Source organism: Streptomyces sp. AC555_RSS877 (genome assembly GCF_019049245.1).
Taxonomy (GTDB): Bacteria; Actinomycetota; Actinomycetes; order Streptomycetales; family Streptomycetaceae; genus Streptomyces.
The window spans coordinates 1-55,659 of record NZ_JAGMUK010000195.1; the positions used below are offsets into that span (position 1 = coordinate 1).

The following is a 55,659-nucleotide window of genomic DNA, read 5'->3' on the forward strand; positions in this document are numbered from 1 at the left end:
TGGCGGAACCTCAGGCATCGGCTTGAGCCTCGCGCAATCCTTCGTGGAGCTCGGGGCGTCTGTCGTCGTTTGCGGACGTTCGCAGGCTGCGCTTGACCACTTCGCGCAGGCCCACCCGCAGGCGCTGGCCGTGCGGGCTGATGTGACGAACGCGGCTGATCGGGCAGCGCTGTTGCAAGCAGTCGCTGATCGCTTCGGGCGTCTGGACGTGCTGGTCAACAACGCCGGTACGTTCGAGGAACGAGACTATGCCACCGGCAAGAACCCGAATGCGACGCTCGATGCCGAGGTGGCGTTGAACCTCACCGCCCCCATCCACTTGACGGGCGAAGTGCTCGAGCGATGGCCATCGCCCGACGCGATCGTCTTCATCACCTCGGGGTTCGCTCTGGTCTCGCCCACTCGCGCGCCTACCCACGGCGCGGTGAAGGCCGGCCTGCACGGCTTTGCGGATGGCTTGCGCCGTCAACTCGCCCCGCAGGGTCACACCCATGTCCTCGAGGTCCTCCCACCGTCCACGGACACACCCATGAACGCCGAAGCCACGGGGAAGAAACTGACTCCCGCACAGGTGGCGGCGGTCACGATGAAGGCTCTTCGGCGGAGGCGGAACATGGCATTCCCCGGTCAGACGAAAGTCATGCCCGCCATGCTGCGCATCGCGCCGGGCACACTACGACGCGTCGTCGCCGAGCTCTGAACCCCATGAAACACAGCTGACCGGCCCGTTCCGGATTGAAAGGATTCTCCATGTCCAAATTCCCCCTCCACCTGGTTCCTTCCCGTAGAGCGCTGACGACCGGGCGCTTCATCGTCGCGGCCACCCATTTGTTCACCCCGCGGCTGGCCGCGCGGTTTTTCCAGCTCACGGCCAGCGGTACCCCCGCGATCCCTTATTCGCGGATGTTCGCGATCCGCAACGCTGCTCTCGGGCTTGGACTGCAACGGATGGACAGTTTCACCCGGCCCCAGCAGCAGCAGTTTCTTGCGGTGAACATCGTCATGGACTCGGTCGATGCCGCCGCTTTCCTGGCTGCGGGCCTGCGGCGCGACGTCAGCCGTACCTCGACCATGCTGTCCGCCGCCGTGGCTCTTTCTGCGGTGGTAGCCGGTACCACGGCCCTCATCGAGCACAAGCAAGCGGCCGCCCAAGAAACGGAGTCAACAGCGACGGCGCCATCGAACAGCGACTGGAAGTGACCGCACCGGCGTGGCACCGCAGCTGATCCACCGCACCGCCTCCATTGGCTGGAGGCCGCCGAGGACGGGTGGGCGGTCTCTGTCGAGTTCAGCATCGGGCGGATGAGGTTCTGGCGAAGACGAGGACGACGGTGCCCGGTGCCGTCGACGGTGAGGGCGGCCGGCTTCCCCGACGGGGCAGGCCAGGTCACCGGCTGCTCCCACTCGTGGCGATCGCGGGGAGGACGGCGAGAGTGAAGATGCCTCCGGTGAGGGCGAGGACGGGGTAGCCGGAGGCGGAGACGACGAGGCCGGAGCTGAAGCCCCCGGTGGCGATGGCGATGGAGAAGTCGGCCATGCCCTGGTTCTTGGCGCGGGTGGCCAGCGGCACGGCATCGGTGATCATCGCGGTGCCGGAGACGAGGCCCAGGTTCCAGCCCAGCCGCGGCAGGCGCCGCGGCTGCGGTGATTCCGGCGGCGAGCGAAGTCCTCGTCCAGGCAGGCCGCGATGGACACATTCGTCATCCCGTCAGGTCCCCGATCGGTCAGCGTTGCCGTCGCTCTTGCCGGTGCACCACCGTCCGAGGGGATGGCGGTGCGGCCCCGGGCGGCGACGATCACCCGACGGGAGCGGACCCGCCCTGGCGTGCACGCTGAGCCTTGCCCTCCCATGGGTCCCGGTTCAGGAGGGGGCTGCGAGGTGCGCCGGAATCGGGCTTGGAGGGGAATGACGGTGGCGCCGGTGCGCAGGGCCTCGTTTTCGAGGGCGAGTTTACGGATGGCTTCCTCGTAGAGGGTGAGGGTGCGGCGCAACTCGGTGTTCTCCTTTCGCAGCCGGGCCAGATTCGCCTCCCGCCGCTCGTCGGCCCCGGAGGACTCTGCTTGGACCATCGGTGGGGCGGTCGCAGGGATGTGGGGCCGGAAATGGGTGTCGATCAGGTTGGCGTAGTGGCGGTGGAAGGTGGCGTGGGGGATGCCGAGGTGCCGCTCGATGGCGGTGACGGTCGGGCGGTGTCCTCCGAGGAGGCAGGCGGGGTGGGCCGGGGAGCCCGCGATCGCCACGATCTCCGTGTCCACCGTGTCGACATGCCACTGGTGAAGCGTCGGTATTCGAGAGTTGCAGTATTCGCCTGCGCAGTGGGCAACTTTGGCAGGCTCTGATCCTGGCCACCCTGACAGGCGCCACCCGAGCCGAAGGATGCGGGTGCTGCGCGGCGGGTCTGGTAGCCGCCGACTGCTGTCGTCGGCTCGGCGGGACTCAAGCCGGTCCTCCAGGGGGCGCCACGCTGGCCGGGTTCGGGTCAGGAGGGCTGCCGTCCGGCCGGGTCTCCACCGGGGTCGTCGGGCCAGCTCGATGGCCGCGGTGATCCACTTGCCCACCGGTTCCCGCTGGACACAGAACGTCTGGGACACGGCCATAGCGATCTCCAGGCCCGTGCTGCCCGACCCGCCGGGTCGGCCGCCTGGATGGACGGCAGCGTGGTGCTGCTGTGCCACACGCTGATCTGGACGGCGCCCTCGACGAGCTCCAGGTCCAGCAGGCACGGGCCGGGCGCGTACTTGCGGGCGTTGGTGACCCGCTCGCTGACGACCAGCTGCACCATGCCCGTCGCCCGCTCCGACACCGGCAGCCCGTGCACGACCTGCACCGTGGTGAGGAAGTCGCGGGCCATGGCACGGGCCTCGGTGATCTCCGCGCTGCCCTCGAACGCGGCACCGGCCCTGATCAGACGGTCGGCAAGCGGGTCCTGGCCCTCATTTTGGCAGCAGCATCCATGGAACTGCCTCACGTCCGAAGCGCCGAGCAGTGCCCACCCCGCAGATCCCCGGAACACCACAGCACGCGCCGACACGCGACGTCACGGCGGCGCGTAAACCTACGGGCCGTGCCTCGGCGGCGTCGAAGTGGGCCGACCGCATCAGATGCCGGTGCAACGAGGCCGGCCGTGCCCTTGTCAGCGGTGGCGCGGGCGGGGCAGCAAGGCGAACGCGCTCTCCGCGATCGAGGTCAGGCGGTCGGGACTGTGGCCGTACGCGCCCACGACATCGCACCCGCGGATGACGGTCAGCAGAAGGTATGCAAGGTCGTCGGGGTCCGCGTCGGGGTCGATGTCGCCGTTGCGCTGCGCCGCTCGCACACACTCGGCCACCGCCGTCCGGACCACGGAGAAGCAGTCGTTGGCCAGGCGTTGCACCTCGGGGTCGGAGGCGCCGATCTCCAGGGCCATCTTGGCGGCGAAGCAGGCCGCCGCCGCCCGGTCGGGGGCGGGGGGTACGTCGGCGGCGAGTGGCACTCCATGGACGGCGCGGAGCAAGTACGCGTGCAGTCGTTCCAGGGCGCCCTCGTCCGGTCCGGCGAGCATGTTCCGCGGACCTTGCCCCAGCCGGGCGAAGTAGCCGGTCATCGCCTGGAGCAGCACGCCGTGCTTGCCGTCGAACGCGGCGTAGAGGCTGCCGCGGCCCAGGCCGGTGGCGGCGCTGATGTCGTCGACGCTCGTGCCGTTGTAGCCCGTGGTGCGGAACTGCCGCTCGGCGGCATGGAGGACGTGGTCGGGGTCGAAGCTTCGTGGTCTCGCCATACCAAGAAGGTAAAGCCGACCCACCCTTCTTGACAACCCGGTACAGAACTGCCTAGGTTTCTGACTGTTCAGTACGCAACCGTCCTGAGCTCACCGGACAGGCTTGGTCCGGGTTTGCAGGACCGGTGCGGACCCTGTCGACCTGAGCACAGGCGACCCCGCGCAGCGCACGACGAAGTCATGGCCACAACCGAAGGAACCGACATGCAGACAGCTCACCGAGTGGCCCTCGTGACGGGCGCCTCCTCCGGGATCGGGCGGGCGGCGGCGCTCGCCCTCGTGGGCGCCGGTTTCGCGGTGGTCGGCACGAGCCGCAACGCGGCGAACGCCGAGCCGCTCGGCGGGGTGACGTTCCTCGATCTCGACGTGGCCAGCGACGCATCGGTCCGCTCCCTGGTCGGGGAGGTGATCGAGCGGTTCGGCCGGATCGACGTCCTGGTCAACAACGCAGGCGTAGGCGCGGTCGGCGCCGGCGAGGAGAGCTCGATCCACCAGGCCAAGGAGGTCTTCGACATCAACGTCTTCGGTCTGATGCGGATGACGAACGCAGTGATGCCCCAGATGCGCGCCCAGGGCGGTGGCCGCGTGGTCAACGTCTCTTCGGTACTGGGTCTGATCCCAGCCCCCTTCATGGCCGTCTACGCCGCCACCAAGCATGCGGTCGAGGGCTACTCCGAGTCCGTCGACCACGAGCTTCGCGAGCACGGCGTGCGGGTGCTGCTGGTCGAGCCGGCCTACACAAGCACGGCTTTCGAGGCGAGTAGCATGGCACCCGACTCACCCCTGCCGGTCTACGCCGCACAGCGGAAGGTCTCCCGAGACGTGCTGGCCACGGCCGTGCGCAACGCCGACCACCCGGACGTCGTCGCGAAGGTGATCGTCGCGGCCGCCACCGATTCCAAGCCCAAGCTCCGGTACACCGCCGGCCCGATGGCCGCACGCGTCAGCCTCCTGCGCCGGATCGTGCCCTCGCGCGCCTTCGACGGAGAAATCCGCAAGCTCAACCGGCTGGCCGGCTGACCCCGCAGTACACCCGGCGCCTGAGGAGACGCCCATGTCCCAGCCCAGAGACACCGAAGCCAGCATCGTGGGCGGCGCGGGGCCGACCGGCAGGCCGAGGTCGACCGGCTGCTGGCCCTCGGGGCGCGGCACGCGGACATCGGCCAGGGAGAGCCGTCCTGGACCACACTGGTGGACCCGGAGGGCAACGAGTTCTGCGTGCTCGGCTCGCGGCGAAGCTGACCGGAGCGAAGCAGGGCGATCGAAAATACGATGGCTGAAAGGCGGCGCGGCACCGAGCCGGCGCCGACCGTGATCCGATCACTCGGGGTGTAGACGTATGGCACAGGCCGCAGACGCTGCGCGGACCGTCATCGTGACCGTGGACGACGACCCCGGGGTGTCCCGGGCCGTCGCCCGTGACCTGCGACGGCGCTACGGCGAGTCGTACCGGATCGTGCGCGCGGAGTCCGGGGAGTCCGCGCTGGAGGCGCTGCGGGAGCTGAAGCTGCGTGGGGATCTGGTCGCGGTGATCCTTGCCGATTACCGGATGCCGCAGATGAACGGCATCGAGTTCCTCGAACAGGCCCTGGACCTCTATCCGGGCGCCCGGCGCGTGCTGCTGACCGCGTACGCGGACACCAGCGCGGCGATCGACGCGATCAACGTCGTCGACCTCGACCACTACCTCCTCAAGCCGTGGGACCCGCCGGAGGAGAAGCTCTACCCGGTGCTCGACGACCTCCTGGAGGCGTGGCGGTGCAGTGACTACCGGCCGGTGCCCGCGACCAAGGTGATCGGGCACCGCTGGTCGGCGCGCTCCTCGGACGTGCGGGAGTTCCTGGCCCGCAACCAGGTGCCGTACCGCTGGTACTCCACGGAGGAGCCGGAGGGGCAGCGGCTGCTGGCCGCCGCGGGGCAGGACGGGCAGCGGCTGCCGGTGGTGATCACCCCCGACGGCACTCCCCTGGTCAGGCCGGAGGCGCCCGACCTGACCGCCCACGTGGGCCTCGCCACGACCCCGACCGCGGACTTCTACGACCTGGTCGTCATCGGCGGCGGGCCGGCCGGGCTGGGCGCGGCCGTGTACGGGGCCTCGGAGGGCCTGCGTACGGTGCTCGTGGAGCGGTCGGCGACCGGCGGGCAGGCCGGGCAGAGCTCGCGGATCGAGAACTACCTGGGCTTCCCCGACGGCGTCTCCGGCGCCCAGCTCACCGACCGGGCCCGCCGGCAGGCGACGAAGTTCGGCGCCGAGATCCTCACCGCCCGTGAGGTGGCGGGCCTGGAGGTCAACGGCGCGGCCCGGACCGTGCGCTTCTCGGACGGGTCGCAGATCGCGGCGCACAGCGTGATCCTGGCGACCGGTGTGTCGTACCGGCGGCTGGAGGCGCCGGGTGCCGACGAGTTGTCGGGCCGCGGAGTGTTCTACGGGTCCGCGCTCACCGAGGCCGCCGCCTGCCAGGGCCACGACGTGTACATCGTCGGCGGCGCCAACTCGGCCGGGCAGGCGGCGATGTACCTGTCCAGGGGCGCCAAGTCGGTGACCCTGCTGGTGCGCGGAGCGGACCTCGCCGCGTCGATGTCGCACTATCTGATCCAGCAGATCGCCGAGTCGCCGAACATCTCGGTGCGGGCCCACACGGTCGTCGAGGCCGCGCACGGCGACGGCCACCTGGAACAGCTGACGTTGCGCGACACGACGAGCGGGCAGACCGAACTGGTCGACGCGCAGTGGCTGTTCGTGTTCATCGGCGCGGCCCCGCTGACCGACTGGCTGGACGGTACGGTGCTGCGGGACGAGCGCGGGTTCATCCTGGCCGGGCCCGATCTGACCGCCGACGGGCGGCCACCGGCGGACTGGGAGCTGGACCGACCGCCGTACCACCTGGAGACCAACATCCCCGGCGTGTTCGTCGCCGGGGACGCGCGCGCGGAGTCCGCGAAGCGGGTCGCGTCCGCCGTCGGAGAAGGAGCCATGGCCGTGATGCTCGTACACCGGTATCTGGAGCAGTCGTGAGCGGGCAGCCGATGCCGTGCGACGCGGCGGAGATCAGTTCCCTCTTCCTGTTCGAGAAGCTGAACTCCGAGCAGCTCGACAGGCTGTGCAGCGAGGGACGGGTCGAACTGTTCGACCCCGGGCCGGTGTTCACCGAAGGTGACCCGGCGACCTGCTTCTACGTGATGATCGAGGGCACGGTCGTCATGTCGCGCCGGGTGGGCGGCGACGACATCGAGGTGAGCCGCACGTCCCAGCCAGGGGTGTACGCGGGGGCCGTGCGGGCGTACGTCGGGGACGGGAAACCGCAGCGGTACATGAACTCGTTGCGGGTGCCGGAGCCGACGCGGTTCTTCGTCCTGCCCGCCGAATCGTTCGCGAACTTCATGCACGAGTGGTTTCCGATGGCGGTCCATCTCCTGGAGGGACTCTTCCTCGGTTCGCAGACCTTTCAGCGGGCCGTCGGGCAGCGCGAACGGCTGCTGGCGCTGGGCTCGTTGTCCGCGGGTCTCACCCATGAGCTCAACAACCCGGCCGCGGCCGCCGTACGGGCCACCTCCTCGCTCAGGGACCGGGCCACGCACATGCGCAACAAGCTCGCCGTCATCGCCTCGAGCCCCGACCACGCCGACGCCCTGAAGACCCTGCTCGACCTTCAGGAACGGACGGCCGAGCGGGTCTCCAAGGCGCCGGCACTGAGCCCGCTCGAAGCGTCCGACCGGGAGGACGAACTCGCCGACTGGCTCGACGACCACGGCGTCCAGAACGGCTGGCAGATCGCGCCGACCTTCGTGCAGGGCGGTCTCGACGTCGACTGGCTGGAGCAGATCGCGGCCGCCGTCGACGAGCAGGAAATCCTGCAGAGTGCCATCGAGTGCCTCAACTACACGGTAGAGACCGAACTGTTGATGTCCGAGATCGAGGACTCCACCACCCGCATCTCGCACCTCGTCGACGCCGCCAAGCAGTACTCGCAGCTGGACCGCGCCCCCTACCAGATCGCCGATGTCCACGAACTCCTCGACAGCACGCTGCTGATGCTGTCGGGCAAGATCGGTCCCCAGGTCAAGGTCGTGAAGGAGTACGACCGTTCGGTGCCGAGGATTCCGGCCTACCCGGCCGAACTGAACCAGGTGTGGACCAACCTGATCGACAACGCCGTCTCCGCCATCAACAGCGCGGGCGGCGAAGGGACGTTGACCGTACGCACCGCTCTGGTGCACGACCGGCTGCTGGCGGAGTTCCGCGACACGGGCCCGGGAGTGCCGGCCGAGATCCGCGGCCGGATCTTCGACCCGTTCTTCACCACCAAGCCGGTGGGCGAGGGCACCGGGCTGGGGCTCGACATCTCCTGGCGGATCGTCGTCAACAAGCACCACGGTGATCTGAAAGTCGAGTCCGTACCCGGCGACACCCGCTTCCAGGTGCTGCTCCCCCTCACCGCCACCGACCCCGACACCGAGCCCGATACCGTCCCCGACCCGGCCCAGGAGCCCTCATGACCAAGGACACCGGAATCGACCCCAGCGTCCCGCCCAGCGGTGCCGGATGCGTCGAGTGCGACGCCGACGGCGGCTGGTGGTTCCATCTGCGGCGCTGCGCCCAGTGCGGCCACATCGGCTGCTGCGACGACTCACCCGCCAAGCACGCCACCGGCCACTTCCGGGACACCGGCCATCCGGTGATCCGCAGTTACGAACCGGGCGAGAACTGGTTCTGGAACTTCGAGACGTCCGAGCTGTACGAGTCAGGTCCGGCCCTGGCTCCCCCGGACGCCCACCCTGCCGACCAGCCCACGCCGGGACCGGCGGGGCGCGTGCCGGCGAACTGGGCGGACACGCTGCGCTGAGCCTGGCCGACCAGGGCTGTCAGTGGTGGATGTCAGGATTCAACTGTGCCGCAGAACCTGTTCGGCACTCCACTCATCGGCCGCGACGACGAGCTGACCCGTCTCGCATGATCGAGTTCTTCGCCGCCCGCATCCGGCAGGGGCAGCGGGACGGTGACGTCGGCCAGGACGTCGACTCCAGAGCGCAGGCGCTGCTCTTGCAGAACACCCGCGCCGGGCTGCGGGTCATGGCCAAGCCGTGCGACCGGCCGACGCTCCACCGGATCACCGACACGGCCCTCGCGGGCCTCTGAGACAGGACACTTCGGGCGACTGCACCTCTTTGCACCCTGATTTTGACTCCTCGTTCAAGAATGCGCGGTTCTTCGTACCGAGTGTCCAAACCCTGATCAACTTCACAGACCAACGAAATAGGAAGAATACCCGTATTGCGGCATTCTCCTCACCTGAAAGGACAGAACCATGGAACGCAACGAGCCTCCCGACGCGACGTACACGAGGACCTGGAGCAACGGCCGCGGCGAGGTGCGGTTCTTCACCCGAGCCGATGGCTCGCGGCTGCGCTACTACACGGTGGGCACCGGCCCCGCCCTCGTGCTGATGCACACCGTGCGCGGCCAGCTCGACTACTTCCAGCGGGTGATCCCGCAGTTGTGGGACCACTACACGGTCTACGCGCTGGATCTGCCCGGGATGGGATGGTCCGACATCGTCCCCGGCGCACAGTACGAGGAGCCCCAGCTGCGGGCCGCGGTCGTCGAATTCGTCCGCGGACTGGACCTTCACGACGTCACCCTGTCGGGCGAATCGCTTGGAGGCGCCCTGTCCCTGTCGGCATCGATCGACCTGAAGGACCGGGTCAGCCGGGTCGTGGCGTTCAACAGCTATGACTACCCCCAGGGAGGCGAACGCGGAAACTTGATCGCCCGCCTCATCATCTCCAGTGTGCGGATGCCCGTGCTGGGCCCCTTCTTCGCCACCCAAGAGCCGCGGCCCGTCTTTCGGGCAATTCTGCAGGGCGGCTACGTCGACAAGACCCAGCTGCCCGAGGACTTCATCACCGAGCTACTGAGGAGCGGCCGCCGCAAGGGCTACGACAAGGTGTCCCGAGGGATCTTCCGCAGCCTCAAGGGATTCGCCCGGGCCCGCGAGCGCTACCCGCGCGTGTCGGCACCCGTCACTCTCGTCTACAGCGAGAACGACTGGTCCCGGCCCGCCGAACGAGACCGCGTGGCCAACGCGCTGACGGACGTCCACCGCATCACCGTGCCCCGCACCGGCCACTTCTCCGCCTTGGAGCGCCCCGACGAGATGGTACGCATCCTGCTCGACGCGGCCTGACTCCAAACGACTGGCACCCCCGCCCATCCCCGTCCAGACATGAGGAAGCGCCATGACTCAGGCCGTCCCTCACCTCGTCAACCGCCTTGTCATCGACACCGAGGAATCCTTCGGCGACGTCCGCCGGCGCTACGAATCGCTGGTACCCGCCATCGAGTTCGCCGAACTCACCGAGGTGGTCGGCACAGGCGACCTCGCGGCGTTGCAGGCCTACATCACCGCGCACACACCTAATTCGTTTGCCATCTACTGGACGCTGGATCCGATGCCGGTGATGCGACTGTCGGGACACCGGCTGCGCGCCGTCACTTACATGATGGGAAACAACGTCATCGCGGAAACCATGTTCCGACACGACCCCGGCACCATCCTGTACGCCCCGCTGCGCACCGCGATCTACGAGACCGCCTCCGGCCACGTACAGATAAGCATCGACCAGCCGTCGAGCAAATTCGCCAGCTTCGGCGATCCCCGCATCGCCGAGGTCGGAGCACAACTCGACGCCAAAGTCGCTGAACTGCTCCGCCTCATGACACTGCCGGTACCACCGGAGCTGATCACGGCCTGACCCTTTGGTGGCCCATCAGGGGCGGTCTTGCCGGACCGCCCCCTCCGATGAGGGGCAGCGCCGCCGGCGCAGCCTCGGGTAGGACCGCCACATTGCTGCGGCGGTCCCCCTCAGAACCGTGCGGGCCCGTTGTCCGAGCACACGGCTCAAGCAAGCCCTGATGGCTCGCGGGCGTATGCAGGTGCTGGCTTGTGTTTGCGACGTCGTTCTCTCCAGTAGTCGGCAAGAGCTGGGTCGTCGACGGACGACGTGCCCCTGACCATCTGGTGCCGGACGATCTTGGTCCAGGAGAACTCGGCGAGGTAGCGGCCGCTGTCGCCGAAGACCCATGGCTCTCGCCTGGCCTTGTTGAACACGCCGAAGTAGCGGGCGGTGACCCAGTGCTTCGGCTTGTTCGGGTGTGTGTGGGTTGCCCACTTGTACATGACCTTCCACACGTAGGCGTCCAGGGCCCGGAGGCGGCTGGCTGGCCCGGCGAGTTGGGTGGCGGCCAGCGACACGGTGGTCGCGCCGAGGAATGTACGTCGTTCCATGCGAGCGTCTCCTGCTGGGTCAAGTCGCTGGAAGGCACGGCGCCTTCTCGGCGCTGGCACGGGCGAGGCAGCAGGGCGAACGCGCTCTCCGTGATCGAGGTCAGGCGGACGGGCTGTGGCCGTACGCGCCTACGACATGGATCCCGCGGATGATGGTCAGCAGAAGGTATGCAAGGTCGTCGGGGTCCGCGTCGGGGTCGATGTCGCCGTTGCGCTGCGCCGCTCGCACGCACTCGGCCACCGCCCTCGCGACCACGGAGAAGCAGGCGTTGGCCAAGCGTTGCACCTCGGGGTCGGAGGCGCCGAGTTCCAGGGCCATGGCGGCGAAACTACCGAGCGGTTCGCGCTGCTGCTCGGCGGCATGCGCACCGAATGGGCGTCGTGGCGATGGGTACGTCGCCTTCGCGGCCCCCGCCCTGATCGGTGCATTGCTGCTGGCCAAGCCCGTGATCACCAAGAAGCCCAAACTCGGCATTCCGGGCACCGTTGTGGTGAGCGAGGGCCGACCTGCCGCACTTGACAACTCAGTACAGAATCGCCTAGGTTTCTGACTGTTCAGTACACAACGGTCCGGAGCTCACCGGGCAGGCTGCGTGCACGCCTGGCGCGATTGAGGGCAAACCCATGCCTTTGAACTCCTCCGCGCCGCCCGGCGTTGCGACGCCTTCCAGCTTTCTGACCAGCTAACCCCTGCAACCACCCGGAATTCGAAGGGTTGACCGAACCATGACGGACAAGGAAAGGCAGGAGGCCATGGCTGTGGCGACTCCTCCGTACGCGAGCGACGCACTGGCCGAGGGGACCGTCGACGCGGTGGTGATCGGCGGGGGTGCCGCGGGGCTGAACGGTGCACTGATCCTCGCCCGCTCCCGCCGCTCGGTCGTCGTGATCGACGGCGGCTCCCCGCGCAACGCGCCCGCGGATGCCGTGCATGGCCTTCTCGCCCTGGACGGCACCCCGCCGTCCGAGATCCTTCGATTGGGCCGGGAGCAGGTGCGCCAGTACGGCGGACGCGTCGTGTTCGGCGAGGTGGTCTCGGCCGAGTCCGCCGCCCCGTCGGCGGACGGGGACCTGCGGTTCACCGTCACCCTGGCCGACGGCCGCAGCATCACCGCTCGCCGCATCCTGGTGGCCACCGGCCTGACGGATGTGCTGCCCCAGGTGCCCGGGCTCGCCGAGCACTGGGGGGACAGTGTGGTGCATTGCCCGTACTGCCACGGCTGGGAGGTGCGCGATGAGCCCATCGGCGTCCTCGCCACCGGACCGGTCTCCATCGAGCACGCGTATCTGTTCCGTCAGCTGACCGAGGACCTGACCTACTTCACCCACGGCACCGACCTGGATGAGGACAGCCGCGCCCGCTTCGCCGCCCGCGGCATCCGCGTCATCGACACCCCGGTCACCGAGGTCGTCAACGACGAGGACGGTGCCCTCGCCGGGGTGCGCCTGGCCGACGGGCAGGTCGTGGCCCGCCGCGTCGTCGCGGTCGCCGCGCAGTTGCAGGCCCGCACCCAGGGCCTGGAAGGTCTGGGCCTGCCGGTGCGGGACCTGCCGAAGGGCCGCGGTTTCGCCTCCGGTATGGCCGGCACCACCGAGGTGCCGGGTGTGTGGGTGGCCGGCAACGTCACCGATCTGGTCGCCCAGGTCGGGGCCTCCGCAGCGGCCGGCGTACTGGCCGGCGCCGACATCAACAGCACGCTGGCCACCGCCGACACCGACGCGGCCCTCCAGAGGAGCGCCGAGGCAAGCCCACAAGCGGCCACACGCTGATCTCCAAGCCCTGAGATCTCAGCCCGTCACCCACTCGCCTCACCTTCACCGGTGAGGAAACCAATCAGTTTTCCCGTCTGCAAACTGATCAGTTTCCAGACGGGTTTCAGCCATGCCCGGCAAGCGGGCAGCAGGAGCGTCGCGCCGAGGTCAACGCCACCCTTCTCGACCTCCTCGACGACTTCACATCCTCGGCTTCCTGAACGGCCGACCCACCCCAACCAGTTGGAGGACGCAACAATGACGGAACGCAATCCCATTCTGATCACCGGCGCCGGCGGCCAAGTCGGTGGCGTGAGCAGGGTGATGGTCGACATGCTGCTCGAACAGGGCCACCCGGTGCGCGCGTTCGTGCGACGGGAAGACGAACGCGCGCAGTCGCTGCGCGAGGCCGGGGCCGAGGTCTTCGTCGGCGACCTGCTCAAACTCGCGGACGTGGCCGCCGCGCTGAAGGGTGTCAAGCGCATCTACTTCAGCATGACCCCGCAGCCGTACTACACCGATGCCCTCACCTTGATGGCCGCGGCGGCGCGAGCCCAGGGCGACATCGAGGCCTTCGTGCACCTGTCCAACTACGAGCAGTCGTACATGACGCTCGAGAAGATGACCACACCGGATGAGGAGCGGCTTTCTTGGCTCGGCGGACTGGTCACGGACTGGTCACCGCAGCAGCGGGCGCACTGGGTCTGCGAGCGGGTGCTGGACTGGTCCGGCCTCCGGACCGTCAACGTGCGTGCGACCCTGTTCGCCGAGAACCCCCATCTGACCTGGATGCTAGCGGGCCCGCTGAGCAACGGTGAACTGCGCCTGCCCTTCGGCAACCAGCGGCTCGCGCCCATCGCCGTTCACGACGTGGCAGAGGTGTGCGTGAAGATGCTGGTCGACCCCGCACCGCACATCTCGAAGTCCTACGCGCTCACCGGCCCGGAGCTGAAGGACATGTACGGGTTCGCTGAGGACTACGCAGCCGTGCTGGGACGCCAGGTCACGTACATCCCTGAGGAATTGGAGGCCTGGCACGAGGCCTTCCTTGACGAGACCGTGCTGCAGGAGACCCTGGGCGATCCGGCTACGGCCCGGCACGTGGCGGCGCACCTGAGGATCCAGACCAGGCTGGTCGCCGGCGGGCGGTACGACGTCCTCTCCGACCAACTGGAAACCCTGCTCGGGCGCCCACCGCGGACCATGCGGTGGGCGCTGCAGAACAATACTCGCCTGCGCGAACTGGCGGTTGCCCCGAGCCACTGAGCGCTCCGGAGCAAAACATGACGCCACACGATGGCCAACTAAGTGATTCCGCTCATCCGCCCGTCCCTCTCAGGAGCTACTGATGCCCTTCCTTGCGAACACCCCCGTGGAGAAGATGACCGGGCCGTACGCGCGGCGCTGGTGGGCGCTGCTCGTGCTGTGCCTGAGCCTGCTGATCACGGTGATGGCGAACACATCGCTGATCGTCGCCGCCCCCGACATGACCACCGACCTGGGCCTGAGCAGCAGTGATCTGCAGTGGGTCGTCGACAGCTACACCGTTCCGTACGCGGCGCTGATGCTGGTGCTGGGCGCGATCGGCGACAAGTACAGCCGGCGCGGCGCACTGGTGCTGGGTCTGCTGATCTTCGCCGGCGGTTCGGTGATGGGGAGCATGGTCGACGAGACCTCGCTGGTCATCGTGGCCCGCGCGATCATGGGTGTGGGTGCCGCGGTCGTGATGCCGGCCACGCTGTCCCTGGTGGTCGCGACCTTCCCCCGCAGCGAGCGGGCCAAGGCCATCACCGCCTGGGCCGCGACCTCCGGGGTGGCGGTAGCCGTCGGCCCGCTGGTCTCCGGCTGGCTGCTGGAGGACCACGCCTGGGGCTCGACCTTCCTGATCAACGTGCCGATCGCCGTCCTCGCCGTGTTCGGCGCGCTCGCCCTGGTACCGCCGTCCAAGGCGGAGGGCATGGGCCGGATCGACTACGTCGGTGGTCTGCTGTCGATCGTCACCGTCGGCTCCCTGATCTACGCCGCCATCGAGGGCCCGCACTCCGGCTGGGGCGCCGGCCCCGTCGCCGCCGCCGTGGTCGCCGGTGTCGGTCTGGTCGCCTTCGTCGCCTGGGAGCTGCGGCACCCGCACCCGATGCTGGACGTCCGCAAGTTCGCGCTGCGGCCCTTCAGCGGCTCGATGCTCGCGGTGATGTTCTTCTTCTTCGGCATGTTCGCCGTGATCTACTACTCGACGCAGTTCCTGCAGTTCGTCCTCGGCTACGGCGCCCTGGACACGGGTGTACGGCTGCTGCCGCTGGGCGGTGCGGTGTTCCTCGGGTCCGCTCTGACCGGGATGCTCGCCCCGAAGCTGGGGGTGAGGGTGATGGCCGTGACCGGCCTGGCCATCGGCACGGCGGGCATGTTCCTGCTCACCCAGATCGACAAGGGGTCGACGTACGGGGACTTCCTGGTGCCGCTGATGATGCTGGGCCTCGCGCTCGGACTGGCCATCTCCCCGGCGACCGACACGATCATGGGCTCCTTCCCCGAGTCCGAGCTGGGCGTCGGCGGCGGTGTCAACGACACCGCGCTGGAGCTGGGCGGGGCGCTGGGCATCGCGGTGCTGGGCTCACTGCTGGGCACGGCCTACCGCGACGAGCTGACCGACCTGGTGGGCAACCGGCTCCCGGCGGACGCGATGGAGATCGCCAAGGACTCGGTCGGTGGTGGCCTGGCCGTCGCGGAGCGGGTCGCGCAGGATCCCTCGGCCGGGCCCCAGCAGGCCCAGGCCGCCGTGGACGCCGTCCACCAGGCCTTCGCCCACGGAGTCGCCCAGACCAGCCTCATCGGCGGGATCATCATGGCCGCCGGAACACTGATCGTCCTCGCGGTCCTGCCGGGCCGGCGCGGGTTCGCGCAGAAGAGCGCCGAGCCGGGGGCCGGGACGGCGGCGAGCGAGGCGGCGACTGTGCGGGAGCACACCGGGTCCACCCGCTAGATCGCCGGCGGGGCGTCCACTGGATCGCCGGGGACGCGCCCGCCGGAGCGACGGGCACCGCCTCCGCTGACATAGGGGCCGAACTGGCTACTTGGCGGTCCAATAGCCCAGGTCATTCACGTCGGCGCCTGCCGCTCGGCGCAGCGCCTCCGGAGAACCCAGCATGCCGTGCGGCAGATAGCCGGACTGGACGCTCAACTCCCACCCGTGCACTTGGACCGCAAGGGCAGCCAGGGCGAGGGCGTCGACCGGCAGGAGAGTCCTAGGGGCGGGATCGGATACCACGCTTGCCCGGTGCTCGATGAGCCGGGCCACGAGAGCCTGCTCAAAGGCGTGCTGGTCGTCGTCAAGGAGTACGCGAAGAAGGCAATGGTCCGCTGTCAGGGGCCCGGCTACGTCAAGTTGCCGGGCAGCCTCTGCGCGCTCGTCGGTGTCTGGCTTGCGCAGGGTCACGGTGGGCCAGTCGTGGGGCAGGTGTCCGCTCGCTTCGGTCAGGTAGAGGCACAGGGCGTTCATCGCGGCAAGATCCGCCGGATCCGACGTCGAAGTCAGCTTCGAGTACGGCACCCCGTCCCGGATCGTGGGCGCATAGTCGCTTCGCAGCAGCAGACCGATCACCCGCTGCCTGTCCCACAACAGGCCGCTGACTAGGCACAGGGCGAACGCGTCGAGCCACGTCTGCGCAGTGGGCGCCTGCTCGACGACGTCTTCGAATGCGATGCTCTCGCTGCTGAGGTGCTCATCGATGAGCGGGAAGAGAATCTCCTGGTCGCCGTTCGGGAAGCAGCCCACGCTCAGAACCCCCAGGGAGCACTCCGCCGCGGTCCGCAGTGCCGCACGCGATGACTCCTCAAGCGCGGGGCCCGCCATGGTGCGCGCGGCGACGTAATCGAGGAGCTCGTCACGCATCTCCTGCAACTTCTCGGGGGACGGGTCGTCGTAGCGCATCCAGTGCCACCGCCGCCTGGTCCGCCAGCTGATGTCGTCGAGTGCCTGGGCTATGTGCTGTGCGCTGACCTTGTGGCGCGTCACGTCCTGCACGGATGCCATCCTCTCGTGATCCTCTCGTGATCTTCTCGACCGGACGCGGCACGCTATCAACGAGCTCGGACATTGCCCCAGTCCGGCCGCGTGAGTCGAGCACAACAGGGGCGCTGACCGGGCGCCGCTGCCGCAGGTACGTTGAATGTCCGCGACTTCATCGGGAACCGATTGGAGTCGAAGGGCTGAATATGCCGCACGCCACCAACGTGCCTCACGACCCTCGGATACCTGTCAGGCATGTTCCTGGGCAGGGCACTTGCCGCACATGCCTAATGCTTGATGTAGACCCCTAGATAACGTCGGCGGCGGACCGGCTGTCTTCCTCGGCTTCCTGCTGTTCGTTCTCGGCTTGCTGGAACTCCTCGCGTACCTGACGCAGTTGCTCCTCGATGGCGGACATCCGCTGGCGGAGCATTGTCACGTTGGCTGAGCGGGGTGGGATGATCTTGTGGTTGATCGTGTCGGGAGGGGATCGCCCGTGTCGTCCGCGCCTCCGTCGTACTAGGGGCACCGGTACCCGGTGGAGATCATCTCGCACTGTGTGGCTGTACTTCCGGTTCCCGCTCAGCCTCCGTGAGGTCGAGGAGCTGATGCTGGAGCGCGGCGTGATCGTGTCCTACGAGAGCATCCGCCGCTGGTGTCTGAAGTTCGGGCAGGCCTACGCCAACGCGCTGCGCCGCAGGCGTCCCCGGCCCGGTGACAAGTGGCACCTGGACGAGGTCTGCATCAAGATCAACGGGCGGTTGCAGTACCTGTGGCGGGCCGTCGACCAGGACGGCAACGTCCTGGACATTCTGGTGCAGAACCGGCGGGACAAGGCCGCGGCCAGGCGATTCTTCCGCCGGCTCCTCATGGAGACCGGGTCCGTGCCGCGGGTGGTCGTCACCGATAAGCTCCGCTCCTACGGCGCCGCCCACCGCGAGGTCATGCCCTGCGTCGAGCACCGGCAGTCGAAGTACCTGAACAACCGCGCCGAGAACTCCCACCAACCGACCCGGCAGCGCGAACGGGCCATGAAAGGCTTCCGCAGCGTCGGCGGAGCGCAGAGATTCCTCGCCGCGTTCAGCGGCATCTCACCCCACTTCCGACACGCCGCCACCGTTTCACCGCCCACGACTGCCGCACCGAAATGCACCACCGCTTCACCACCTGGCGCATCGTCACCGGCTGCGCCCCCGCGGATGCCTGAAGCGTGCAGTACCGGCGACACGATCACCCCAGCCTGCCCCAACGACCCTTTCATCCCCACAAGTTGACAGTGCCCGAGCGGGAGGAGAAGAACAGCGTCGCGATCGCGTCCAACGAGTCGTTCTCGGGGTGGACGAAGACCTTCACCGACCCACGGCTGTGCGCGGCGATCGTCGACCGGCTGACCTTCAACGGGGCGATCATCCAGACAGGCACGGACTCCTACCGCCTCGCCCACACCAAGGCCCAGGCCGAACGCGCCGCGGCCGACTGACACCCTCTGATGCACGGGCCATGAGGAGATATTTGGTTGCTCGCCTGCGGGGGTGGTGGATGCAATGTCGGGCATGGTGACTGAGGTCCGCCCGCCGCGCCGGGATGAGATGGCTGCGTACTACCGGGCATTGCCATGTGCGAACGGGTTGCCGAGCTGGGAGCCTGCGGACGCCGCGTGGCACGGTGGCCCCGAGCCGTGGCCTCCACAGCGCACGCCTGCGAGCGCTGAGCAGCTCGAGAAGTTAGCGGCAGCCGACATCGAAAACGAGTCCTTCCACCCGATCGCAACGTTCGTCGACGGCGAGTGTGTCGGCGCGTCGGCGACCATCTCCTTCGAGGTGACGGTCCCCGGCGGGCGAACGGCGAGGATGGCTGGTGTCACGGCTACCGGGGTGATCGCGACGCATCGTCGGCGCGGTTACCTGCGGCAGATGGTGCAGGCCATGTTCGAGGCCGCCTGGGAGCGAGGCGAGCCGTTGGCGATGCTCAGCGCGAGCGAGGGCAGCATCTACGGGCGGTTCGGGTTTTCGCCTGCGACCTACCGCACCCGGTGGGAGCTGGCGCGTCACGAAGCGGCCCTCCTTCCGGCAGAGCCGGATCCCGGGTCGCTGGAGCTGGTCGATGCTGCGCAGGCGAAAACGGCCTGGCCCCGGGTGCATGCAGAGGTGCGGGCACACCGCGTCGGAGAGCTCAGCCCTCTCCCCGGGCGCTGGGACGGGCTGTCCGACGAAGCAGACGGCACAAACGGACCGCTTCGCTTCCTCGCCCACCGCGACAAGCACGGCGACGTGGACGGCATAGCCAACTTCCGACTGCCGTGGTCCCCGACCGCTGACCGTGCGGGAACGCTCGTGGTGGAAGCCCTGGAGGCGACGAACTCTGTGGCCTACCGCGCGTTGTGGGGACTGCTGATCGACTTCGACCTCACCAAGACCGTCGTGGCGCCTGGCCGTCCGCGCGACGAACCCCTGCGATGGATGCTCACGAACCCGCGAGCGATGCGCATCACCCGGCAGACGGACAACCTCTGGGCACGCCTTCTCGACGTCCCCCGTGCCCTGACACAACGCTCATACCTCGCACCCGGCAGCCTGAATTTCACTATCGACGACGACCAGATGTGGCCGGCGAACAACGGGACATGGCATATGAAGGCAGACGACGCCGTAGCGACGTGCGTTCCGACCGACGGCACGGCGGACCTGACCATCACGCTCTCAGCGCTCAGCTCGCTCTACTTCGGTGGCATGTCGGCGCAGAACCTGGCGCATGCGGGCCACATCACTGCGCACGCCGACGGCGCGATCGGGCATCTTGCCCGGATGTTCTGGACCGACCCCGAACCGCACAACTCCTTCGGCTTCTGACCGAACTCGACCGCCGACCTTGGGCACGTCACTCGAACACCGCATGATCCTCGACGGCGTCAGGAGCTGACGAGGGAACACAACGGCGCGGTGACATCAATTCACATCGACATTGATCATGCGCGTGCCCCTCGAGTGACTCCCGAACTCACCTCGAAATGGCATCCACGGAAAGTGACACAGCCACACTCCTGAACCAGAGGCTTCTCATCCGGGCCGATCCAACGGTGCACACCTCCGTTGCATTTTCTGACCTCACCGGGCTGAGCATGTAAGCCTGTATCGGGCTGTGCACATTGGTCGTACGCCGACACCAAGCCCTCAAGGCGACCGCGGGAACAGCAGGTAGAAGTCAAGGGGGGCTTGATCCAAGGCCGGGTAGTTAACGGATTCCTGCTGGTGGCAAGGGGGTTCGGCGTCGATCGCAACGCGGGCAACGGAATCGACGTTGATCAGATGGTCCGCCAAAGACCGCTGATCGCCGAGGAGCCCCGTTGCCTGCATCTCTGTGTGCCCTGCCACCCGGTCTGACGACCTTCTCTCAAGAACTCACGGTGGCCGCGGGGCAGTACGGGCCTGGTCACCTGGGTGAGTTGACCCAGTTCGTACCCTTCGACCTCGTCGACGCCGTCCTGGAGGAGACCCGGTGTGTGCAGCGCCGGCTACGGGACCTGCCCACACGGGTCGGGGTCTACTTCTTGCTCGCGATGTGCCTGTTCCCGGAGGTCGGCTACCGGTTGGTGTGGCAGAAGCTGACCACCGCACTGGCGGGCGCCGGACTGGAGACCGCGTGGCCGACCGCGAAGGCCCTCCGCGACCTGCGCCGACGAGTCGGTCCGGCGCCCGTCCACCGCTTGTTCGAAGTCCTCGCCGGCCCGCTCGCCCAGCCCTCCACGCCCGGCGTGAGGTTCGGGTCCTTCCGAACGGTCTCCTTCGACGGCTACAGCTCGATCAAGCTGCCCGACAGCGTCCGGAACGTGGACCACTTCGGTCCGCAGAGCCGTGGTGGCTATCCGATGCTGGAGCTGATGACTTTGGTGGAGACCGGGACTCGGGCCCTGATCGGCGCGGTATTCGGAGCCACCAGCGACGGGGAGACCGCCTATGCCCGCCGGCTGCTGCACCACCTGAGCCCGAACATGCTGGTCCTGTGGGACAAGGGCTTCGACGCCAACGCCTTCCTCGCCGCCGTGGCCGACACCGGTGCCCAGTTCCTGGGCCGGCTCCGGGCCAACCGCCGCACCCCGATTCTTGTCAGGCTCGCGGACGGCTCCTACCTGTCCGTCCTCGGCACCCTCCCGGTCCGGGTCGTAGAAGCACAGATCGCCGTGACCTGCGACGACGGCAGTACCTTCACCGGCTCCTACCGCCTGGTGACGACTCTCACCGACGCCCGCCGCTACCCGGCCGACGCTCTCGTCGGCCTCTACCACCAGCGGTGGGAGCACGAATCTGCCTACTTCGCGCTGCGGCACACCATTATGCGGGGCCGGGTGCTGCGGTCGGGCGACCCGGTCGGTGTCGAGCAGGAGATGTGGGCCCTGCTCAGCCTCTACCAGGCCCTGCGAACCGTGATGGTCGAGGCGGCAGAGTCCCGGCCGGGCACCGACCCGGACCGATGCGGCTTCACCATCGCCGATCACCCGCGGGACCGCCTGCTGTGGCAGCGGCAGGGGTCGCAGATGGCGTAGCGCGGTGCTGCGGGAGACGGGCACGGCCAGCAGGCCGGCGAGGCGTGCGGCCGCCCGACCGCATAACTCCCGCGCCACCTGGGATATTTGCCAGGCAAGCCGCACCGTGCGGCGCTGATGGCGTTCCAGCAGTCCGGGAATCTGCTCGCGGAAGGTCTGGCTCCGGCAGCCCAGGACCGGACAGACCAGCCGCCGTGCCCGCAGGTGGACGACGACCGGGCGGCCGTCGACCGGCATGTCCGTCACCGTCCGGCGGTGATACCCGTGCACCTTCGCCGTCGGCGTCCGGCACACCGGACACGGCACCGCCACATCTCGCGTGCGGGCCGTGACCACCACTGCGTCACCACAGCCCTCCACGTCCTCGACGACGAGCACCGACAGCCCGGAAAGCACCGTGCTGATAAGGGAGTGACATCCATCGCAAGATCATGGCCGCGAATGGCTATCCGGCGTCACCACCGACTACGGGCCAGAGCCGAACGTTTTACAGTCCCTCACGCCCTGTACGACCCGGGATGGGGACGTACAGGGCCTGCCGGGCGATCGGCGAGGACGGACGACGTTCGCCGGCGTGCGGGGACGGCCGCTGCGCTCATCCGGCCGGTGCGGGAGTGGGGTTGCCGTAGTAGGCGTCGGGGCCGTGTTTGCGGGTGTAGTGGCGGTTGAGGAGGTGCGGGGGCGGCGGGGCGGTCGGAGACAGGGCCAGGGTGTGAAGGGCGATGTCGGCGACGGCCTCGCAGATGATGGCGTGTTCGAGGGACTTGCGGGCGGTGGCGCCCCAGGTGAACGGGCCGTGGCCCGCGACCATGGCCGCAGGTACCTCCACGGCCTTCTGGTCGTCCTCCTTAAGCATGTCCACGATCACGCGGCCGGTGTTGTACTCGTAGTCCTTCGCGCACTGCTCGGCGGTGAGGTCGGGGGTGCAGGGGATGGGGCCGTTGAAGGTATCGGCGTGGGTGGTCCCCAGCACCGGTATCTCCAGGCGGGCCTGGGCGAAGGCGACGGCGTGGGTGGAGTGGGTGTGGGTGACGCCGCCGATCGAGGGGAAAGCCAGGTAGAGGCAGCGGTGGGTCTCGGTGTCGGTGGAGGGGCGCAGGTCTCCGTCGACCACCTCGCCGTCGGAGAGGCGGACGGTCACCAGGTGGTCGAGGGCGAGATCCTCGTAGGGCACGCCGGAGGGCTTGATGACGAAGACGCCTGCCTCACGGTCGACGCCGCTCACATTGCCCCAGGTCAGCGTCGCCAGGCCGACCTGAGGGATGGCCAGGTTCGCGTTCAGCACCTCTTGGCGCAGGCCGTCGCGGACTCGTACGGTCATCGGTCGTCGTCTCCTTGGATACGGATCCGGTTCTTGGGCTGCACCGCTGTCACAGAGCTTGGGCGAGGCGGTGGTAGGCGGCGTTCCAGCGGACTTCCTTGGCAAACTGCTCGATGCTGGTGGTCTCGTCGATGGTGAGCAGCTCGACGCCGGTCATGGCGGCGTAGTCGGTGAGTGTCTCGATGTCGACGGCCGAGCTGAGCACGGTGTGGTGCGGGGCGCCGGCGAGAAGCCAGCTCTCGGCGGACTCCGCGAGAGAGGGGCGGGGCTTCCACACGGCGCGGGCCACCGGCAGGCGGTGCAGCGGCTCGCTGGGGCTGATGACATCCACGGCGTTGGCGGTCAGCCGGAACCGGTCGCCGAGGTCGGAGAGGCCGACGACGACCGCTTTTCCGGGCGCCGCGTCGAAGACCAGACGGACGGGGTCCTCGCGGCCGCCGATGGAGAGGGGATGGATCTCGCAGCGGGGGCGGGCGGATGCGATGGAGGGGCAGACCTCCAGCATGTGGGCGCCGAGGACGCGTGGGGTGCCGGGGCCGAGGTGGTAGGTGTAGTCCTCCATGAAGGAGGTGCCGCCGGGCAGCCCGGCGCCCATGACCTTCATCGTGCGCAGCAGGGCGGAGGTCTTCCAGTCGCCCTCGCCGCCGAAGCCGTAGCCGTCGGCCATCAGCCGCTGGACTGCGAGGCCGGGCAGTTGGCGCAGGCCGCCGAGGTCCTCGAAGTTGGTGGTGAAGGCGGTGAAGCCGCCCTCGGTGAGGAAGGTCCGCAGGCCGACCTCGATACGGGCCGCGTAGAGGAGGGAGTCGTGGCGGATGCCGCCGGGGCGCAGCGCCGCGACGACGTCGTACGACTCGACGTACTCCTCCGCGAGTTCGGCCGCCACCTTGTCCTCGACCGCGTCCACGACGGCGACGAGATCGTTGACGGCGTAGGTGTTCACGGAGAAGCCGAACCGCAGCTGGGCCTCCACCTTGTCGCCTTCGGTGACGGCGACGTCGCGCATGTTGTCGCCGAAGCGGGCGAGGCGCAGGCTGCGCGAGGTGTGGCGGCCGACGGCGGCGCGGGCCCAGGCCGAGACGCGTCGGATGACTCGCGGGTCGGTGGCGTGCCCGGCGACGATCTTGCGGTCGATGCCCACACGAGACTCGATGTGGCCGAACTCGCGGTCGCCGTGGGCGGCCTGGTTGAGGTTCATGAAGTCCATGTCGATGCTCGGCCAGGGCAGCGACAGGTTGTACTGGGTGTGCAGGTGCAGCAGCGGCCGGTCCAGGACGCTGAGTCCGCCGATCCACATCTTGGCGGGTGAGAAGGTGTGCATCCACGCGATCACGCCCACGCAGGTGTCGGAGGCGCTCGCCTCCTGGCAGATCCGCCGGATCGACTCGGCGTTGGTGAGGACCGGCTTCCACACGATCCTGACCGGCAGCTTGCCGGGGCGGCCGAGGGTCTCGGAGATGCTCCGGGACTGGTCGGCCACCTGACGCAGGACGTCGTCGCCGTACAGGCCCTGGCTTCCGGTGAGGAACCAGATCTCGTGCTCGAGGTAGGGGGTGGTGCTGGTGTTCATGAGGGTTTTCCTTTCAGGGTGACGACCACCTATGAGGCGGGGGCCGTCGGGCACAGGGAGTCGCTCAGGCGGACGCCTCGGCGCGGATCCGGCGCAGTCGGTGCATAACCTCGTTGGCGCCGCGCCCGAAGTAGTCGTGCAGGAGCTGGTATTCGGCGAACAGCCGGTCGTAGGCCGCGGCCCGCTCCGGGTCGGGCTGGTAGACGCCCGCACGCGCCTTGCCCATGGCCCGGGCGGCGGCCCGGATGTCCGGGTACGCCCCCGCCGCGACCGCCGCGTGCATCGCCGAGCCGAGAGCGGGTCCCTGGGCGGAGTCGATCACGCCGAGGGGTCGGCGGGTGACGTCGGCGTAGATCTGCATGAGCAGCGCGTTCTTCGTCAGGCCGCCCGCGATGATCAGTTCGTGGACCGGCACGCCCGCGGTCTCGAATGTCTCGATGATGGTGCGGGTGCCGAAGGCGGTGGCTTCCAGCAGCGCCCGGTAGACGTCCTCCGGGAGGGTGGACAGGGTCAGGCCCACCAGGACTCCGCTGAGGTCGTGGTCGACCAGGACGCTGCGGTTGCCGCTCTGCCAGTCCAGAGCGATCAGTCCGTGCTGGCCGATCTCCTGTTCGGCCGCGAGTGCCGTCAGGTGTTCGTGTGCGTTCCGTCCGAGTGCGGCGGCCTCCTTGGCGTACGACTCGGGGAAGCCGGTGCGGATGAACCAGCCGAAGATGTCGCCGACGCCGCTCTGCCCGGCCTCGTAGCCCCACAGGCCGGGCAGGACGCCGCCGTCGACGACGCCGCACATGCCCGGGACCTCGGCCCACTGGTCGGAGCTCATGACGTGGCAGGTCGAGGTACCCATGATGGCCACCATCCGGCCCGGTTCCACGGCCGTGGCGGCGGGCGCCGTCACATGGGCGTCGACGTTGCCGACGCAGACCGCGATGCCTTCGGGAAGACCCGTCCACGCGGCGGCCTCGGCCGTCAACGTGCCTGCCAGGTCGCCCAGTTGACCGATGGGGTGGTCCAGCTTGGTGGTCACGAAGTCGGCGAAGCCGGGATTGAGCGCGGCGAGGTACTCGGGGGAAGGGTAGGTGCCGTCCTGGTACTGGCCCTTGTAACCGGCGGTGCAGGCGTTGCGGACGTAGGTGCCGGACAGCCGCCACACGATCCAGTCGGCGGCCTCGATCCAGCGGTCGGTCAGCTCGTAGAGCTCCGGGTCCTCCTCCAGCAGTTGCAGTGCCTTGGCGAACTCCCACTCCGAGGAGATCTTCCCGCCGTACCGCTTCAGCCACGGCTCCTTGCGCTCTGCGGCCAGGTCGGTGATCCGGTCGGCCTGGGCCTGCGCCGCGTGGTGGCGCCACAGCTTGACGTAGGCGTGCGGCCGGCCGGTGAGGTGCGGCAGTTCGCACAGCGGGGTGCCGTCGGTGAGCACCGGCAGCATCGTGCAGGCGGTGAAGTCCGTACCGATCCCGATGACCTGCTCCGGCCGCACACCGGCCCGGGCCAGCGCCTCCGGTACGGCGATACGCAGGACGTCGATGTAGTCCGAGGGCACCTGCAGGGCCCAGTCGGGCGGCAGCGGGGTCCCGTCGGGCAGCTCCCGGTCGAGGACGGCGTGGGTGTAGGGGTGGTCGGCGGAGGCGAGTTCGGTGCCGTCGGACACGCGAACCACGACGGCCCGTCCGGACAGCGTCCCGTAGTCGACTCCGATGACGTAGGTGTCGGACTGCGGCTGTTCCGCGTGTTCGGCGTTCACTATTTGTCGCCCTTCTGTTCGGTATTTCGTACGTCGTTCGAGTGGATGGACAAGGCGAAAAAGTGAGACCTGGGAAGCCGGCCGGGGTCTGTGCCAGACCCCGGCCGGCGGTGAGTCAGCCGTTGAGCGGCGCGACGGTCACCTTGTCGATGTCGGGCGCGAAGGCGGAGGAGTTGCTGAAGGTTGTAGTTGCCGGACCCGGAGACCTGGTTGTTGGCGTCGCGCACGTTCATCACGTAGCGCCCGGCCGCAGGGGCGTTCACCTGGAAGGTGAGGGTGTTGCCCGAGCCGTTGCCGATGCTGCCGACGCACTTGCCGCCGGAGGACCAGGTGTTGTTGGCGACAGCCGCGGCTCCGGCGCGGGTGGCGGCCTCGGCCTGGTAGGTCGTGGCGCCCATGGTGTCGACGCCGCTGGTGACACGCAGGTCGCGCAGAGTGAGGCTGCCGCTGGACGGGCGGCGGCGGTGATGCGGTTGTTGCCCGCCGACAGGTACAGCTTCAGGGTCTTGTCCGTCAGGCTGCCGCTGGTGGAGGCCAGCGTCACGGCGGTGTCGCCGTCCAGGCTGAGCGTGCTGCTCGCGGTGGAGGCGTAGTCGGCGTGCACGGTGTAGCAGCCGTCGGCCGGGGCGAACACGTCGAAGGCGGCCTTGTTACCGGAGTCAGGACCCGGGCACCGGCGCCTCAGGTAGCGAGGGTCTGGGATGTGAAGAGCGGGCCGACAGCCGTTAGATGTCACCGGTCTCCTGCCGGAGGCTTCGCCAGAGCGTGGAACGGTGGACCAGTGGCGGGTGCGGAACACGTGCTGCCCCCTTCGATGGCCGCAGTCCGATATTTCGAACAACGTGCGGTACTCCGAACTGCGAACTACGATCGAAAGATAGGTTTCAGCCGGGAGCACGTCAATGGAACTGGCCAGTTCAGTTCCGATTCGTCCTGGGCTGTTCTCGCCGCCAGCGTGTGGGCGGCATCGAACTGCAAGTCCATCGAGACGGTGATCGAGTTCATGCCGCTCATGATGTTGTCCGGCACCTTGATGCAGGTGCCGGACCCGTTGAACGGCTGCCCGACGGACGGGGGGCGCTGTCCCAGCGGCTGACCACGGCGCTCGCAACTGTCGCCGGCCCGCGCCTGGTCCCCCGGCCGGGGCGGGCGTTAAAGGAGGCCGGCGACTCCTATACGCCCGCCGTCGGCGACGTGGTGGTGGAGGTCGTGGCGGGCACGACCCGGCACGCGGTCGTCACGGTTACCCGGCTCCGCAGTACGTGAACCGAGTTCCCCGTCAGTCATCCTTGAGTCGGCATCCACATACTCACTCCCGAGGACTTCGCCACCATCGCCGTCGACCACCTGCCCGAAGGCTGACGGCGGATCGGGGTCACCACTGGGTGGTGACCGGCACCTACGTGGGTGCCGGCCACCATCGCGTTAGGCGACCAGGGACAGCCAGTTCGTCGCCGGGGGCCAGCGGCGCGGCTTCATGCTCTGCCGGACGCCGAGCAGGTCCGCGCACCGCCCCTCGACGGCGTCCAGGGCCTCGGTGGGCGTCAGGTCGTCCAAGTGCAGGACCCGCACGCAGGCGAAGACGGCCCTTTTGGCCGGATCACGGTCGTGCCCGTCGAGACGCCCGGTCAGACCGTTGAGGCGGCTTGCCTGACCGAGCCAGCGCAGCCGTCCGGCGATGTCGGTGATCAGGTAGATCCCGGTGAGGACACCCAGGTCGTTGAAGTGCCCGCGGTCCGCCCAGGGCAGCGGCCGCAGGTAGGTCGCGTGCAGGTAGCGGCCGTATGCGGCCGGGAATCGGCAGGGACTGCACACCGCCATTACCCGCGTCCAGCAGGTCAACCGGGCGATGGACTGCTCGCTGGAGACGGAGACCGAGCAGCTCATCAACGGGCTCCTCAACGGCTCGGGCGGGCCAGCGCGCAAGGTCCTGTAGCTCCACTCTGTGCCTGGGTCTTACGGCGCACGGCCCCGGCACGCGTACGCGTCACGCGTCACCTAGTGGCAGAGGTCGGCGTCGACGTCGCCCGCGACGCCTCCGGCCGGTGGCGTCACGCCGTCCGACTGGCGCGCATCCGCACCGACCTCTCCCTTACCGACGTTCCGCTCTTCGCGCTGTAGCGAGGCCCGCACTCTGTCAGAACTTGCGCGGCGATCTCCATGTCTCACGACCAGTCGCTATCGGATGCGCTACCGCCCTCTCCCGCCCGGCGCCGCCAGAAGGCGAGCATCTGCCGGGTGGCGAGAGTGTGGGGATGATCGGGACCCAGCACCCGTTTCTTGTGCTCCAGTAGCTCGGCCAAGTCGGCTGTGGCAGTGGCACTGTCCCCCGCCTCCCCTCGCCACTGGGCAAGGTTGCCTCGGGTGATGAGCGTGTTGGGGTTGTCTTCGCCCAGCACCCGCACCTGGTCGGGCAGCAGTTCGGCGAGACCGGCTGCGGCGCTAGCGACGTCTCCCGCCCGGCCCCTCCAGAACGCGAGGTAACCCCGGGTGGTGAGGGTGTCGGTGTGGTCTGCGCCGAGGATGCGTAACTGGTCGGGCAGCAGTTCGGCGAGGTTGGCTGCGGCAGTTGCGGCGTCCCCCGCCCGGCCTCGCCATCGTGCGAGGTTGTGACGGGTGGTGAGGGTGTCGGTGTGGTCTGCGCCGAGGATGCGTAACTGGTCGGGCAGCAGTTCGGCGAGGTTGGCTGCGGCAGTTGCGGCGTCCCCTGCCTCGCCTCGCCATCGTGCGAGGTTGTGACGGGTGGTGAGGGTGACGGCGTGGTCCTCACCCAGCACTCGCACCACGTGCTCCAGTAGCTGGGCGAACTCGTCCGCGGCTCCGGCCGCATCCCCTGCCTCCCCCCGCCACAGTGCGAGGTTGCCCCGGGTGGTGAGGGTGTCGGTGTGGTCGGGGCCAAGGTGAGACGTGGTCGTGTCGGTGAGGTGCCGGTAGTGATCTCGGGCGGCGGCGACCTTTCCGGCCTCGCCGAGGCTGGTGCCCACGCGGTACAGCACCGCATGTGCGGCGGGGCGGTGTAGGGCGTCTTCGGCGTGGGCGACGAGGGCGGTGGTGTTGGCGCGCAGGGTCTGAGCGAGGGCGGTGTCGCGTTCGGTGTCGGGCCAGGTGGCGAGCAGGGCGTCGGCGGCGGTGTGGGCGGTCTGGTCGTGCTGCCTGTGGGTGAGGGTGTCGCGGGTGGCGCGCTGGATGAGCTGGTGGACGCGGACGGTCTGTCGCGTGGTGGTGGGGGTGTACTCGATGAGGCTGAGCCGGTGCAGGGCGCTCAAGGCGTGCTCCGCATCCCGGGGGGAGACTGGGCCCGGTTTCTCGGCGCGGTCTGGGCCGGTGGGGGTGCGGTGTTCGTTGAGGTGGGCCAGGACGGGCTGGCTGGTCAGGACGTCCTTGGGAATGCCGTTGGCAGCGAGCAGGGAGGTCAGCTGAAGCATCGGGCGGGCCAGGCCGGCAGGGCGCAGGGCGTCGGCGCGGTCGATAGACAGGGACCAGGCTGCGGCCAGCGGGGAAACCTGGTCGTCGGGCAGGGCATCGGGGGCGGTGTCGGGGAGGGTGGTGGTGCGGTCGGCCAGCAGGTGGCGGTAGTCGGCGACGGTCTCACCGGTGTCGATGAGGTATGCGGCGGCCTGGGCGAGGGCTAGGGGCAGATATCCGAGGTCTCCTGCCAGGGCAGCCAGCTGATCGCCGGATTCGTTGCGGCCGGTCAGGGAGCTGGTGAGGTAAGTGAGGGCTTCGTCTTCGGTGAACAGGCCGACCGCGATGGTGGGGCGGCCGTGGGCAGCGAGGGCGGCATCCCGGCGGCGGGTGGTGACCAGAGTGCGGCCGTGGGGGCTGACCGGCGGCCACAGGCCTTTCAGGTCGGCGGGGTCAGTGACGTCGTCCAAGACGATCAGCCACCGGCATGGCTTCGCTGCGGCCTTGGAGGTGAGCCAGGCCAGGAAGGACCGGGCTGCCTTTTCCGCATCGTTGGGATCGGCCCGGCACAGCTCAACGCCAGCCTGGGCGTACCCAGTCACGATGAGGGAGCGGGCGCTCGCGGTGATCCACACCAGGACATCCAGGCCGCCGGCTGTGCCGACGTCGTTCCAGGCGGTGCGGGCGTAGGAGGCAGCCATCTGCGTCTTGCCGACCCCGCCCATGCCGGTCAGCATCTGGGGCGGCACGGCGGTGCTGGCGCCGTCGAACGTCGTGCGCAGCCGGTCCGCTTCGGCACGGTGCTGGTAGGCCCGCGCCGCTGGCGGGATGAGTCCGACCTGGTGCGGCCAGGGGACCGGTTCCTGGGGCGGGCGCTGCTGGATGGTCAGCGTGCCGACGTAGCCGCTGATGGCGAGTCCGCCCTCGGTGGCGGTCGCGTCCCCTGTCCTGGATAGGCGTACTGGGGCGTCGGGAGCGTCGTCGGTTCCTGGTGCCGGGCCGCAGTAGCCAGTCACTGCCATGCCCCCAGATGCGGCTGTGGCGTTCCCGGTGTCGGTCACTGTGATCTCTATGCCGACGGCATCGTTGGGGCCCTGTGGGCGCTTGTCTTCTTGGGCCACGTGACCGTTCCCTATCCCCTGGGCTCTGGTCGGGCCGTCAGGTGTAGTCGATTCCGGTGACGGCGGTGCTGTCGCCGGTGGCGGTGGCCTTCCCTGTGTCGTTCGCCTTCGCTGTTCCGCTGCCTCGGCCCTTGGGGCGCTTGATGCCCGTGACGCCTGTACCCTCGTCGCTCGTGTGGGCTTCTCCGGTCCGATTCGCTGTGTCGCTCGTATGGTTTCCCGGGTGCTGGAGCAGGGCCCAGACCAGGGCCACGATGCCGACGGCAGCCTGGATGGAGGCTCCGGCCAACTGTCCCGCGTCGGGGCTGTCCAGCAGCCAGATCAGCGGTGTGGACACCACTCCCGCCGCCGCCAGCACGATGACCGTGCTCTTCCATGCCTGCGTCATGTTGATTTCCCCCTGCCTCAGCGGCATACCCGGGCCGATCGGCTGGCAGCCCGCCATTTCATCTAATGTCGCAGTGATGCTGCGAGGCATACAACGCAGCTGCGAAGCCCCGTGGTTCCCCGGCTACTCAGACAGGATGTGCTCCCTTTCCGAGGGCGCGCGGCGGCTGGTCGGAGGAATTGTCAATTCCTGTGGATCCGTGGTGCCGTTCAGCCTTCCTCGGGCTTCTGATCCTTGGCTTCGAGGAGACGGTGGAGACGTCGGATCTCGGCGATCAGGCGGGGAACGTCCTGGCGGGCGTTGGCGATGAAGTTGGCGTTCTCGTCCCAGCGTTCGTCCGCGATGTCGAGGTATCGTGGGCTGCGAACCAGGGGTGGCGGCCACGATTTGGCGGTGGTCGAAGTCTGGCCAGCGTTCGCCGGCCCCGGTGTCGGGGACAGTGCTGATGGCGACGAGGCTCATGGCGAAGTCGTCGTCCAGTTGGCGCATGTGCCAGGGGCCGGGAGTCGCAGCACGGGCAAGTTCCTCGATGGGCCTTGACCCCGGGTTTTGGACACCGGAGAGACTTGGATCTTGATGGTCCAGGAGAACGGAGTCCCTGTGGGGATGAAGTACTCAGGCGGCCACAGCTTCGTGCTCGCCAACTGACCACCAGGAAGGACTGCCAGCGTATTCGCCGCGCTCGACCGGCTCACGGCCTTGATGCCGCCTCCGTCCAGCCCGCCCATCGCACCGCCCTGGCAAGACGCCCGCGCACAGATCGGCTTCCAGTTCCCGGCCGACTACAGGGCCTTCGTCGACAGATACGGGGCGGGTGAGATCAACGACCACCTCATCGTCTTTGCCCCCACCGAACGTCCCTACCAGCCCGGCTTGCCGGGCGGATTCCGCGGCTATACGGCCTTCGCCGAGCAGGACATCGGCACGGCCTTTGCCGCGATGCGCGATGGCGACCCCTGCAACCACCCCTATCCTCTCTTCCCCCACCCCGGCGGCCTGCTGGTATGGGGACGCACCTACGACGGCGACCACCTGTTCTGGAACACCGAAGACCCCGACCCCGACCGATGGCCCGTGGTGACCTGGCTACGCCACGAGCCCTCACCCGGATGGCGCCCCTACGACGGCACCGCCACCGACTTCCTCCTTGCGCTCGCCACCCACTCCCACCCCCACACCGGCGTCCTCATCGGTAACCCCGCCCAGCAGCCCCGCTGGGTCATCGCCGAGGACTGGACACGCACGTACGATCCCCCCCCCGAGACGGATGAGTGATTGCCGCGCGGACGTGGAGCACCTCGGCGGGAACCGCGAACTCGCCCGCCCGGCAGCCGATTTCGCCACCAAGCGAGCCGCGATCACGTCACTCGATGCGTAGGCCTTCCTGCTGTAAAAGAGATCAATCAAGTTGATCTTGTCGAAGCTGCTCGCAGGAATGCGTGCGTTTATGCGCAGATACGCGCAATGCGGGTAAGCGTCAGCGAGCTGCGCGACGGCATCAAGGTCGTCTCCCTGAGCGAGCAGATCGACTACAGCAGCCGCGGCCACCTGCGCCATGCGCTGCTCCCACCCCACGGTGCCCGTCCGCCGCAGACCGTTGTCGACCTCAGCGGCGTCACCTTCACCGACTCCACCGGCATAAACGCCCTCATCGCCGCACACCGCGCCGCCACCACCGCCCACGGCTGGCTGAGCCTGGCCGCCCCCCCCCAAGCCCCCCAAGAACCCGTAAGAGCTTCACGGACGTGTCCCGGTTGGGTACCGCCCGACGACTGGTCGAAATCCGACGGCTAGCCTGACCGGGCTCGAGACGTCCGAGGGGCGTCGGCAACAGTCGGGCGAAAACGGGGAAACGGGGAACAGATATGGGCAGACGTGACGAGCACGCGGTGTCACGCAGGCAGGCGCTCAGGCTGGCCGGGACGGGGATCGGGCTGGCCGTACTGGGGGCAGGGGCATGGGGGTGCAGCCCCGCGGAGGAAACGGGCGCGTCGGGTGGCGGCGCAACTGCCGGTGGAGGCCAGGGCGGTGACACCGACAAGGGTGGTGGCACGTTCACAACGCCGCCCCCGGGTACCGCGCCCAAGCCGCTGTGGCAGCAGGAGACAGGCAACGACAACCTGGCCGGGATCCACGCGCTCGCGGTCATCGGGGAAACGGTCGTGGTGTCGGGTGACCCCCTGGTGGGGCGTGACGTTGTCAGCGGCAAGGAGAAGTGGTCACGGACTGGCGTCACCATTCCCGGCGCCAAGCTGATCATCGGCGGCGGGACGCTCTATCTCGCCAGCGCCGAGTACGACGGCGACGTCGTGGGCCTCGATCCGGCCACGGGCAAGGAGACCTGGCGCAGCCGCCTGGGCGAGGAGTACGAGCAGCCGCGCCCCATCGCGGCCGACGACCGACACGTCTACGTCCTCGCCGGGATTCTGGAGGAGGACCTCTCGTCGCCGACCAACGTGATCGCCGCGATCGACACCACCTCCGGCAAGATCTCCTGGCGTGAACAGCGTGACAAGGGGACCGAGGAGTTCGGCATCACCGCCGCGGTCGTCGGCGGACGTCTCGTGTACACCGATTACCGGAAGAACGTGACCGTACGCGACACGGCGACGGGCCGGCAGCTCTGGACGAAGAAGATCGGCAGGTCCAACTACTACCGCTTCGCCGTGCACGAAGACCTGGTGATCGTGCCGGACGGGGAGCGGCTGCGGGCGTTCGCGCTGGCCGCAGGCACGGAGCGCTGGTCGCTGGCGAATGAGAAGTTCACCTGGTTCAACGATCCGCAGGTCCTGGACGGGGTGCTCTACGCCTCCGACGGCGCGTACTGCATGTGGGCGGTGGACCCCGGTACCGGCAAGCAGATTTGGCACAACAAGGATCTGGTGGGCTCGGCTGCGGAGGCGTGGCAGTTCGCCAAGGTGGGCGGCACGTTGTACGGCGCGACCGAGCACGACAAGAAGGGCGGCGTGCACGCCTTCGACACGGCGACCGGGAAGCTGCACTGGACGTACAACGACGACACCGGTGACAGCCAGAAGTGGTATGTGGTCGCGGCGGGCAAGCGGCTGGCCGTGATGCACGCCGAGCGGCTGTACGCGCTGCCGGCCGTCTGAGCCGACGGGGCAGCGGACAGCATGGCGGGGGGAGCTTGACCTGCGGTCCCGTCCGAGCAGCGGGAGGCTGGCGGGTGGCTGGGACTTCATGCGGACCGCCGAGCCGCTAAAGGTGCTGTCCGGCGGGCACCAGTTGCTCATCCCGAGTACGCCGCAGGACGGCACTTTCGCGGCCGACTGGCTCGGCCACCCGAGCGGCGGCGTACCGCCGAAGCTTGTTGCGGCCGACCGGTTGGCCTGCCGCGACCAGCACCGCTGAGCAGATGACCATCACGGCCCGGCCCCACCCGCCGTCACGCTGGACGCCGATGCTCAGGTCATCCCGCCCGGGCCGGGATCCAGTAAGCCCGACCGGTGCCGCGTACGGCACGGCGTCGTCCACGCGAGGATTCACACCAGGATCAACGCACGATGAGGCTCGTCCGACACAGCACAGCCCCCATCATCACCCTTTCAGCCCACGTCGCCCCTTCCCACGTCGCCCCTTCCCACGTCGCCCCTTCCCATGGCGCCCTCCTTGACGCTCGCCGCAAAGGTCATCTCCGCCGCCGAAGCGCCGCGCCACTCGGAGAGCCAAGCCGGCGAGCCTGCTGCCGTCGACGGGTGAACGCAGGCAGTCTCAGCCTGCAGGAGTACGCATGGGGCACAACTAAGCAGGCCCTGGAGCTTGAACCCTCACAGGTTCCAGGGCCGCTCACCGGTGCGTGACGCTGGCACCCGGCATGTTCGAGACCGGTCAGGCCCACGTTCTGCCCGCGGCCGTCCTGGAAGACCTGCGGAACACCACTGTGTCCCCGCACCGGTTGGGGAACCCCGACGAGTTCGCCGCCCTGGTGGTCCACGTGCTGGAAAACCTGATGATCAACGGCGCCGTCCTGCGGGTGGACGGTGCCGTGCACCTGCACCCGCCACCCCGATACGAGGAACAGATCATGGCCTCCTACTTCGCCACCAGCGTCGGTATCCGCAGTATCGGCGGCTGCCTTCCGAAGGCAACCCCGGACAACGCGGCACTGGAGGAACAACTCGACACCACGGCCGTGTGGATCGAAGAATGCCTCGGCATCCATCAGCGGCACATCGCTGCGCCGCACGAGCAGGCGTCCGATCTGGGCCTGGCCGCCGGTGCGGACATCCCCTTGAGCGATCCGGACCTCTTGATCTGCGGGACCGTTACCCCCGACCGGGCGCCGTGGTACACGCGCACGTGGACACCCGTTTGGGGCGCTGGACAGGCGCCCCAAACGAACGATGATCAGACGGTGGGGACGACGCCGCTCTCCTCAATGACGACCTTCTTTGCGGTGGCACCTGAGGAGCTGCCGAGCGCCTCGATCGTCTTGACGATGTCCGCGCCCTCGACGACCTCGCCGAAGACGACGTGCTTGCCGTCGAGCCACGGGGTCACCACGGTGGTGATGAAGAACTGCGAGCCGTTGGAGTCCGGCCCCGCGTTGGCCATGCTCAGCAGGAACGGCCGGTCGTGCTTGAGCTGGAAGTTCTCGTCGGCGAACTTCTCACCGTAGATGCTCTTACCGCCCGTGCCGTTGCCGTTGGTGAAGTCGCCGCCCTGCAGCATGAAATCGGTGATGACCCGGTGGAAGGGCGCACCCTTGTAGCCGAACCCGTTCTGGCCGGTGGCCAGCTCACGGAAGTTGCGGGCGGTCTGCGGCACGACGTCGTCGAACAGCCGGAAGACGATGCGGCCGAGGTCCTCGCCGTTCGCGGAAACTTGGAAGTAGACGTTCTCACTCATGGCAGCGATTCTCCACCATGGTTTGAGACCCGCGGGATTCGGCGTCGGCTCCGTCACCTCCGGTACCACCATCGCCTCCCGCACCGGCCGGGCGGGGCAGCTGCGGGGAAAGCTTGAACGGTCACGCTGGTACGGCCCGAACGGATGGTCAACGCCGGTGTGGACGCCGCCCGGGACGGCTCCGGCCGTGGCGTCATCCCGCACGGACGTCGGCGTCAAGGAGCTGCCGTCGTTCCGGAAGGCGGAAACCTCGCCTTGCACCATGGCTGGGACGTGGTCGAGTTGACCGCAGGGCGCCGGCCCATTCGGCCCCGTGGAGCGTCATGCCTCACGCCGGCGGCGCGCCGGGCCGTTGTGGGCCGGGCGCGCCGCCTTTTCACGTGAGGCGGGGGGATGGTCAGCCGACTACTCCCGGTGGGTGTGGTGTCAGCGGTGGGCGTCGCCGCGGTCGCGGTGACGGTCGCGGCCCCATGACTCGTCGTCGATGAAGCGGCCCACTTCGGCCACGACGTCTGAACCGACCCGAGGACGCCAAGAAGCTTCTCCTCCAGTTCATCCCGGACCTGTTCAGCCGCTTCAAAGCCAGACCCTGAAGCCACGGGGTCGCAGCACTCCACACCTCCTGCGGCACCGCCACGGCTATCGGCTGCGCGGGGCAGCTGCCCGGAACTCCGCCAGGACGATGCCGGTCACCGAATCCCGGTGCACAGGGATGTACAGGCCGTCCCACGGCGCGCTGAACCCGGAGCGGTTCGGGTAGAACTCGGCCCAGTCGTCCTGCTCCCTCATGCGCCTGCCGCGGACCGCGGCGCTGTGGTCCCGGGTCCTCATGGGAGGAACGTCACTGCCGGGAAGGCTGGGGACGGCCCGTCGAGCAGGTGCCCCCGACGGTGGCGCAGGTGCTCGTGGAAGAACGCGAGCGGGTACACCTGCTGGATCTTGACCGCCTGGTCAGGGTCGAGGGTGCCGATCACGTCCTGGAGCTGCTGCCCGCTCCATTCAAACAGCTTCGCCACCTGTGGGAACAGCGCCTCATTGTCGCCGTACGAGACGTGGACGGCGCCCTCGGCCTGGATGTTCAGCCGCCAGCCCCGCAGGTGCGACCAGAAAGCGGCGGCCTCGGGACCCGTGGCCCGGGTGAACACGGCCGACATCATCATGAACGGCCGGTCCAGGTCGCCGGCCAGCGGCGGATTCATCTGCATCGGGCCGTCGAGGCTCAGCCCGGCCCGGATGCGCTCGTCCGCGAGCATGGCGCAGGCGGTGGCCGTCCCACCCTTCGACCAGCCGAAGGCCCCCATGCGCCGCGGGTCGAGGGAGCCGAGCAGCCCGGCCGGCAGCTCCCGCTGGTCGGCGTCCGGATTGCATCCGGCGGCGAGCTGCTCGACGCCGTCAAGAACGAAGCGCAGGTCCACGGCGAAGTCCCCAGGCAGCGTCGGCGCCTTCCGGTCGTAGAGCGGGACGGCGACCCGGCCGTCGGGGAACTCGGTGTACGTGTCGTACTGGTGAGCCACCGTCACAGCCGCGTACCCGTGGCTGGCGAGCTCTTGGACCATGATGGTGTGGTCGCCCTGGTGGCTGTGCGCACCGTGCGAGAACACGACGACGGGCAGCCGTCGGCCCGACCGCCGCACCGGAGCACCCACGTGGCCGACGGTGAGCGGCGCCAGGGGCTCCAGAGCGCTGAACCCCGCGTCAGCGAGGAACGCCTGTAGGGCGCCGGCCGGCATCCAGGGCGCTACCGGGTACCGCTCGACGTCCCGGGCGGGATACCAGATGGTAGCCATGAGCTCGCGGAAGTGTCCGGGGCCCGCGATGTCGTCCGGGCGTGACCGGTCGACGAGGTGCAGTTGCACCGTGCCCACCGGGTGCGGCCCGGTGGGCACGGGCAGCGTGAGCCGCGTCGGGGCGGGGACGGGCGAGCTCGGGTCCGCCCACGCGGGGCTGGCCATGGCGGCAAGTGGCACCGCGGTCCCGGCGGCCAACGCGGCTCCCAGCATGCGGCGGCGCGTCATGCCCTTCCGGCTGATGAACGGCGTGGTGGTCATGGTTCCTCCCGTGGTCACGAATCGTGCCGGGACGGCCAGTCCGTGGGCACAGGGGAACGCTGTCAGTGCCCTTCCTGTGTGGCATCGGCCCACCGATTGATACTCGCGCGGGCATCAGCCCACGGGTTTACATCCTGGGCCCGATGCGGCCTGCGGCCGTCCTCCCGGTGCCAGGTCAGCGGCCGGCTCACCGCACCACAGCCGAGAGAAGATAACCGGCTGCACCAGCAGCGGATCACCCGCCTTCGCCACCCCGGACCGGTCGGCTATGTGGAGGCGGTCGGCTTCGCGCAGATCGCGCACGGCTGGTCAGCATCCGCGTCAGAACGCGCCCGGGGTGTCCAGCGGCCACCTGTCCGGCTCCGACGGACGGCGGTAGGCCATGGCCCGGCCGAGCCGCTCGCGCCGCGCCGCGTCGAGGGCCGCCTCGGCCGGGTGCGGCAGAAGGCCTCGGCAGTACTCCGCGAACCGGTCCCGTCGCTCCGGCCAGACGATCATCACCACCACGTGCAGAACCAGCGCGAACACCCCCCACGTCAGCAGGCCCGCGATCACACCCACCAGGATCTCGGCGGCATTCGCGGAGAACGCCCCGGTCGCGTACATCAGTTGGGCGGCCAGCCACCCTGCGAGCAGCGCGGCGACCAGAATCGCGGCGATCTGGAGGCGGTCCTCGGCGTGCCCGGACCAGCGCGGCCACCTGGCGTCCTCGGCCCGCAGGAAGGGATCGCGCCGCCGGCAGTGCTCGGCGTCCACATACAGCCAGTTCAGCGGCCACGGCCCGGCGTGCCCGCGCAGCGTGGCCAGCACGGCGGCCGGGACCGGATGCTCCGGCGTCCGGGCGGTGTCCGCGCCTTGGTCGGTGACGGCCACCTGTCCGTCCTCCTCGATCCGGATCAGATCGGCCAGCAGCAGTTCGGCGGCGGCGGCCCGGTCCGCGCCCTGGTAACCGTCGACCGTGGCAACCGCGTGGTAAGGGTCGACGTGCGCCCCGTCCACCCGCGCGACGACGGCCCGGTCGGCCCGATCCCGGATCCACCACAGCACGCCGAGCACGGCGTACACCACGCCGAAGGCCGCCAACACGGCAAGGGCCAGGTCCACTTGACTCACGGCGGTCTTCCTCTCGGACGCAGACGCCGACGGAGGCGGCGACAAGGACGACGGCAGGGACCCGGCGGACCAGGTCACGTGCCGGAGTTTCCCGTCCCGCGACGAATCCATGTGTGACACACGTCCGTTCGTACCGACCCGTGACATTCACGGCGGATCGCCGACGCGGGCAGGAATACTAGGTCGGACCCGACGGGGCGTCTTTCCCTGGAGTCGGCGCCACATCACCGAAGGGGGAGGGTCAGGACGGTGCCGACGCGCACGAGGAGGAGCGGGAACATCCGCAGGAGGGGTCGGGCCGCCTCGCCCTGCGATCCGCCACCCTGCCACTGATCATCGCCCTCACCACGCGTGTCGGAAGTGGGCGTCGGTGCGGGATCTGCTGCCGGTGCGGGATGGCTGGCGGGCCGGGGCGGGCGGCCGGAGGTCCACTGCCACCGGCAGCTGATCGACGCGGTGCGCTATCTCGTCGACAACGGCATCAAATGGCGGGCGATGCCGTCCGTTCCCGCCCTGGCCGCAGGTGTATGCCTTCTTCGCCCGCTGGCGGGAGTGCTTGCCGCGAACCGAGGTGTTCAGGCCCAGCCACTCGCCGACCGCCCTGACCTGCGCCGGGCCGTCGGCCTCCCGCACGATCGCCAGGATCCTGCGGTAGTCGCCGGGCAGCGCCCCCTCGTCGGCCGCGTCGCTGCGGTGCGGGATGAGCAGGACCGTCCGCCCGGCCACCTGCGCCGATACCGGAGCGACAGCCTCGGCGTCGGCCTGGACCTGCTCGGCCAGGCGGTTCAACACCCGCTCCGCGATCGCCAGTTCGTCCCGCTCGACCTGGACCTCCTGAAGCTGCTTGGCCAACTGCTCGGCGAGGGCGTCCAGTACGCTCCGACGAGCGGTGATCCACTGCTGCTCCTACTCCCCCGCAGCCTCCCGCAGCTCGTGGCGTACCGACCTGCTGACGGATCGTAGGCGGAGGCCGGTCACGGGCGCAGCCGAACCGGCACTCAGGCGGAACCGGACTCGCCCGATGATCTACACCATGGTCATCGGCCACCGACCAGCGCGAGTACCCGAGTCGTCACTCACACCAGACCCGTGACCGGCGAATTCACGATGCACACCACTCACTGGTCCAAGGAACTTCGCCGCCACTGACGCCCGGCGTGCGGACCATCGTCAATTCGGTGTGCCGCAGCTGTAGTCGCTGAGCAGGGCCAGGACTTCATCGTAGGTACCGTTCGCCGTCGCGTCGCGAAAGAACCTGGCACGCTCACCGACGATCTCCCGGGCGTCGGGCTCTTCTCGCAACAGGTCCACGGTCTCGGTGAGGTAGTCGTCCAGCGGCATGGTCCTCTCGTCGTCCTGCTGGCCGAGGAGGGTGGTGCGCGGTGCGGCTCTGGACGGACTCGCCGGGGACTATTCCATCGGCGTCGCGGAGCTGCCCATGAGCTCGCCGATTCGCTGCCGCAGGACCAGGACCTCGTTCTGGGGTCCGAGTAAGTTCGGCCCCCGAGTTCAGGGCTCGCACTCGCCAGGACGCCTCGATCCGGTCGTGCTTCTCGCCGGTGCGCCGGTCGTGGCGGCCCCCGTTCATGCCGCGGTGAAACCATCCTGCTCCTCACCGGGGTGGGCAGCACGCCGAGCAGGTTCGGCAACAGATTTCACGCCCCCTGGCGACGCCTACCGCGCATTGGCACACGCGCCTCAGGTGATCGTCTCGGCGCCTCCGCCGCCCGTCGCGAACAGCCGCCGACCACACGTGACTGAGCGCGCTACCTGGCCAGCCTGGCCAGGTAGCGCGCTCGGGGTTCTGCGCCGACATCGCTCCGCAGGAAGCGGACTTCAGAGCGGCGTCAGGTTCGCCGGCTCAGGGGATCGGACTCTGTTTTGAGTACAGGGAGTTCCGTGCGAGGTCGGCCCCACGTCGACGAGGTATCCCGGTCCGGCTGGTCCGGATGATGACGCTTAGGGAAGGGTGGCGGTCCGCGCACGCCGCCTATCGCACGGCGACGTGATCCCCGGTCGACGACTTCGCTCCGGAGGTGGAGTTCCCGTAGTACGTCCACCGCCACGTCCCCGGCCCGGTGGCCTTCACCGTGGTCTTGAGTGCCCCGGTACCACTCGATTTCGCTTTCTTGATCGTCGTGTACGAGGAGGCACCCGCCGCCTTGAACTGCAGGCTCACCGTGCGGCCCGCGTAGCCTTGGTACGTGTGGGTGTCCCAGTTCGCCCGTGTGACCCGCCCGGTCACCGTGATGGTCTTCCCTTTCGTGACCTGCTCCGGCGAGGCGTTGACCGTGACGCGTGTGGCCCGCTTGACCTGCAACGGGAGGTTCACGTCGTCAGTGTCGTGGGCGTCGCCGGCGAGAAAGACCCGAGCAGCAGTTTTCCAGGTGCCGGCATCCTCGTTCCCGAAGTCATAGTTCCGCGGGTCGATGTACAGCCATTCCTCGAAGTCGCAGATTCCCTGCGCCACGTCCACGACCTTGCAGTCGCTGGTGATGGTGGAGCTGTGCAACGTGTCCCCAGAGTCGGGCTTCCCCCGGTAGGGGAACACGGTCGGCCCGTAGTCGTATTTGAGCTTGGTCGTCATCCGGAAGACCGCACGCACCTCGACCTCCTCCTTGACCCCGATCACGATCGGCTTCCCGCCGTTCACCGCGACCCGAGAGAAAGAGACCCCGCCCTCCGCCGCCCCAGCCGGCACCGCCGCCACCCCTGCGAACACGATCGCCGCTCCACCGGCCGCCACCGCTCTCCACATCGTCGTCCCCATCCTCGAGCCCGCCCTTTCCCCTGCAGCCCGGACCGAGCACGTTGGCGCATCGGTCGGAGATTCATCCTCACGGCTGAATGTCGGACAGGAGAGAACTGTGCGCGGTTGTACGCGATGCGGCAACGATTTGATCACCACGGCATCGCCCTGCTCTGGCTCCCGGGAGGGGCCCCGATGGCTTCACGGAGGATCCGGTGATCAGCCTTCCGTGTGCCTGCCTTCGCAGCGGAACAGGTACGCCCGAAATTCGTGCATCCGCCGCTGGGCCGTCCGTGTACCGCCTCCGCGCAAGAACTGAGCGCCAGAGTGGCCCAGTGTCGTGCGCAGGACCAACTATCCCGCTCGGTTGTTCTCTTGCAGCGAAGGTGAGCGTTTCGTCCGCGTCCGCTCTCGCGGAGCTGCTCGCCGCCGACGACGACTGGAGGGTCGTAGGAGCCGCTGCCGCGAACCCGTCCCCGCCTACAAGGCGGATGATTTCGAGCGCGGGCGGTCAGTAGTTCTCCCACTCGTCCAGCACGTACTCCAGCACGGCCGGGTCCATCAACGTGCTCGGCCGTACGTCCTGGCGGCGGCGGTCCACGGGGAACACCGTGGCGGCCTTCAGGACCGCCTTGTCCAGGTAGCGCAGTTTCGGGGCACCTGATGCCAGCCGTAGCGGCGAGGACGTGCCGCCGCCCCGGGTGGCCAGGACGAAGCCCCAGTTGCCGAAGCTCGGTACGTCGACCTGGAACTCGGTGGTCGCGTAGCCCGCCGTCTCGATCGTCTTCGCGATCGACCAGTACGTCTTCGGCGCGAAGAACGGCGACCCGCTCTGCACCATCACCCTGCTCTGAGGCGTCAGGACCTGGCCGAGCAGGTGGTAGAACTCCACCGAGTACAGCTTGGCCAGCGCCGCCGTGTCCGGGTCGGGGAAGTCGATGACGACCGCGTCGTACCGCTGCCGGTCGCCGCGCAACCAGTTGAAGGCGTCGGCGTTGACGACCTTGACCCTCGGGTCGTCCAACGCCTTGTCGTTAAGGTCGCGCAGGGCCTGGAAGTCGCGCGCGAGCCGGGTCATCGCCGGGTCCAGTTCCACGACGGTGACGTGCTGCACGTCGTCGTAGCGCAGCACCTCGCGCAGGGCGAGCCCGTCGCCGCCGCCCATGATCAGCACGTTGGCGCGGGAGCCGGAGAGGGTGGGGTGGACGAGGGACTCGTGGTAGCGGTACTCGTCGACGGAGCTGAACTGGAGATCTCCGTTGAGGAAGAGGCGGATGTCCGGTTCGCCGGTGAAGGCGGTGGAGCGGGTGACGACGATCTCCTGGTACGGCGTCGTCTCCGCGTGGATGATCGGGTCCCGGTACATCTGCTGGCGCGCGGTCACCTCCAGGTCGTCGGCGAACGCGTACGTCGTACCGAGCACGGCCAGGACCGCGGTGACCCCGGCCAGCAGGGCGTTGCGCACCCAGCGCCGGATCTGCCGGCGGAAGATGAACACCACCACGATGACCCCGGCCACCGCGTTGACCACGCCGACCACCAGCGTGCCCTTCAACTGGCCGAATGTCGGCAGGAGCCACAGCGGGAAGCCCAGGCCACCGACGAGCGCGCCGATGTAGTCGACGGCGAACATGTCGGCGACCGCGCTGCCCGCCTCCTGCTTCCTGATCCGCTGGAGCAGGGTCATGAGCAGCGGGATCTCGGCGCCGATCAGCATGCCGACGGCCACCGCGACCAGGATCATCGCCGGGGTGTACAGCTGGAGCCAGGCGAACGCCGAGTACAGCACCAGCACCGACAGTCCGCCGATCAGCGCCAGCACGCCCTCCACGAGCGCGAACGCGCCCACCGCGCGGTGGCGCATGGGTTTGGCGGCGAGGGAGCCGAGCCCCATGGCGCACACCATCACGGAGATCACCACGGAGGTCTGGAGCACCGAGTTGCCGATGAGGTAGCTGCCCAGCGCGGTCAGTGCCAGCTCGTACACGAGGCCGCAGGCCGCGCAGAGGAAGACGGCGAGCAGCAGCAGGAAGCGAGCCCCACGGGTGTGCCTGACGGCCCCGGGGCGGGAGGGCGCCGCGGTGGTGCCGCGGCCTTGCACGGTGGTGGCGCACATCGAGGGGCGCCGCTACGAGATCGCCGCGCCGACCATGAACCCGGTGCCCAGGTACATGCCGGCCTGGACCCAGGCGGCGGGGTGCGGACGGCTGTCCTGGTCGTCGAGGACGACCGCGCCCATCTGGCCCGGCGTGACCACGCCGATCACGATGCCGACGATGGTCATCACCAGCACCCCGGCCAGGCCGTACAGCAGCGTGCTGATCAGGCCGTAGCCGAGGCCCTGCTCGGACTCGCTCGCCTCGATGGCCTTCATGATGACCAGGCCGACGGCGACGGACTGGCTGCCCAGCAGGACGGCCGCGCCGCGGTTCCGGTCGGTCCATACCACGTGGTACAGCTTGCCCGGCGTGACGAGGTCGAGGGCTATGAATCCGACGGCCATCACGACGAGGCCCACGACTCCGTAGAGCAGGGACTGGCCGGTCGACTCGAAGATCTCGGTCACTGCGTTGCCTTTCTTGGGGGCGGGGTCGGGGCGTGATCAGGTTGCTGTGCGGGCGGAGCGTGGGATGCCGGGGAGGGGGTGACCCGGCCGGTCACCGGGCGTTACTTGCCCTCGCCGGGGCCGCCGCCGCGGAAACTGTCGCTGTCCGGGTTCGGCCAGGAGGTGAGGTGCTGCTGGTGGCGGCGGTAGCCGTTGCGGTAGTCCTCGATCTCGATCAGGCTGCCGCTCCGGTGCGGCGAGACGGTGACCATGTCGTCGCCGTAGCGCAGGAACTCCATGCTGTCGCCGGAGGCACGATCCGCAGATGCGCGCTTGGAGTGGATCGACTGGGCGACCTCGCTCGGGGTGCTGTCGGGGTCGAGCCAGTCGCCCCCGGTCGCGGTGTACGTCTTCCTGATCCACTCGCGCGGGACCGCGTCGTTGTCCCCGTCGCTGGAGCAGGCGGTGAGCAGGGTCGCGGCCAGCACGGCCGCCACCGCTGTGCGGACGAGTCGGGCGCTGTTCATCGGGCCTCCAGCCGGCTGTACGTCGATACGATCTGGCCGTTCTGCGGATACGTGTGCCAGGTGCGCCAGACGAGCTCGGCGCCGTACGGTCCCTCGACCGTTTCGACGACCACCGCGGTGACCGCCTCCGGTGAACCGGGAAAGACTCCGCACAGGCTGTGCTCGGTGGTGGCCTGGTCGAGGACCTGCGCCACCTCGGCACTGAACTCTGCGGGAGTCAGTCGGCGGGTGGTGGCGCCGAAGGCATAGTTCCAGCCCGGCAGATGACGGGTGCAGGTCTCGGGCAGACCCCTCACCGCGCCTTGCAGACAGGCCACCGTCTCTCTCACGGGACCGGCCAACACCTGGTGCGAGGCCCCGAGCAGCCGCAGCCGCACATCCAGCCCGCCGAGCGACACCACACGTTCTGCCAGTGCAGGACGCTCCGTCAGGTCCAGCGAGAAGCAGAGTTGATCCGCATCCGTGTCCAAATAGGGCGCGTCCAGAGAAACGGCGTACACACGGCCCCCCGGTCGCTTCTTGCCATGATCGGCGCCCGAGTATGGCACATGCGTTCGTGGGGCCTGAGAGGTGGGGGAGGGATGTGGGTGAAGGGCCTCCCACCCCGCAGGGGTCAGTCCGCGCCCTCTACCGACGCCTGGGATGCGGATGCGAGGGATGAAGCGGGGCTGGCGACCACTACGCCGAGAGGGGGCGGCGGCACACGGTAGTGCGGACATCTGCCCTTCCGCTCTCGCTATCACCTACACAAATAGGGCAGAGGTCTGCACTGACAGGGCAGACCTCTGCACCGCCGAATGGTGGGATGACGATCTTGCCGCCCGATCCGGACTTCGACGCGCTACGCCTGGAGCTGGCGCGCCTGCGGGCGGCGCGAGAGTGGACGTGCGACGAGCTCGCCGCCCACACCAGCCTGGCCAGACGCACCTTATCGAGATCGAGCAGGGCCGCACCGTCGGCACCCTGAAGACCTGGCACGCCCTCGCTCACGCCCTGGACACCCCCTTGGACATGCTTCTCGGCAACCGGTGCCGCGGGCACGAGCCGCCCGGGAAGACCAGGACTGAGTTCCCCCCGCAGGGCCTTCGCTGATCACCCAAACCGGCGACGCGCGCTCGAACACGCGAGTGCTAACTCGTACGCCAGTTGCCACCAGTTGGGCTAGCCGAGGGACATGACAGTAGCGGCACGTCGGTTGCGGCGTGTTGGCTGGCAGGTTCGCCACATGCACTCCGCACCTCCGCCTCCGAGACGCCGCTGGGATGGCACCGACGTCCGGACGCAACGCTCCCTCCGCGTCACGCCCGACGGCGTCAGCCGGCTCCTGCGCTGCGGCCAGAACGACCGATGCCGTGACTGCGGCAACCGGATCGAGTGGTATCTCCGCGCTGACGGCCGGCCCATCCGCCTGCACCCGCGGGAGCTGCCGACGTCACGCGTTCCCGTCGCCTGCCGCCGGCACGTCAGCTCGGGCGTCGCGTACCCGTCGAACGACGGCACAGGCTGGTGCCGTCTGCCGCATGCCGTCGTGTGCCCCACCCGCGATGCCGGATCCGGGTCGCCCGAACTGGTACCGCTCCGCCGCGCTTTGGCCCTCAACACCCGCCGCTTGCTCGACGCCGGCACTTTCACCCCGTGGCCGACAGCCTCCTCCGACGCGGAGGATTCGGCCCCAGCCACCTGCCGCCCGAGCCGTCCCATCGTGCAGCTCCTGTACCTTCGCTACCTCGCCGCCCAGCCTGTCGACGAGATCCAGTGCGTGGCTCAGACCAGGCGGAGGCACCGCTGCGGCAATCTGCTGCTCACCCCGGACGCACCCGCCGGGACCTGGACCCTGATGCCGGCCACGAGGGCCTGCGGCCAACTCACCCTGCCTGCAGAGGTTATGGCCGCATACAACCTCTCCGGTCTGTCCTACGGAGAGCAGTTGCGCTGGCGGGCCCAGCGGTGTCAGCAGCACGGCGACGTGCCTACGGCCGGAGACATGGCGGTGGCGGACTGGGAGGTGTTCGACCCGCTCCTCCACCATGAGCACGTCCACAGCCGTCTGCCCACGCTGGTCCGGCGTGCCCGGCCCAGCAACGCCGATCGAACCACGGACGGGACGTGACACCCCACCACGCCGTCGAGATCACGCTGACTCGGCCGGCCACACCCCGCGAACTGCAGCGGGCTCGCCGTCGAGTTCCGCTGGCCACGAACGCAGACTTCACCCGGCTCCTGGTAGTTCAGCAGGCCAAGAGCCCTGGCCGGGCTCTCCATGTCCTCCGCCGCCTGCTGGACGCGCAGTTGCCCATCGACGTCATGACCACCCACTACCCGGACCGGCTCGGCCAGATCCTGCTCAACGTGGCCGTCAGCCACGCCATCCGCAGGATCATCCGGCACAACGCAGCAGCTCTGGGACAGACACCCCAGGATTTTCTGAGCCAACATCGTGGGCGGTCAGCCGCTCGGTGTGCCCGGCACCAGGGACGACCTCTCCCAGGCGCTCCACGATCGTTGCTATAGGCCTGGTCCGCGGCGAGGCTGTCGGGCTTTGTGGGCGGTCTGCCCGGCCCGACTCGGATTTCCTCCAGCACAGGCTCGAACTGAGTGCAGTCCGCCCGCTGCCCCGGCGTGACGACCCGGGGGACAGCGGGCGGCAGCGGCCGTCCGCGCTCAGGTGCAGCTTGCTGGCGAACCCGCCGCGAGAGCGGCCCAGGCCCTCACCTCCAGCACCACCTCCACCATGCGGGCGAGCAGGCTCTGCCTTGCCCGAACATGGGCTGGCAAGCGCACGGTAGTCGACGGAGGCCGTATCACCCGGGCGGAGGCCGACTTCAGCGACGCGGCCATGACGGTCGCTCGGATTCTCCGCTGGAGGTGTGAAAATGCCCGCTCTCTTGTACTCCGAGCTAGCTGGCGGTGTGATGTTCGAGCAATGGCGCTGGCGCTGGCGCGGTCGTCAGCTGGAGTCGGTGAGGACGTCGGACACGGCACCGGGGCGTCCGGGCCTCAGGAGCTTCTCGAAGATGGTCAGCACCAGTTCGTCGATCTCGTCCAAGGCACAGTGGTCGTCGCGGCTGACGTGGCCGTCCTGGGGGCGGAAGCCGTGTTTGACGAACGACGCGATCCGAATGCCGTCCCGCATCGCGTCGGCGCCCTGTCCCCCGGTGTGAAGGAACGCGTAGCGCCGGCCGTAGACAAGGGCACGACCGGCTTTCTCCCGACGGCGACCGTTGGTGGTGCCGTTGCTGACGAAGGCCTGCTGGTCGTGCGGACGCAGCGTGATCTGGGAGGGTTCACGAGCAGGCAGAGACGGCCCGTTCGTCTCGAAGGCTCGGCTCATGACCGCGTTCTGCCGCTTGGCGAACCAGCCCGTGAAGTGCTGCACGGGCTCCGTGGCGACGTACGCCCGAACTCGGCCGGCGGGGTCGACCACGTTGACGCCGGTGCGGGCCTCATCGGCCTCGATGCGCCAACCGCCGCGGGTGGGCCGACGCCACAGGGGGATGTCCGTCATGGTCACAGCCTCTCAGACGGCCGGACACGCCGGGTGTGCCGCAGCCGCTCCTCGAGGACCTGGCGGCGCCCACGCCCACGGCGGTACAGCAGCCCGCAGTTGTCCGCGGCCTGCTCGGCAGCCTCTTCCGCCCTGCGGGCCGCGACGCCGAAGACACGCCTCATACGCGGTGTCGGCCTCCGCTACCGCCTTCCGACCGGCTCAGTGCGCACAGCGCCGCGTCACGCCGCTCATCCCGTATCCACTACGACACCTGCGGCGCGGTGAACGCGATCAGGGCCGGGCCGGCGTCCGGACCGCAGGCCCGCTCGCACGCCGACGCCAACAGAGCCCGGGTGTCCGCCTCGCAGTGCCGGGTGAGCTCGGCGACCACGGCCGCGTCCGACGAGTCCGCCCGCACGGCGACGGCCAGGTCGACGGCCTCGCGCAACGCGGGTTCTCCGTGGGTGGGGGGCTTTTCGGTGTGCGCCGGCCGGCTCTGGGCCATCAGCCTGACCGGAACGTCAGGGCTTGCAGCAGTGCTTGCCGGAGGCGTCGGCGGGATCGGCGGCGCCGCTTTTGGCAGAAGCTCGCGGGTTCCTGCTACCCAGGGAGGCGGAAGCCGTTGAAGAGGTCGCCCATGCCGCGCAGGGCCAGGCGGTCGGGGGTGGCACGACCGTGAGGTCGCGGGCCGTCACCGCGAGCGGGTTACTGAGGGCGCCCAGGCGCCCTATCCGGCGGGCGCGGACGCGGACGGCGTCGGTGCGGTCGCGGCGGGCAGCGGTGTACGCGGCGAGGGCGGCCGGGACGGAGTCGGTGCTGCGCGACGTTCGGCCTTGCCAGGTCGGCCTGCTGTCGAGTGGCTCGCCTCAACGGTCCGCGCTCGTGCTGCCCCGGCGGCTTTCCGTCCGATGGACCGAAGAGAGTCAGGACATTCGTCGCTGGACCCAAATACTTGAACTATCAAGAATTTACCCAGGCGCCCAGCCGAACCGGCGGCCCGTCTTGGTTTCAGTGGAAGGACGATCCATGACAAGTTCTCTCGCACGCAGGCAGATTCTCGGCGCGGGCATCGCGCTGGGGGCGACGGCACTGATCAGTGGTACGGCACAGGCTGCCCCGGGCACCGCCAGATCCTGGCCCAAGGAGTTCTCGCTGCCCAACGGCTGGGGGCCGGAGGGAGTCGCGATCGGTTCCGCGCCGTACGCGTACTTCGGATCGATCGCCACCGGCGGCGTGTACCGAGTGAACCTCACGAATGGCAAGGGCAAGGTGGTCCACCGCGGCCTGGGACGCATGACGGTCGGGCTGAAGGCTGACTCCTGGGGGCGGCTGTTCCTGGCGGGCGGCAGCAGTGGTGAACTGCGGGTCGTCGACGCCCACAGTGGTGCGCTGCTCGCCAACCACGTCGTCGCCGGAGAGAACAGTTTCGTCAACGATGTCCTGCTCACCCGCGACGCCGCCTGGTTCACCGAGTCGTTCAGCGCACAGCTCTTCAAGCTGCCGCTGGGCAGGAAGGGCCGCATCGACGCCCCGGAGAGCCTCGCGTTGAGCGGTGACTGGGTGCAGTCCGGTTTCACGTCCAACGGCATCTCGCTCACCCCCGACGGCAGCGCCCTGCTCGTCACCAACGCGGCCGCGGACGGCGGTTCGCTGATGCGCGTCAACCCCCGCACCGGCGTGGCCCGCAAGGTGGACCTGGGTGACACCACACTGCCCAGCGGCGACGGGCTGGTGCTGGTCGGCCGCACCCTCTACGTTGTCCAGCCCAACCCCAACCAGGTGGACGTGATCCGGCTCAACCGGTCGGGTACGCGGGGCACCGCGGTCGGGGTGATCAGGGATGACCGCTTCGACCTGCCCACTACGGCCGCCGCCTACCAGGGTCGGCTGTACCTTCCCAACTCCCGCTTCACCACCCCGGACCGGGATGAGAACACCCCTTACAACGCGGTGTCCGTGCCGCTGGTGTGACGTACGGCCGGAAAAGGGCTGGACCCCGCCCGCTCGAAGCGGGCGGGGTCCAGCCGTACGTGCCGTTTCTATCCGTGCGTCGTGATGGTGTGCGCTTCGGTGAAGGAGAGCAGACCCTCGGGGCCCATCTCGCGTCCGATACCGCTCTGCCGGAAGCCGCCGAACGGAGCCCGGTCGTCGCACGCAACGGCGTTGGCGTGGTTGATCCAGGTGGTGCCGGTACGCAGTCGTTCCGCGAGGGCTGCCGCACGGGCGGCATCGGCGCTCCAGACCGAGGAGCACAGTCCCGACCAGTCGTTGTTGACATGGTGCAGTACGGAGTCGACGTCGTCGAAGGGGAGGATCGGCAGGGCGGGGCCGAACTGTTCCTCGGTGACGATCCGCAGGCCGGGGTCCGGGTCGAGGACGAGGGTGGGACGCAGGAAGTGGCCCTTGGACGTGGCCGCGCCGGGGGCCAGGGTGCCCAGTTCGCGCACCTCGGCTCCGGCTCCGGCCGCCTGGGCGAGCATGGCGGCCACCTTGTCGCGCTGGGCGGCGCTGTTGAGGGGGCCCATGGTCGAGGCAGGATCGTCTCCTGGCCCCACACGCTGGGTGTCGAGGGCGGAGGAGAGCGCGTCGACGAGTTCGTCGTAGCGGGAGCGGTGGACGTACACCCGCTTGACGGCCATGCAGACCTGGCCGCTCGTCAGGAATGCTCCCTGGAGCAGTCGCCCGATGTGCTCCTGGTCGAGGGCGGCGTCGTCGAGGACGATCGCGGGGTCGTTGCCGCCGAGTTCGAGCGTCACCGAAGCGAGGTTCTGTGCGGCGGCGGCCATGATGTGCTTGCCGGCGGCCGTGCTGCCGGTGAAGACGATCTTCCGTACGCGAGGGTCGGTGAGCAGCGGGGCGACCGCTTCGTTGCTGCCCGTCACGACGTTCAGCACCCCGGCCGGGAGCCCTGCGGCGAACAGCTCCAGCGTGCGCACCATGGCCAGCGGCACGGTGGGCGGGGGCTTGACCACGGCTGTGTTCCCGGCGAGCAGCGCGTACGGCAGGCTCGCGCCGAGGATGGCGATCGGCCAGTTGAACGGCACGATGACGGTGACCACGCCCATGGGGAGGCGGTGAATGTGCGAGGTCAGCGGCGGGCCGTCGAGGCGCCGTACCTGGTCGAGGGAGTCGGCGAGGTCGATCGCCGCACGGGTGCGTGCGACGAAGACGCCCATCTCTATCTGGCTCTCGAAGGAGATCTTGCCGTTCTCGCGGGTCATCAGGGCCGCCCGCTCGGCCTCGCTTCCGTCGAGCAGGGTGAGCGCCTCACTGATGATCTCCGCTCGTCTGCGGGCGGGCATCGCGGCCCAGGCGGGGAACGCCGCGTCCGCGGCCGCGACCGCCGCGCGGGCCTGCTCGGGGGTCGCCGCGGCTGCGTGGCCGACGACCAGGTCGGGGGCCGCGGGGTTGTGTACGGCGGTCCACTCCTCGGTCTCGACGGTCTTGCCGTCGATGAGCAGTCCGGTCCGGACGGGCGCCGCCCCGGTCCCCGCCGATGCTGAATGGATTCTTTCGGCCATGCGACTCTCCAGGAAAGATCAAGAAGCGCGGAAAGGAAGGACTGCGACGTCTAGCGGACAACCATCCGTATGGCGGACAATTTGAGGTCAGGGTCACTGCGGACGCTTGGCAGTGTCAACCCCTCGGCTGCGGAAGCCTCACAGACACCGCTGTCCGCATCACGGACACGCGTTAGGCTGACCGGTCAGAGATCCACCCCCACCGCAGCCGAGGAGTCACGTGCCACGCCAGGGAGCAGGACCGGATTTCATCGAGGCGCTGGCCCGGGGGCTGGAGGTCATCGCCGCATTCCGGCCGGGGCAGCCGCGGATGTCGCTGGCTCAAGTCGCCGGCGCCACCGGGCTCGCCAGGCCGACCGCCCGCAGGATTCTGCTGACTCTGGAGGAACTCGGCTATGTCCGCTCGAGCGAAACAGGGTTCGCGCTGACCCCCAGGGTGCTCGAACTCGGGGTCGCCTACGTACGCTCCATGGGCCTGTGGGATATCGCGCGGCCCCACATGGAGCGGCTGGTGGAGCGGACGGACGAGTCGTGTTCCGTGGCTCAGCTGGATGGATCGGACATCATCTACGTCTCCCGGGTGGCCGTCCCGAAGCTGGTGACGTTGTCGGTGCAGATCGGGACGCGGTTCCCGGCACTGCAGACCTCTCTGGGAAAGGTACTGCTGGCGGCACTGACGGCCGATGAGCTGGAAAAGGTGCTCGACGAACCCTCGCGCTCGGGGCTGACGCCGTGCTGGCATCCCGACCCCGGCGAACGCGACGCGGTCCTGCGCGAGGTGCGGGCTCGTGGGTGGGCGCTGACGGACCAGCAGCTGGCGCCCGGCATTCGGTCGGTCGCGGCCCCGTTGCGTGACGGCTCCGGCCAGGTCATCGCGGCGCTCAACGTCAACTGCCACGCGGCCGAGACATCGGTCGAGCGGCTTGTCGAGGAGCATCTGCCGCTGCTGTTGCAGACGGCGGGAGACATCAGCGCGGATTTCGCCCGCGTCGCCGCCGTGCCGCAGACCTGAGCGGCCACTGCCCCCGGTACGGACCTGAGGGCCGTAAGAGAGGGGCCTCGTGCGCGTCACGCCTCCTCAAAGGCTTCCAGTTCGAGGGGTGTGGGCCTGAAGTCCTGGAGCCGGTCCGCATAGGCGCCGGAGAACAGTTCTGCGACCGATCCGGCGGTCCAGCCGCCGGGCCGGAACCGCTCCTCGACCTCACCGGGGTGCGTCCACAGGGCGATCCGGTCGCCTCCCGCGGCGACGGCCTGTCCGGTGACGTGGGCCGACTCCTTCGACGCCAGATACACGATCACCGGGGCGACGTCGTCCGGCGATCCCAGACCCTGCCGCCGCACGGCGTCGGGAACGGGCTCCCCCGCGTCGACCTTCCCCACAAGGTCACCGACCCGGGGCATGGTCGCCACCATGCGGGTCAGCGCGGTCGGCACGATGGCGTTGACGGTGACATCGATCTTCGCGAGCTCGACCGCCCAGGTGCGCGTCATCGCGACGATCGCGCCCTTGGATGCCGAGTACGCGGTCTGGCCGAAGCTGGCGCGCTGCCCAGCCGGTGATCCCACCAGGATGAGCCGGCCGCCCTCGCCCTGTTCGCGGAAGCGGGCCGCCGCCGCGCGGCCGCAGGTGAACGTACCGCGCAGATGGCTGGTGACCACGAGGTCGAAGTCGTCGTCGGTGGTGTTGCGCAGGGTCCTGTCGCGCAGCGCGCCGGCGTTGGTGATCATCACGTCGAGCCGGCCGAACTCGTCGACCGCGCGCCGCACCAGCGCGTCGGCGAACTCGGCGCTGCCGACCACCCCGACATGGGCCACGGCCGTTCCGCCAGCGGCTGTGATCAGGTCGACCGTCTCCGTGGCCACGTCGGCGTCCAGGTCGTTCACCACGACGGCGGCACCCGCCGCCGCCATGGCCCGGGCGTAGGCACGTCCCAGGCCTCGGCCCGCGCCTGTGACAATGGCGGCTTTGCCGTCGAGCATGCTGTCCTCCAGAACTGGGGCGGTAGAGCGACTCCCCTGAGCGTAGGAACGCCTGGGCCCGTGAGGATCCCGCTGATGACGGCACCTGCGGCCGACCTGTGTCCCGGCCCGTCCGGGACATCCGTCGCGGTCGGCAGGGCGGTCAGCCCTTCGGGGACACCAGTCCTTGCCGCACCGCGAGCAACGCGGCCTGGGTCCGGGAGGTGAGCCGGAGTTTGCGCAGGACGTTGCTCACGTGGGTGCGGGCGGTGCGCTCGCTGATCACCAACTCGTCGGCGATCTGCTGGTTCGACCGTCCTTCGGCGACCAGGACAAGGACGTCGCGTTCCCGACTGGTGAGCGAGGCGAGCCCGGTAGGCGGCGAAACGATCTCCTGGGTGAGTCCCCTGGCCACCGCGGGGTCGAGGAAGACCTCGCCCCGGGCGGCCGCGCGGATCGCGGCGACCACTTCGCCCGCTTCGGCGTCCTTGAGCAGGTAGCCGGCGGCTCCCTGGGCGAGTGCCGCGTGGACACGTTCCATCTCTCCGAAGCTGGTGAGCACCACGAGTCGGAGACCGGGGTGGCGCTGCTTGATCGCTCCGATCGCGGTCACCCCGTCCATCTTGGGCATGAGCAGGTCAATCAGGACCACGTCTGGCAGTTCCCGGTGGGCGGCCATCGCGTCGAGCCGGGTGAGTGCCTCCTGGCCGTCGGCGGCCTCCGCGGCGACTTCCATGTCGTCCAGGACCTCGAGGTAGGCGCGGATTCCGCGGCGTACGACGGCGTGGTCGTCGACGATCAGGACCCGGACCGGGCGGGGTTCTCCGCTTCTGGGAGCGAAACCGCCGATGGGATGCTCCGTGCTCCCTCCGAGTCCGGGGGCGACTCCGGCACTCGTACCGGTAGGGGTATCACGACCCGTACGGTCGTGCCGCTCCTCTCGTCGGATCTGATCCTCATGGTGCCGCCCCATCGCTCTGTCCTTTCCCGCATGGTCGTCAGGCCGTAGCCGTGGTGTCCGGTGGCACCGGTCGCCTCGCCGTCCTCGTTCTCCGGTGCGGCCCGTCGCCCGCCGGATTCCGCGATTCCGCGTCCGTCGTCGCGGATGGCGGCGGTCAGTGTGTGGTCGTGTACGGCGAGGCGGATGGTGACGGTGGTGGCTTCCGCGTGCTTGACCACGTTGTGGATGGCTTCCGCGACGATCCGGTACATGTCCTCGGCCAGTTCCGGTTCGACCGTGTCCACTTGTGGTCCGAACTCCAGCCGGATGCTGAGGCCCGTCCGGTTCTCGGTGCTTTCGACAAGCGTGGTCACCGCGTCCTCAAGGCCGAGCCGGAGGGAGGAGGAGGCTGGACGCAGTTCGTGCACCATGGCCCGGAGGTCGGCGAGGACGGTTCGCGAGAGAGTCCCGACTTCGTCCGCGAAGGCGCGGACCGCTTCCGCCGGCACCGCTTCGCCCCGCGCGCCCAGCACCCCGGCGGCGTTGGCCTGCATACCGATGGAGAACACCTGCTGGACGATCGAGTCGTGCAGGTCGCGGGCGAGGCGCTGACGCTCGTTGCGGCGGGCACCCTCGCGCTCACGCTGGAGCAGCGTGGCGTAGTCGACGGCGAGGGCAGCGTGTTCCGCCATGGCGGCGAGGAACTCCAGTGTCCGGCTACCGATCTCCTGCCCGGGGGCGAAGTAGGCGTTCAGTACCCCTTCGGGACGACCGCGCGCCATCAACGGCACGCTGACGAAGGAGTCCCAGTTCAGCTCGCCGAGATAGCCGTGCAGCGGTTCCCAGGCCGGGTCCTCGCGGATCTGGGCCCACCGGTGCGGGACGACGATCGGCTTGCGTTCCTTCAGGGCGTCCAGCATGGACAGCCGGGCGCCCCGGTCACGGCACTCCAGCAGACGGTCGAGGAACCCGTCCCAGTGGCGCAGCCCCGCGGAGCCCATCAGCCGCAGCTC

55 protein-coding genes and 7 pseudogenes (1 of these 62 only partly in view) are annotated in these 55,659 nt (G+C 69.0%); 27 read left to right on the forward strand and 35 right to left on the reverse strand.

Going from position 1 to position 55,659, the window contains the following annotated elements; genetic code table 11:
- Positions 1–700: SDR family NAD(P)-dependent oxidoreductase (locus KUM49_RS41725; protein ID WP_217242173.1), on the forward strand; the 700-nt coding region annotated here is incomplete at its 5' end.
- 50 nt (positions 701–750) lie between these two features.
- The gene (locus KUM49_RS41730) at positions 751–1,200 is read left to right on the forward strand and encodes a hypothetical protein (RefSeq protein WP_217242174.1); all 450 of its coding nucleotides are present in this window, start codon (positions 751–753) and stop codon (positions 1,198–1,200) included.
- Positions 1,201–1,387: 187 nt separating this feature from the next.
- On the opposite strand, the pseudogene KUM49_RS41735 reads toward KUM49_RS41730, so the two are convergent.
- The 4 genes and pseudogenes from KUM49_RS41735 to KUM49_RS41750 all read right to left on the reverse strand — a co-directional run.
- Positions 1,388–1,621 (reverse strand): annotated as a pseudogene (locus tag KUM49_RS41735) (MFS transporter); the annotation flags it as partial.
- Positions 1,582–2,256, reverse strand: coding sequence for a hypothetical protein (locus KUM49_RS41740; protein WP_217242175.1), 675 nt, complete (start codon positions 2,254–2,256; stop codon positions 1,582–1,584). The gene KUM49_RS41740 and the pseudogene KUM49_RS41735, both read right to left, overlap by 40 nt.
- Positions 2,257–2,480: 224 nt before the next feature.
- Positions 2,481–2,969 carry an ATP-binding protein gene (locus tag KUM49_RS41745; RefSeq protein ID WP_374200270.1) on the reverse strand — a complete coding sequence of 163 codons (489 nt, stop codon included), beginning with the start codon at positions 2,967–2,969 and terminating at the stop codon, positions 2,481–2,483.
- A 165-nt stretch (positions 2,970–3,134) separates the two neighbouring features.
- Entirely contained in the window at positions 3,135–3,758 is a 624-nt protein-coding gene (locus KUM49_RS41750; protein ID WP_217242176.1) for a TetR/AcrR family transcriptional regulator, read from the reverse strand.
- 204 nt (positions 3,759–3,962) lie between these two features.
- Here KUM49_RS41750 and KUM49_RS41755 point away from each other — a divergent pair, with 204 nt between their 5' ends.
- From KUM49_RS41755 to KUM49_RS41790, 8 genes and pseudogenes are all read left to right on the forward strand, one after another.
- Positions 3,963–4,778 carry an oxidoreductase gene (locus tag KUM49_RS41755; protein ID WP_217242177.1) on the forward strand — a complete coding sequence of 272 codons (816 nt, stop codon included), beginning with the start codon at positions 3,963–3,965 and terminating at the stop codon, positions 4,776–4,778.
- A gap of 84 nt (positions 4,779–4,862) precedes the next feature.
- Positions 4,863–5,000: pseudogene (locus tag KUM49_RS41760) on the forward strand (VOC family protein); the annotation flags it as partial.
- A 97-nt stretch (positions 5,001–5,097) separates the two neighbouring features.
- Positions 5,098–6,774: an FAD-dependent oxidoreductase gene (locus tag KUM49_RS41765; RefSeq protein WP_217242178.1), complete on the forward strand. Its 1,677-nt coding sequence runs from the start codon at positions 5,098–5,100 to the stop codon at positions 6,772–6,774.
- A gap of 11 nt (positions 6,775–6,785) precedes the next feature.
- Positions 6,786–8,255 (forward strand): ATP-binding protein, encoded by a 1,470-nt coding sequence (locus tag KUM49_RS41770; RefSeq protein WP_217242233.1) that lies wholly within the window; start codon positions 6,786–6,788, stop codon positions 8,253–8,255.
- The gene (locus KUM49_RS41775) at positions 8,252–8,602 is read left to right on the forward strand and encodes a UBP-type zinc finger domain-containing protein (protein ID WP_217242179.1); all 351 of its coding nucleotides are present in this window, start codon (positions 8,252–8,254) and stop codon (positions 8,600–8,602) included. The genes KUM49_RS41770 and KUM49_RS41775 overlap by 4 nt, the downstream gene beginning before the upstream one ends.
- A 107-nt stretch (positions 8,603–8,709) precedes the next feature.
- The gene (locus KUM49_RS41780; protein WP_217242180.1) at positions 8,710–8,895 is read left to right on the forward strand and encodes a hypothetical protein; all 186 of its coding nucleotides are present in this window, start codon (positions 8,710–8,712) and stop codon (positions 8,893–8,895) included.
- 169 nt (positions 8,896–9,064) lie between these two features.
- Positions 9,065–9,943 carry an alpha/beta fold hydrolase gene (locus tag KUM49_RS41785; RefSeq protein ID WP_217242181.1) on the forward strand — a complete coding sequence of 293 codons (879 nt, stop codon included), beginning with the start codon at positions 9,065–9,067 and terminating at the stop codon, positions 9,941–9,943.
- A 52-nt stretch (positions 9,944–9,995) separates the two neighbouring features.
- Complete coding sequence (locus KUM49_RS41790) at positions 9,996–10,511, forward strand: DUF302 domain-containing protein (RefSeq protein WP_217242182.1); 516 nt, start codon at positions 9,996–9,998, stop codon at positions 10,509–10,511.
- Positions 10,512–10,657: 146 nt separating this feature from the next.
- Here the strand turns inward: KUM49_RS41790 and KUM49_RS41795 are convergent, their stop codons facing one another.
- On the reverse strand, positions 10,658–11,044 hold the full coding sequence (locus KUM49_RS41795; protein WP_217242183.1) for a group II intron maturase-specific domain-containing protein: 387 nt from the start codon (positions 11,042–11,044) through the stop codon (positions 10,658–10,660).
- 100 nt (positions 11,045–11,144) lie between these two features.
- The gene (locus KUM49_RS41800) at positions 11,145–11,363 is read right to left on the reverse strand and encodes a TetR family transcriptional regulator C-terminal domain-containing protein (RefSeq protein ID WP_374200271.1); all 219 of its coding nucleotides are present in this window, start codon (positions 11,361–11,363) and stop codon (positions 11,145–11,147) included.
- 434 nt (positions 11,364–11,797) lie between these two features.
- On the opposite strand from KUM49_RS41800, the gene KUM49_RS41805 reads away from it, so the two are divergent.
- Complete coding sequence (locus KUM49_RS41805; RefSeq protein ID WP_217242234.1) at positions 11,798–12,814, forward strand: NAD(P)/FAD-dependent oxidoreductase; 1,017 nt, start codon at positions 11,798–11,800, stop codon at positions 12,812–12,814.
- Positions 12,815–12,840: 26 nt separating this feature from the next.
- On the opposite strand, the gene KUM49_RS41810 is transcribed toward KUM49_RS41805, so the two are convergent.
- Positions 12,841–13,131, reverse strand: coding sequence for a hypothetical protein (locus KUM49_RS41810; RefSeq protein WP_217242241.1), 291 nt, complete (start codon positions 13,129–13,131; stop codon positions 12,841–12,843).
- Here KUM49_RS41810 and KUM49_RS41815 point away from each other — a divergent pair.
- A complete protein-coding gene (locus KUM49_RS41815) occupies positions 13,130–14,062 on the forward strand; it encodes an NAD(P)H-binding protein (protein WP_254402606.1) in 933 nt (310 codons plus the stop codon). The two genes, KUM49_RS41810 and KUM49_RS41815, sit on opposite strands and share 2 nt — an antisense overlap.
- A gap of 82 nt (positions 14,063–14,144) precedes the next feature.
- Positions 14,145–15,776 carry an MFS transporter gene (locus tag KUM49_RS41820; RefSeq protein ID WP_217242185.1) on the forward strand — a complete coding sequence of 544 codons (1,632 nt, stop codon included), beginning with the start codon at positions 14,145–14,147 and terminating at the stop codon, positions 15,774–15,776.
- An 87-nt stretch (positions 15,777–15,863) separates the two neighbouring features.
- Here the strand turns inward: KUM49_RS41820 and KUM49_RS41825 are convergent, their stop codons facing one another.
- Positions 15,864–16,817 carry an immunity 49 family protein gene (locus KUM49_RS41825; protein WP_217242186.1) on the reverse strand — a complete coding sequence of 318 codons (954 nt, stop codon included), beginning with the start codon at positions 16,815–16,817 and terminating at the stop codon, positions 15,864–15,866.
- Positions 16,818–17,340: 523 nt separating this feature from the next.
- Here KUM49_RS41825 and KUM49_RS41830 point away from each other — a divergent pair.
- The 4 genes and pseudogenes from KUM49_RS41830 to KUM49_RS41845 all read left to right on the forward strand — a co-directional run bounded on the left by KUM49_RS41830 (position 17,341) and on the right by KUM49_RS41845 (position 21,342).
- Positions 17,341–18,009 (forward strand): annotated as a pseudogene (locus KUM49_RS41830) (IS6 family transposase).
- Between the two features lie 75 nt (positions 18,010–18,084).
- Positions 18,085–18,282: pseudogene (locus KUM49_RS41835) on the forward strand (ATP-binding protein); the annotation flags it as partial.
- 73 nt (positions 18,283–18,355) lie between these two features.
- Positions 18,356–19,651: a GNAT family N-acetyltransferase gene (locus tag KUM49_RS41840; protein WP_254402608.1), complete on the forward strand. Its 1,296-nt coding sequence runs from the start codon at positions 18,356–18,358 to the stop codon at positions 19,649–19,651.
- A 554-nt stretch (positions 19,652–20,205) separates the two neighbouring features.
- A complete protein-coding gene (locus tag KUM49_RS41845) occupies positions 20,206–21,342 on the forward strand; it encodes an IS4 family transposase (protein WP_308406994.1) in 1,137 nt (378 codons plus the stop codon).
- A gap of 237 nt (positions 21,343–21,579) precedes the next feature.
- Here KUM49_RS41845 and KUM49_RS50965 read toward each other — a convergent pair.
- From KUM49_RS50965 to KUM49_RS41880, 7 genes and pseudogenes are all read right to left on the reverse strand, one after another.
- A pseudogene (locus tag KUM49_RS50965) lies at positions 21,580–21,738 on the reverse strand (ISL3 family transposase); the annotation flags it as partial.
- A gap of 199 nt (positions 21,739–21,937) precedes the next feature.
- Positions 21,938–22,663 (reverse strand): L-ribulose-5-phosphate 4-epimerase AraD, encoded by a 726-nt coding sequence (gene araD / locus KUM49_RS41855; RefSeq protein ID WP_037683737.1) that lies wholly within the window; start codon positions 22,661–22,663, stop codon positions 21,938–21,940.
- A 49-nt stretch (positions 22,664–22,712) separates the two neighbouring features.
- Entirely contained in the window at positions 22,713–24,230 is a 1,518-nt protein-coding gene (gene araA, locus KUM49_RS41860; RefSeq protein ID WP_217242189.1) for an L-arabinose isomerase, read from the reverse strand.
- Between the two features lie 64 nt (positions 24,231–24,294).
- Positions 24,295–25,977 (reverse strand): ribulokinase, encoded by a 1,683-nt coding sequence (araB, locus tag KUM49_RS41865; protein ID WP_217242235.1) that lies wholly within the window; start codon positions 25,975–25,977, stop codon positions 24,295–24,297.
- Positions 25,974–26,372, reverse strand: a complete 399-nt coding sequence (locus KUM49_RS41870) for a hypothetical protein (protein WP_217242190.1) — start codon at positions 26,370–26,372, stop codon at positions 25,974–25,976. Before KUM49_RS41870 ends, araB begins: the two co-directional genes overlap by 4 nt.
- A gap of 466 nt (positions 26,373–26,838) precedes the next feature.
- Positions 26,839–26,979, reverse strand: a complete 141-nt coding sequence (locus KUM49_RS41875) for a hypothetical protein (RefSeq protein ID WP_217242191.1) — start codon at positions 26,977–26,979, stop codon at positions 26,839–26,841.
- 420 nt (positions 26,980–27,399) lie between these two features.
- A complete protein-coding gene (locus KUM49_RS41880; RefSeq protein ID WP_217242192.1) occupies positions 27,400–27,861 on the reverse strand; it encodes a hypothetical protein in 462 nt (153 codons plus the stop codon).
- A 114-nt stretch (positions 27,862–27,975) separates the two neighbouring features.
- Here KUM49_RS41880 and KUM49_RS41885 point away from each other — a divergent pair, with 114 nt between their 5' ends.
- Positions 27,976–28,095 carry an ATP-dependent DNA ligase gene (locus tag KUM49_RS41885; protein WP_217242193.1) on the forward strand — a complete coding sequence of 40 codons (120 nt, stop codon included), beginning with the start codon at positions 27,976–27,978 and terminating at the stop codon, positions 28,093–28,095.
- 44 nt (positions 28,096–28,139) lie between these two features.
- Here KUM49_RS41885 and KUM49_RS41890 read toward each other — a convergent pair whose 3' ends face one another.
- Positions 28,140–30,401: a tetratricopeptide repeat protein gene (locus KUM49_RS41890; protein WP_217242194.1), complete on the reverse strand. Its 2,262-nt coding sequence runs from the start codon at positions 30,399–30,401 to the stop codon at positions 28,140–28,142.
- A 136-nt stretch (positions 30,402–30,537) separates the two neighbouring features.
- Positions 30,538–30,888 (reverse strand): hypothetical protein, encoded by a 351-nt coding sequence (locus KUM49_RS41895; RefSeq protein ID WP_217242195.1) that lies wholly within the window; start codon positions 30,886–30,888, stop codon positions 30,538–30,540.
- A gap of 702 nt (positions 30,889–31,590) precedes the next feature.
- Between KUM49_RS41895 and KUM49_RS41900 the strand changes: the two genes are divergently transcribed.
- From KUM49_RS41900 to KUM49_RS41915, 4 genes are all read left to right on the forward strand, one after another.
- Positions 31,591–32,163, forward strand: a complete 573-nt coding sequence (locus KUM49_RS41900; RefSeq protein WP_217242196.1) for an SMI1/KNR4 family protein — start codon at positions 31,591–31,593, stop codon at positions 32,161–32,163.
- Between the two features lie 189 nt (positions 32,164–32,352).
- Positions 32,353–32,682, forward strand: a complete 330-nt coding sequence (locus KUM49_RS41905) for an STAS domain-containing protein (protein WP_217242197.1) — start codon at positions 32,353–32,355, stop codon at positions 32,680–32,682.
- A 71-nt stretch (positions 32,683–32,753) separates the two neighbouring features.
- Positions 32,754–34,001, forward strand: coding sequence for a PQQ-binding-like beta-propeller repeat protein (locus KUM49_RS41910; RefSeq protein WP_217242198.1), 1,248 nt, complete (start codon positions 32,754–32,756; stop codon positions 33,999–34,001).
- An 88-nt stretch (positions 34,002–34,089) separates the two neighbouring features.
- Positions 34,090–34,260: a hypothetical protein gene (locus KUM49_RS41915; protein WP_217242199.1), complete on the forward strand. Its 171-nt coding sequence runs from the start codon at positions 34,090–34,092 to the stop codon at positions 34,258–34,260.
- A gap of 996 nt (positions 34,261–35,256) precedes the next feature.
- On the opposite strand, the gene KUM49_RS41920 is transcribed toward KUM49_RS41915, so the two are convergent.
- The 11 genes from KUM49_RS41920 to KUM49_RS41970 form a co-directional block, all read right to left on the reverse strand.
- Positions 35,257–35,757, reverse strand: a complete 501-nt coding sequence (locus tag KUM49_RS41920; RefSeq protein ID WP_217242200.1) for a peptidylprolyl isomerase — start codon at positions 35,755–35,757, stop codon at positions 35,257–35,259.
- Between the two features lie 639 nt (positions 35,758–36,396).
- Positions 36,397–36,588, reverse strand: coding sequence for a hypothetical protein (locus tag KUM49_RS41925; protein ID WP_217242201.1), 192 nt, complete (start codon positions 36,586–36,588; stop codon positions 36,397–36,399).
- Entirely contained in the window at positions 36,585–37,805 is a 1,221-nt protein-coding gene (locus KUM49_RS41930) for an acetylhydrolase (RefSeq protein ID WP_217242202.1), read from the reverse strand. The genes KUM49_RS41925 and KUM49_RS41930 overlap by 4 nt, the downstream gene beginning before the upstream one ends.
- Positions 37,806–38,126: 321 nt before the next feature.
- Positions 38,127–38,918, reverse strand: coding sequence for a hypothetical protein (locus KUM49_RS41935; protein WP_217242203.1), 792 nt, complete (start codon positions 38,916–38,918; stop codon positions 38,127–38,129).
- Between the two features lie 342 nt (positions 38,919–39,260).
- Entirely contained in the window at positions 39,261–39,770 is a 510-nt protein-coding gene (locus KUM49_RS50970) for a hypothetical protein (RefSeq protein WP_217242242.1), read from the reverse strand.
- A gap of 318 nt (positions 39,771–40,088) precedes the next feature.
- Positions 40,089–40,259 carry a hypothetical protein gene (locus tag KUM49_RS41945; RefSeq protein WP_254402610.1) on the reverse strand — a complete coding sequence of 57 codons (171 nt, stop codon included), beginning with the start codon at positions 40,257–40,259 and terminating at the stop codon, positions 40,089–40,091.
- Between the two features lie 649 nt (positions 40,260–40,908).
- Positions 40,909–41,676 (reverse strand): hypothetical protein, encoded by a 768-nt coding sequence (locus KUM49_RS41950; RefSeq protein ID WP_374200272.1) that lies wholly within the window; start codon positions 41,674–41,676, stop codon positions 40,909–40,911.
- 502 nt (positions 41,677–42,178) lie between these two features.
- Positions 42,179–43,783, reverse strand: coding sequence for a polyamine aminopropyltransferase (locus KUM49_RS41955; RefSeq protein ID WP_217242204.1), 1,605 nt, complete (start codon positions 43,781–43,783; stop codon positions 42,179–42,181).
- Between the two features lie 12 nt (positions 43,784–43,795).
- Complete coding sequence (locus KUM49_RS41960; RefSeq protein WP_217242205.1) at positions 43,796–44,233, reverse strand: DUF350 domain-containing protein; 438 nt, start codon at positions 44,231–44,233, stop codon at positions 43,796–43,798.
- Between the two features lie 101 nt (positions 44,234–44,334).
- Positions 44,335–44,739 carry a DUF4247 domain-containing protein gene (locus KUM49_RS41965; protein WP_217242206.1) on the reverse strand — a complete coding sequence of 135 codons (405 nt, stop codon included), beginning with the start codon at positions 44,737–44,739 and terminating at the stop codon, positions 44,335–44,337.
- Positions 44,736–45,239 (reverse strand): DUF2617 family protein, encoded by a 504-nt coding sequence (locus KUM49_RS41970; RefSeq protein WP_217242207.1) that lies wholly within the window; start codon positions 45,237–45,239, stop codon positions 44,736–44,738. The genes KUM49_RS41965 and KUM49_RS41970 overlap by 4 nt, the downstream gene beginning before the upstream one ends.
- A 305-nt stretch (positions 45,240–45,544) precedes the next feature.
- Here KUM49_RS41970 and KUM49_RS41975 point away from each other — a divergent pair.
- The 3 genes and pseudogenes from KUM49_RS41975 to KUM49_RS49420 all read left to right on the forward strand — a co-directional run bounded on the left by KUM49_RS41975 (position 45,545) and on the right by KUM49_RS49420 (position 46,849).
- Positions 45,545–45,831, forward strand: a pseudogene (locus KUM49_RS41975) (helix-turn-helix transcriptional regulator).
- 133 nt (positions 45,832–45,964) lie between these two features.
- Positions 45,965–46,297 (forward strand): annotated as a pseudogene (locus KUM49_RS49415) (DUF6083 domain-containing protein); the annotation flags it as partial.
- 144 nt (positions 46,298–46,441) lie between these two features.
- A complete protein-coding gene (locus KUM49_RS49420; protein ID WP_254402623.1) occupies positions 46,442–46,849 on the forward strand; it encodes a hypothetical protein in 408 nt (135 codons plus the stop codon).
- Positions 46,850–47,686: 837 nt separating this feature from the next.
- Here KUM49_RS49420 and KUM49_RS41985 read toward each other — a convergent pair.
- From KUM49_RS41985 to KUM49_RS41995, 3 genes are all read right to left on the reverse strand, one after another.
- Positions 47,687–48,244, reverse strand: a complete 558-nt coding sequence (locus tag KUM49_RS41985) for a hypothetical protein (RefSeq protein WP_217242209.1) — start codon at positions 48,242–48,244, stop codon at positions 47,687–47,689.
- Positions 48,245–48,246: 2 nt separating this feature from the next.
- A complete protein-coding gene (locus KUM49_RS41990; protein ID WP_217242210.1) occupies positions 48,247–48,408 on the reverse strand; it encodes a hypothetical protein in 162 nt (53 codons plus the stop codon).
- An 80-nt stretch (positions 48,409–48,488) separates the two neighbouring features.
- The gene (locus KUM49_RS41995) at positions 48,489–48,731 is read right to left on the reverse strand and encodes a hypothetical protein (RefSeq protein WP_217242211.1); all 243 of its coding nucleotides are present in this window, start codon (positions 48,729–48,731) and stop codon (positions 48,489–48,491) included.
- A 521-nt stretch (positions 48,732–49,252) separates the two neighbouring features.
- On the opposite strand from KUM49_RS41995, the gene KUM49_RS42000 reads away from it, so the two are divergent.
- Complete coding sequence (locus tag KUM49_RS42000) at positions 49,253–50,197, forward strand: superoxide dismutase (protein WP_217242212.1); 945 nt, start codon at positions 49,253–49,255, stop codon at positions 50,195–50,197.
- A 68-nt stretch (positions 50,198–50,265) separates the two neighbouring features.
- On the opposite strand, the gene KUM49_RS42005 is transcribed toward KUM49_RS42000, so the two are convergent.
- Positions 50,266–51,747, reverse strand: a complete 1,482-nt coding sequence (locus KUM49_RS42005; protein WP_217242213.1) for an aldehyde dehydrogenase family protein — start codon at positions 51,745–51,747, stop codon at positions 50,266–50,268.
- Positions 51,748–51,967: 220 nt separating this feature from the next.
- Here KUM49_RS42005 and KUM49_RS42010 point away from each other — a divergent pair, with 220 nt between their 5' ends.
- Complete coding sequence (locus KUM49_RS42010; protein ID WP_217242214.1) at positions 51,968–52,759, forward strand: IclR family transcriptional regulator C-terminal domain-containing protein; 792 nt, start codon at positions 51,968–51,970, stop codon at positions 52,757–52,759.
- Between the two features lie 56 nt (positions 52,760–52,815).
- On the opposite strand, the gene KUM49_RS42015 is transcribed toward KUM49_RS42010, so the two are convergent.
- From KUM49_RS42015 to KUM49_RS42025, 3 genes are all read right to left on the reverse strand, one after another.
- Complete coding sequence (locus KUM49_RS42015; RefSeq protein ID WP_217242215.1) at positions 52,816–53,727, reverse strand: SDR family NAD(P)-dependent oxidoreductase; 912 nt, start codon at positions 53,725–53,727, stop codon at positions 52,816–52,818.
- A 142-nt stretch (positions 53,728–53,869) separates the two neighbouring features.
- Positions 53,870–54,556 carry a response regulator transcription factor gene (locus KUM49_RS42020; RefSeq protein WP_217242237.1) on the reverse strand — a complete coding sequence of 229 codons (687 nt, stop codon included), beginning with the start codon at positions 54,554–54,556 and terminating at the stop codon, positions 53,870–53,872.
- Positions 54,505–55,659: the 3' portion of an ATP-binding protein gene (locus KUM49_RS42025; protein WP_217242216.1), read on the reverse strand. Its footprint extends 501 nt past the window's final position; only the last 1,155 of its 1,656 coding nucleotides appear in the window; the start codon falls outside the window, past its right edge — the gene reads right to left on this strand; it ends in the stop codon at positions 54,505–54,507. The genes KUM49_RS42020 and KUM49_RS42025 overlap by 52 nt, the downstream gene beginning before the upstream one ends.

Bases quoted from the DNA above. Each gene is read 5' to 3' on its own strand.
- KUM49_RS41730 (WP_217242174.1), top strand. From the start codon at position 751: ATGTCCAAATTCCCCCTCCACCTGGTTCCTTCCCGTAGAGCGCTGACG.
- KUM49_RS41750 (WP_217242176.1), bottom strand. From the start codon at position 3,758: ATGGCGAGACCACGAAGCTTCGACCCCGACCACGTCCTCCATGCCGCC.
- KUM49_RS41755 (WP_217242177.1), top strand. From the start codon at position 3,963: ATGCAGACAGCTCACCGAGTGGCCCTCGTGACGGGCGCCTCCTCCGGG.
- KUM49_RS41765 (WP_217242178.1), top strand. From the start codon at position 5,098: ATGGCACAGGCCGCAGACGCTGCGCGGACCGTCATCGTGACCGTGGAC.
- KUM49_RS41770 (WP_217242233.1), top strand. From the start codon at position 6,786: ATGCCGTGCGACGCGGCGGAGATCAGTTCCCTCTTCCTGTTCGAGAAG.
- KUM49_RS41775 (WP_217242179.1), top strand. From the start codon at position 8,252: ATGACCAAGGACACCGGAATCGACCCCAGCGTCCCGCCCAGCGGTGCC.
- KUM49_RS41780 (WP_217242180.1), top strand. From the start codon at position 8,710: ATGATCGAGTTCTTCGCCGCCCGCATCCGGCAGGGGCAGCGGGACGGT.
- KUM49_RS41785 (WP_217242181.1), top strand. From the start codon at position 9,065: ATGGAACGCAACGAGCCTCCCGACGCGACGTACACGAGGACCTGGAGC.
- KUM49_RS41790 (WP_217242182.1), top strand. From the start codon at position 9,996: ATGACTCAGGCCGTCCCTCACCTCGTCAACCGCCTTGTCATCGACACC.
- KUM49_RS41795 (WP_217242183.1), bottom strand. From the start codon at position 11,044: ATGGAACGACGTACATTCCTCGGCGCGACCACCGTGTCGCTGGCCGCC.
- KUM49_RS41800 (WP_374200271.1), bottom strand. From the start codon at position 11,363: ATGGCCCTGGAACTCGGCGCCTCCGACCCCGAGGTGCAACGCTTGGCC.
- KUM49_RS41805 (WP_217242234.1), top strand. From the start codon at position 11,798: ATGGCTGTGGCGACTCCTCCGTACGCGAGCGACGCACTGGCCGAGGGG.
- KUM49_RS41815 (WP_254402606.1), top strand. From the start codon at position 13,130: ATGCTGCTCGAACAGGGCCACCCGGTGCGCGCGTTCGTGCGACGGGAA.
- KUM49_RS41810 (WP_217242241.1), bottom strand. From the start codon at position 13,131: ATGTCGACCATCACCCTGCTCACGCCACCGACTTGGCCGCCGGCGCCG.
- KUM49_RS41820 (WP_217242185.1), top strand. From the start codon at position 14,145: ATGCCCTTCCTTGCGAACACCCCCGTGGAGAAGATGACCGGGCCGTAC.
- KUM49_RS41840 (WP_254402608.1), top strand. From the start codon at position 18,356: ATGGTGACTGAGGTCCGCCCGCCGCGCCGGGATGAGATGGCTGCGTAC.
- araD (WP_037683737.1), bottom strand. From the start codon at position 22,663: ATGACCGTACGAGTCCGCGACGGCCTGCGCCAAGAGGTGCTGAACGCG.
- araA (WP_217242189.1), bottom strand. From the start codon at position 24,230: ATGAACACCAGCACCACCCCCTACCTCGAGCACGAGATCTGGTTCCTC.
- KUM49_RS41870 (WP_217242190.1), bottom strand. From the start codon at position 26,372: ATGGGCGCCACGACCTACCAGGCCGAGGCCGCCACCCGCGCCGGAGCC.
- KUM49_RS41875 (WP_217242191.1), bottom strand. From the start codon at position 26,979: ATGAACTCGATCACCGTCTCGATGGACTTGCAGTTCGATGCCGCCCAC.
- KUM49_RS41880 (WP_217242192.1), bottom strand. From the start codon at position 27,861: ATGAGCTGCTCGGTCTCCGTCTCCAGCGAGCAGTCCATCGCCCGGTTG.
- KUM49_RS41890 (WP_217242194.1), bottom strand. From the start codon at position 30,401: ATGGCAGTGACTGGCTACTGCGGCCCGGCACCAGGAACCGACGACGCT.
- KUM49_RS41895 (WP_217242195.1), bottom strand. From the start codon at position 30,888: ATGACGCAGGCATGGAAGAGCACGGTCATCGTGCTGGCGGCGGCGGGA.
- KUM49_RS41900 (WP_217242196.1), top strand. From the start codon at position 31,591: ATGCCGCCTCCGTCCAGCCCGCCCATCGCACCGCCCTGGCAAGACGCC.
- KUM49_RS41905 (WP_217242197.1), top strand. From the start codon at position 32,353: ATGCGGGTAAGCGTCAGCGAGCTGCGCGACGGCATCAAGGTCGTCTCC.
- KUM49_RS41910 (WP_217242198.1), top strand. From the start codon at position 32,754: ATGGGCAGACGTGACGAGCACGCGGTGTCACGCAGGCAGGCGCTCAGG.
- KUM49_RS41915 (WP_217242199.1), top strand. From the start codon at position 34,090: ATGCGGACCGCCGAGCCGCTAAAGGTGCTGTCCGGCGGGCACCAGTTG.
- KUM49_RS41920 (WP_217242200.1), bottom strand. From the start codon at position 35,757: ATGAGTGAGAACGTCTACTTCCAAGTTTCCGCGAACGGCGAGGACCTC.
- KUM49_RS41925 (WP_217242201.1), bottom strand. From the start codon at position 36,588: ATGAGGACCCGGGACCACAGCGCCGCGGTCCGCGGCAGGCGCATGAGG.
- KUM49_RS41930 (WP_217242202.1), bottom strand. From the start codon at position 37,805: ATGACCACCACGCCGTTCATCAGCCGGAAGGGCATGACGCGCCGCCGC.
- KUM49_RS41945 (WP_254402610.1), bottom strand. From the start codon at position 40,259: ATGCCGCTGGACGACTACCTCACCGAGACCGTGGACCTGTTGCGAGAA.
- KUM49_RS41950 (WP_374200272.1), bottom strand. From the start codon at position 41,676: ATGTGGAGAGCGGTGGCGGCCGGTGGAGCGGCGATCGTGTTCGCAGGG.
- KUM49_RS41955 (WP_217242204.1), bottom strand. From the start codon at position 43,783: ATGTGCGCCACCACCGTGCAAGGCCGCGGCACCACCGCGGCGCCCTCC.
- KUM49_RS41965 (WP_217242206.1), bottom strand. From the start codon at position 44,739: ATGAACAGCGCCCGACTCGTCCGCACAGCGGTGGCGGCCGTGCTGGCC.
- KUM49_RS41985 (WP_217242209.1), bottom strand. From the start codon at position 48,244: ATGACGGACATCCCCCTGTGGCGTCGGCCCACCCGCGGCGGTTGGCGC.
- KUM49_RS41990 (WP_217242210.1), bottom strand. From the start codon at position 48,408: ATGAGGCGTGTCTTCGGCGTCGCGGCCCGCAGGGCGGAAGAGGCTGCC.
- KUM49_RS41995 (WP_217242211.1), bottom strand. From the start codon at position 48,731: ATGGCCCAGAGCCGGCCGGCGCACACCGAAAAGCCCCCCACCCACGGA.
- KUM49_RS42000 (WP_217242212.1), top strand. From the start codon at position 49,253: ATGACAAGTTCTCTCGCACGCAGGCAGATTCTCGGCGCGGGCATCGCG.
- KUM49_RS42005 (WP_217242213.1), bottom strand. From the start codon at position 51,747: ATGGCCGAAAGAATCCATTCAGCATCGGCGGGGACCGGGGCGGCGCCC.
- KUM49_RS42015 (WP_217242215.1), bottom strand. From the start codon at position 53,727: ATGCTCGACGGCAAAGCCGCCATTGTCACAGGCGCGGGCCGAGGCCTG.